The sequence below is a fragment of the Aequitasia blattaphilus genome, from assembly GCF_024721305.1.
Taxonomy (GTDB): Bacteria; Bacillota; Clostridia; order Lachnospirales; family Lachnospiraceae; genus Aequitasia; species Aequitasia blattaphila.
In genome coordinates, this window is the sequence record NZ_JAMXOD010000001.1 from 230483 (window position 1) to 287829 (window position 57347).

53 protein-coding genes, 2 pseudogenes and 1 riboswitch (1 of these 56 cut by a window edge) are annotated in these 57347 nt (G+C 38.9%); of the genes and pseudogenes, 48 read left to right on the plus strand and 7 right to left on the minus strand.

Going from position 1 to position 57347, the window contains the following annotated elements:
• From NHH15_RS01120 to tnpC, 6 genes are all read left to right on the plus strand, one after another.
• Positions 1-917 carry the 3' portion of an aminopeptidase P family N-terminal domain-containing protein gene (locus NHH15_RS01120; protein WP_262064850.1) on the plus strand. It extends 874 nt beyond the left edge of the window, so the window shows 917 of its 1791 coding nt (coding positions 875-1791); the start codon falls outside the window, past its left edge; its stop codon occupies positions 915-917.
• A gap of 12 nt (positions 918-929) precedes the next feature.
• On the plus strand, positions 930-2291 hold the full coding sequence (locus tag NHH15_RS01125) for a peptide MFS transporter (protein ID WP_262064796.1): 1362 nt from the start codon (positions 930-932) through the stop codon (positions 2289-2291).
• Positions 2292-2551: 260 nt separating this feature from the next.
• Positions 2552-2926: an IS66 family insertion sequence element accessory protein TnpB gene (locus NHH15_RS01130; RefSeq protein WP_262064797.1), complete on the plus strand. Its 375-nt coding sequence runs from the start codon at positions 2552-2554 to the stop codon at positions 2924-2926.
• A gap of 69 nt (positions 2927-2995) precedes the next feature.
• Positions 2996-3274, plus strand: coding sequence for an IS66 family insertion sequence element accessory protein TnpB (gene tnpB / locus NHH15_RS01135; RefSeq protein ID WP_262064851.1), 279 nt, complete (start codon positions 2996-2998; stop codon positions 3272-3274).
• A gap of 273 nt (positions 3275-3547) precedes the next feature.
• The gene (locus NHH15_RS01140; protein WP_262064798.1) at positions 3548-3856 is read left to right on the plus strand and encodes a hypothetical protein; all 309 of its coding nucleotides are present in this window, start codon (positions 3548-3550) and stop codon (positions 3854-3856) included.
• Between the two features lie 38 nt (positions 3857-3894).
• Entirely contained in the window at positions 3895-5172 is a 1278-nt protein-coding gene (gene tnpC / locus NHH15_RS01145) for an IS66 family transposase (RefSeq protein WP_262064799.1), read from the plus strand.
• Positions 5173-5290: 118 nt separating this feature from the next.
• Here tnpC and NHH15_RS01150 read toward each other — a convergent pair whose 3' ends face one another.
• From NHH15_RS01150 to NHH15_RS01180, 7 genes are all read right to left on the minus strand, one after another.
• Positions 5291-8434 (minus strand): type I restriction endonuclease subunit R, encoded by a 3144-nt coding sequence (locus NHH15_RS01150; RefSeq protein ID WP_262064800.1) that lies wholly within the window; start codon positions 8432-8434, stop codon positions 5291-5293.
• A gap of 15 nt (positions 8435-8449) precedes the next feature.
• Positions 8450-9148 (minus strand): hypothetical protein, encoded by a 699-nt coding sequence (locus NHH15_RS01155; RefSeq protein ID WP_262064801.1) that lies wholly within the window; start codon positions 9146-9148, stop codon positions 8450-8452.
• A gap of 4 nt (positions 9149-9152) precedes the next feature.
• Positions 9153-10340, minus strand: a complete 1188-nt coding sequence (locus NHH15_RS01160; protein ID WP_262064802.1) for a restriction endonuclease subunit S — start codon at positions 10338-10340, stop codon at positions 9153-9155.
• Positions 10337-12157 (minus strand): class I SAM-dependent DNA methyltransferase, encoded by a 1821-nt coding sequence (locus NHH15_RS01165; RefSeq protein WP_262064803.1) that lies wholly within the window; start codon positions 12155-12157, stop codon positions 10337-10339. Before NHH15_RS01165 ends, NHH15_RS01160 begins: the two co-directional genes overlap by 4 nt.
• Positions 12144-12389, minus strand: a complete 246-nt coding sequence (locus NHH15_RS01170) for a helix-turn-helix domain-containing protein (RefSeq protein ID WP_262064804.1) — start codon at positions 12387-12389, stop codon at positions 12144-12146. The genes NHH15_RS01165 and NHH15_RS01170 overlap by 14 nt, the downstream gene beginning before the upstream one ends.
• Before the next feature lie 187 nt (positions 12390-12576).
• Positions 12577-12759 carry a hypothetical protein gene (locus NHH15_RS01175; protein ID WP_262064805.1) on the minus strand — a complete coding sequence of 61 codons (183 nt, stop codon included), beginning with the start codon at positions 12757-12759 and terminating at the stop codon, positions 12577-12579.
• 67 nt (positions 12760-12826) lie between these two features.
• Complete coding sequence (locus NHH15_RS01180) at positions 12827-13966, minus strand: IS91 family transposase (RefSeq protein WP_262064806.1); 1140 nt, start codon at positions 13964-13966, stop codon at positions 12827-12829.
• A 38-nt stretch (positions 13967-14004) separates the two neighbouring features.
• On the opposite strand from NHH15_RS01180, the pseudogene NHH15_RS01185 reads away from it, so the two are divergent.
• The 42 genes and pseudogenes from NHH15_RS01185 to NHH15_RS01390 all read left to right on the plus strand — a co-directional run.
• A pseudogene (locus tag NHH15_RS01185) lies at positions 14005-14082 on the plus strand (hypothetical protein); the annotation flags it as partial.
• Between the two features lie 15 nt (positions 14083-14097).
• Positions 14098-14799, plus strand: coding sequence for an ABC transporter permease (locus NHH15_RS01190; protein ID WP_262064852.1), 702 nt, complete (start codon positions 14098-14100; stop codon positions 14797-14799).
• Between the two features lie 12 nt (positions 14800-14811).
• Positions 14812-15795 (plus strand): ABC transporter ATP-binding protein, encoded by a 984-nt coding sequence (locus NHH15_RS01195; protein WP_262064807.1) that lies wholly within the window; start codon positions 14812-14814, stop codon positions 15793-15795.
• Between the two features lies 1 nt (position 15796).
• Complete coding sequence (locus tag NHH15_RS01200) at positions 15797-16741, plus strand: ABC transporter ATP-binding protein (RefSeq protein ID WP_262064808.1); 945 nt, start codon at positions 15797-15799, stop codon at positions 16739-16741.
• A 798-nt stretch (positions 16742-17539) separates the two neighbouring features.
• Positions 17540-17911 (plus strand): helix-turn-helix domain-containing protein, encoded by a 372-nt coding sequence (locus tag NHH15_RS01205; RefSeq protein WP_262064809.1) that lies wholly within the window; start codon positions 17540-17542, stop codon positions 17909-17911.
• Positions 17912-18519: 608 nt separating this feature from the next.
• The gene (locus NHH15_RS01210; protein WP_262064810.1) at positions 18520-18744 is read left to right on the plus strand and encodes an excisionase; all 225 of its coding nucleotides are present in this window, start codon (positions 18520-18522) and stop codon (positions 18742-18744) included.
• A gap of 89 nt (positions 18745-18833) precedes the next feature.
• Positions 18834-20030 (plus strand): site-specific integrase, encoded by a 1197-nt coding sequence (locus NHH15_RS01215; RefSeq protein ID WP_262064811.1) that lies wholly within the window; start codon positions 18834-18836, stop codon positions 20028-20030.
• 185 nt (positions 20031-20215) lie between these two features.
• Positions 20216-20662 (plus strand): low molecular weight protein-tyrosine-phosphatase, encoded by a 447-nt coding sequence (locus NHH15_RS01220; RefSeq protein WP_262064812.1) that lies wholly within the window; start codon positions 20216-20218, stop codon positions 20660-20662.
• Between the two features lie 184 nt (positions 20663-20846).
• Positions 20847-21155 carry a hypothetical protein gene (locus NHH15_RS01225; RefSeq protein WP_262064813.1) on the plus strand — a complete coding sequence of 103 codons (309 nt, stop codon included), beginning with the start codon at positions 20847-20849 and terminating at the stop codon, positions 21153-21155.
• A gap of 29 nt (positions 21156-21184) precedes the next feature.
• Positions 21185-23191: a V-type ATP synthase subunit I gene (locus tag NHH15_RS01230; RefSeq protein ID WP_262064814.1), complete on the plus strand. Its 2007-nt coding sequence runs from the start codon at positions 21185-21187 to the stop codon at positions 23189-23191.
• Between the two features lie 6 nt (positions 23192-23197).
• A complete protein-coding gene (locus tag NHH15_RS01235) occupies positions 23198-23668 on the plus strand; it encodes a V-type ATP synthase subunit K (RefSeq protein ID WP_262064815.1) in 471 nt (156 codons plus the stop codon).
• Between the two features lie 14 nt (positions 23669-23682).
• A complete protein-coding gene (locus NHH15_RS01240) occupies positions 23683-24276 on the plus strand; it encodes a V-type ATP synthase subunit E (protein ID WP_262064816.1) in 594 nt (197 codons plus the stop codon).
• A 15-nt stretch (positions 24277-24291) separates the two neighbouring features.
• Entirely contained in the window at positions 24292-25260 is a 969-nt protein-coding gene (locus NHH15_RS01245) for a V0D/AC39 family V-type ATPase subunit (RefSeq protein ID WP_262064817.1), read from the plus strand.
• On the plus strand, positions 25253-25573 hold the full coding sequence (locus NHH15_RS01250; protein WP_262064818.1) for a V-type ATP synthase subunit F: 321 nt from the start codon (positions 25253-25255) through the stop codon (positions 25571-25573). Before NHH15_RS01245 ends, NHH15_RS01250 begins: the two co-directional genes overlap by 8 nt.
• 26 nt (positions 25574-25599) lie before the next feature.
• A complete protein-coding gene (locus NHH15_RS01255) occupies positions 25600-27366 on the plus strand; it encodes a V-type ATP synthase subunit A (protein ID WP_262064819.1) in 1767 nt (588 codons plus the stop codon).
• Between the two features lie 3 nt (positions 27367-27369).
• Positions 27370-28740 carry a V-type ATP synthase subunit B gene (locus NHH15_RS01260; RefSeq protein WP_262064820.1) on the plus strand — a complete coding sequence of 457 codons (1371 nt, stop codon included), beginning with the start codon at positions 27370-27372 and terminating at the stop codon, positions 28738-28740.
• Between the two features lie 9 nt (positions 28741-28749).
• Positions 28750-29409 (plus strand): V-type ATP synthase subunit D, encoded by a 660-nt coding sequence (locus tag NHH15_RS01265; protein WP_262064821.1) that lies wholly within the window; start codon positions 28750-28752, stop codon positions 29407-29409.
• A gap of 71 nt (positions 29410-29480) precedes the next feature.
• Positions 29481-29996, plus strand: a complete 516-nt coding sequence (locus NHH15_RS01270; protein WP_262064822.1) for a shikimate kinase — start codon at positions 29481-29483, stop codon at positions 29994-29996.
• 70 nt (positions 29997-30066) lie between these two features.
• Positions 30067-31359, plus strand: a complete 1293-nt coding sequence (locus NHH15_RS01275; RefSeq protein ID WP_262064823.1) for a UDP-N-acetylglucosamine 1-carboxyvinyltransferase — start codon at positions 30067-30069, stop codon at positions 31357-31359.
• Between the two features lie 20 nt (positions 31360-31379).
• Positions 31380-31477, plus strand: a riboswitch (SAM riboswitch).
• Positions 31478-31558: 81 nt separating this feature from the next.
• Positions 31559-32746 (plus strand): methionine adenosyltransferase, encoded by a 1188-nt coding sequence (gene metK / locus NHH15_RS01280; protein ID WP_262064824.1) that lies wholly within the window; start codon positions 31559-31561, stop codon positions 32744-32746.
• A gap of 10 nt (positions 32747-32756) precedes the next feature.
• Complete coding sequence (locus tag NHH15_RS01285) at positions 32757-34256, plus strand: sensor histidine kinase (protein WP_262064825.1); 1500 nt, start codon at positions 32757-32759, stop codon at positions 34254-34256.
• Positions 34249-34938: a response regulator transcription factor gene (locus NHH15_RS01290; RefSeq protein ID WP_262064826.1), complete on the plus strand. Its 690-nt coding sequence runs from the start codon at positions 34249-34251 to the stop codon at positions 34936-34938. The genes NHH15_RS01285 and NHH15_RS01290 overlap by 8 nt, the downstream gene beginning before the upstream one ends.
• A gap of 10 nt (positions 34939-34948) precedes the next feature.
• Positions 34949-36328 carry a TrkH family potassium uptake protein gene (locus NHH15_RS01295; RefSeq protein WP_262064827.1) on the plus strand — a complete coding sequence of 460 codons (1380 nt, stop codon included), beginning with the start codon at positions 34949-34951 and terminating at the stop codon, positions 36326-36328.
• 12 nt (positions 36329-36340) lie between these two features.
• Positions 36341-36997 (plus strand): potassium channel family protein, encoded by a 657-nt coding sequence (locus NHH15_RS01300; RefSeq protein WP_262064828.1) that lies wholly within the window; start codon positions 36341-36343, stop codon positions 36995-36997.
• Complete coding sequence (locus NHH15_RS01305) at positions 36994-37773, plus strand: TrmH family RNA methyltransferase (protein WP_262064829.1); 780 nt, start codon at positions 36994-36996, stop codon at positions 37771-37773. The genes NHH15_RS01300 and NHH15_RS01305 overlap by 4 nt, the downstream gene beginning before the upstream one ends.
• A gap of 3 nt (positions 37774-37776) precedes the next feature.
• A complete protein-coding gene (locus tag NHH15_RS01310) occupies positions 37777-38214 on the plus strand; it encodes an NfeD family protein (protein WP_262064830.1) in 438 nt (145 codons plus the stop codon).
• Complete coding sequence (locus NHH15_RS01315) at positions 38214-39143, plus strand: SPFH domain-containing protein (protein ID WP_262064831.1); 930 nt, start codon at positions 38214-38216, stop codon at positions 39141-39143. Before NHH15_RS01310 ends, NHH15_RS01315 begins: the two co-directional genes overlap by 1 nt.
• Positions 39143-40078 carry an ornithine carbamoyltransferase gene (argF, locus tag NHH15_RS01320; RefSeq protein WP_262064832.1) on the plus strand — a complete coding sequence of 312 codons (936 nt, stop codon included), beginning with the start codon at positions 39143-39145 and terminating at the stop codon, positions 40076-40078. Before NHH15_RS01315 ends, argF begins: the two co-directional genes overlap by 1 nt.
• A 1-nt stretch (position 40079) precedes the next feature.
• Positions 40080-41063 (plus strand): biotin--[acetyl-CoA-carboxylase] ligase, encoded by a 984-nt coding sequence (locus NHH15_RS01325; RefSeq protein WP_262064833.1) that lies wholly within the window; start codon positions 40080-40082, stop codon positions 41061-41063.
• On the plus strand, positions 41056-41391 hold the full coding sequence (locus NHH15_RS01330; protein WP_262064834.1) for a DUF6145 family protein: 336 nt from the start codon (positions 41056-41058) through the stop codon (positions 41389-41391). Before NHH15_RS01325 ends, NHH15_RS01330 begins: the two co-directional genes overlap by 8 nt.
• A complete protein-coding gene (locus NHH15_RS01335) occupies positions 41382-42152 on the plus strand; it encodes a type III pantothenate kinase (protein ID WP_262064835.1) in 771 nt (256 codons plus the stop codon). The genes NHH15_RS01330 and NHH15_RS01335 overlap by 10 nt, the downstream gene beginning before the upstream one ends.
• Positions 42153-42161: 9 nt before the next feature.
• A complete protein-coding gene (dusB, locus tag NHH15_RS01340; RefSeq protein ID WP_262064836.1) occupies positions 42162-43124 on the plus strand; it encodes a tRNA dihydrouridine synthase DusB in 963 nt (320 codons plus the stop codon).
• 84 nt (positions 43125-43208) lie between these two features.
• A complete protein-coding gene (gene greA / locus NHH15_RS01345) occupies positions 43209-43691 on the plus strand; it encodes a transcription elongation factor GreA (protein ID WP_262064837.1) in 483 nt (160 codons plus the stop codon).
• A 116-nt stretch (positions 43692-43807) separates the two neighbouring features.
• Positions 43808-45286: pseudogene (gene lysS / locus NHH15_RS01350) on the plus strand (lysine--tRNA ligase); the annotation flags it as partial.
• Between the two features lie 62 nt (positions 45287-45348).
• The gene (locus NHH15_RS01355; RefSeq protein ID WP_262064838.1) at positions 45349-46728 is read left to right on the plus strand and encodes a CotH kinase family protein; all 1380 of its coding nucleotides are present in this window, start codon (positions 45349-45351) and stop codon (positions 46726-46728) included.
• A gap of 17 nt (positions 46729-46745) precedes the next feature.
• Complete coding sequence (locus NHH15_RS01360) at positions 46746-49139, plus strand: glycosyltransferase family 2 protein (RefSeq protein ID WP_262064839.1); 2394 nt, start codon at positions 46746-46748, stop codon at positions 49137-49139.
• Between the two features lie 232 nt (positions 49140-49371).
• Positions 49372-50508 (plus strand): MBOAT family O-acyltransferase, encoded by a 1137-nt coding sequence (locus tag NHH15_RS01365; protein ID WP_262064840.1) that lies wholly within the window; start codon positions 49372-49374, stop codon positions 50506-50508.
• Between the two features lie 26 nt (positions 50509-50534).
• Entirely contained in the window at positions 50535-51731 is a 1197-nt protein-coding gene (locus NHH15_RS01370; protein WP_262064841.1) for an alginate O-acetyltransferase AlgX-related protein, read from the plus strand.
• A 29-nt stretch (positions 51732-51760) separates the two neighbouring features.
• Positions 51761-52039: a hypothetical protein gene (locus NHH15_RS01375; RefSeq protein WP_262064842.1), complete on the plus strand. Its 279-nt coding sequence runs from the start codon at positions 51761-51763 to the stop codon at positions 52037-52039.
• Positions 51993-54110: a sulfatase-like hydrolase/transferase gene (locus NHH15_RS01380; RefSeq protein ID WP_262064843.1), complete on the plus strand. Its 2118-nt coding sequence runs from the start codon at positions 51993-51995 to the stop codon at positions 54108-54110. Before NHH15_RS01375 ends, NHH15_RS01380 begins: the two co-directional genes overlap by 47 nt.
• 3 nt (positions 54111-54113) lie before the next feature.
• Positions 54114-55499 carry a class I SAM-dependent methyltransferase gene (locus NHH15_RS01385; RefSeq protein WP_262064844.1) on the plus strand — a complete coding sequence of 462 codons (1386 nt, stop codon included), beginning with the start codon at positions 54114-54116 and terminating at the stop codon, positions 55497-55499.
• Positions 55500-55506: 7 nt separating this feature from the next.
• Positions 55507-57165 (plus strand): hypothetical protein, encoded by a 1659-nt coding sequence (locus NHH15_RS01390; protein WP_262064845.1) that lies wholly within the window; start codon positions 55507-55509, stop codon positions 57163-57165.
• The last annotated feature ends 182 nt before the right edge of the window (positions 57166-57347 follow it).

Genomic DNA, 57347 nt, shown 5'->3' on the forward strand with positions numbered 1-57347 from the left:
AAAACAATCCTGAAATATTATTTAAGTCTATGAAAAATGAGGTAGAAGTTGAAAATATCAGGCAAGCACAGATCAAGGATAGCGTATGCTATGTTAAATTCATGAAATGGCTTAAGGAAAATTATGAAAAGGGTGATATTACTGAATTAAGTGCCTCTGCGAAGCTGGATGAATTAAGAAATGAGCAAAAGAACTATATTAGGCCAAGTTTTGCACCTATATGCGCGTATGGTCCCCATAGTGCAAGTCCACATTATGAATCAAGCCCAAAAACAGATGTAGTATTAGAAGCGGGTAATTTTTTCTTGGCAGATACAGGAGCGGGATTTTTAGAAGGCTCAACGGATATTACAAGAACTTATGCTTTGGGAGAGGTAAGCCAGGATAAAAAGGAAGACTTCACTTTAGTTGCCGTAAGTAACTTGCGTCTTGCTAGTGCTAAATTTTTATATGGCTCAACGGGAATGGTTTTAGATATCTTAGCTCGAAAGCCGTTTTGGGATCGTAACATTAATTTTAACCATGGTACAGGACATGGTGTGGGATACCTTCTTGGAATACACGAGGGGCCATCGGGTTTTAGATGGAATTTTAGAAGTCATGAATCTCATCAATTAGAAGCGGGAATGGTAATAACAAATGAGCCGGGAATCTATTATGAAGGTTCTCATGGAGTGCGCTTGGAAAATGAATTACTTGTATGTAATGGGGAAAAGAATGAATATGGCCAATTCATGTATCTAGAGCCAATTACATACATACCCTTTGATATAGAAGCAATAGAACCAAAAATAATGACACAAGAAGATAAAACACTACTAAATGATTATCACAAATTGGTATTTGAAAAAATATCACCATTTTTAGATGAAGAAGAGAAGGTATGGCTTGAGAAATTTACAAGAGAAGTCGAGTAGGAGGGAATTAAAATGAAGACTAAAGAAAGAAAATACCCGTTGGGATTTTGGATGTGTGCGGGCACAGAAATATTCGAGAGGCTTGCATATTATTTAGGAAGATCTCTAATATTGATTTTTGTAACAACTGCGGTAGTAAATGGTGGATTAGGGTTAAGCGATTCGGTTGGGGCTAAATTACAAGCGAACTTGACAGCGTTTGCATATTTAGGGCCGGTACTAGGAGGAGTAATTGTAGATAGATTTATCGGGGCAAGATATACTACTCCTATAGGTATGGTGCTGGTCGGAATAGGCTATTACATGGGAGCGTTAGCCAAAGGTCCTGGTATGATATATGCTATGATTGTATGCGTAAGTTTAGGCCTTGGTTTATTTAGGACTGCGCCTCTTATCGGAAGAATCATTGGAGACAACAGCAAAATGGATTCAGCTTTTTCTATACGCTACACTTTAGTTAATGTTGGGGCGTTCATTGGAACCTTCTTAGTTGGGATCCTTTATAAAGATGTATTTGCGAAAGATGGTGTTTTAGGGTTTGCTCCATGCTTTAAGTTAGCTGCACTTGCCATGTTTGTGGGAGCGGTTTGGTTTATGATTGCTACAAGGTTTATGGGAGACGTAGGTAAAAAACCGTTTAAAATGGAAAAGACGGAAGAAGAGCTAGAAGAAGAAGCAAAACAAAAGGCATTAGATAAAGAATTAAAGAAAATGCCAATGACTACAATTGAGAAAAAACGTATTGGAGCAATTGTATTGGTGTCGGCATTTTCAATCGTTTTCTGGATATTCTGGTATTTAGCATATCTTCCAGTATATTATCACTGGGCAGAAAATATGAATTGGGTAGTAGCGGGATACGAAGTTCCGGCTACATGGTTTGATGCGGCGAATTCAATATTCTGTGTAATACTTGGGCCGATTACGGCAAAACTGTGGACAGTTTTAGCTGCAAGGCCACAAGGGGATATGAGCTTATTTAGAAAAACTGGATTAGGAATAGGGATACTTGGGCTTGGGTACGTATTCTTTGCAGTGATTGAAATAACTCGAGGAAATGGAAAACCAAGCGTTTTATTACTAATAATATTCGCATTCTTATTAACACTAGGAGAAATGTTCTTCTCACCACTTGGACATTCATTCATTAGTAAGTATTCGCCTAGCCGTTATTTAGGAGTCATGATATCTGTATGGGGAATCGCCACATTTATCGCTGGAAAAAGCTATGGCAATGTTTATGAGTTTGCTTTCGGAGGCAATTTTAAATTTTCATCAGCCTGCATTGTAATTGCTATAGTGGCATTTGTTTCAGCTCTAATACTGTTTGCTTTAGATAAAAGATTATCTGGATTAGTAGAGAAGGAACAATAAGTAGAAAAACAATTATAAAAAGAGGTCCTGGGTACGTGCTTATGAAGTAGATATCCAGGATCTTTAATAAATATAGGCTCTGCCATTTTAGTTTTATGAAAGACAAAGAGTAGTCAAATGATTGCTCTTTTTTAATGCTTTTAAATGGTCGTTTGTGTGAAAATTGGTAAACGTCAAATCATCCGCCTAGTAGTTTTCTGAGTTTTGTGGCATACTTGAAAAAATTCCAAAAACTAACAGTTTTTTCGAGGAGGATTGCGATGGATAAAATTACACATGAAATGCGCCTTATGCACTGGAAAACGATTGTTGAACAGTGTCAAGGTCGCCCGAGAAATCAATCAGCAAAGCAATGGCTTGCAGACCGGGAAATACCTGAGAAGTCTTATTATTACTGGCAACGAAAAGTCCGACAAGAAGTATATGAAAAATTGAATTCACCAACAGCAATACCAGCGGTACAACCCGATGCCAACATTTCCTTTTCAGAGATTCCGTTATCGTTTAGGCAGGAGTCATCTACTTCTTTTCAACCGGCAGCGATTGTGAAGACACAAAAGATAACAGTTGCATTATCTGATTCGATATCAGAGCGACTTCTTAATCAACTTCTACAGGCGGTGCATCATGCTTGAAGATGTAGCCGGTATTCGCCGTGTCGTAATCGCATGTGGTTTTGTTGATTTACGAAAAGGAATCAACGGATTGCTCAGATTGTTGGCGCCCGATATGACCTGAATCCATTCGAAAAGGGCACCTTGTTTTTGTTCTGTGGCAGAAGGTCAGATCGCATGAAGGGGCTACTTTGGATGGGGAATGGTTTTTTGTTACTCTATAAAAGATTCGAAGACGGCTCTCTTTCATGGCCACGTACACAAGAGGAAGCGGTTGAATTAACAGAAGAACAATTCCACCATCTAATGCTTGGGCTAAATCCAGTTAATCCAAAGATTAAGGAAGTCAATCCTTCTAAAATAGCATAAAGTTTTATGCAAAACAGAGAAATTTTCAGGCTCTTTTCCGAGAGAATAGAAACGAAGATTCGCACTGTAAAACGGATTATAGCAGTGCAAATCTCTTTGTTTCATACCACTAAAAAGGGACATTCTCGTACTTTGACACCTCTACATATGGAGCGTTTATTGCAGTCTGTTGAGGTCTTATCTATAGGCACAATGACGAATATTCAGTATCGTGAAATTCGCTGTTTTCTATGTTTTAGAGTATAATAAAAAACAGGAAAGGGGTGAACATTCATGGGTCAAAAGTACACAGCTGAAGAATTGAATCAGTTCAGTAAACAAGAGCTTGTATTTTTGGTTTCTTCTTTACAAGGGCAAATGGAAACGATGAATGAAAATCTCGAAAAGCTGATTGAGCAGGTGCGGATTGCAAATCAGCAAAGGTTTGGTCGCCATACGGAAAAGTTAGATACTATGGATGGACAGCTCTCCTTTTTAACGAGGCAGAGTATCTCTCGGAGGAAAATGCCGAAGAGCCGGACATTGAGGAAGTATTACAAAAAAAGCCACGTGCGAAGAAACAAAAGGGTAAGAGAGATTTAGATCTTCAGGATTTCCCTGAAGAACTGCAGGAACATGATGTGCCCATGGAAAAGCTGGATGCACTATTCGGCGAAGGCTGTTGGAGAAAAATGACAGTCGAGGAATACAAGCGACTACGTTATGAACCGGCATCATGGACGGTGGAACGACATCGAGTACATGTTTATGTTGGAACCGGCGGAGAACATCAGGATGAATTTCTGCGTGGAACACGTCCGAAAGACCTTCTTCGAAACAGTATTTTAACACCATCACTTGGCGCAGCAATCATGAATGCAAAGTATGTGAATTCCATACCGGTTGCTCGCATTGAAGCGGAGTTTGAACGAAATGATGTCCATCTATCCCGTCAGACTATGTCGGATTGGATTATTAAATGTTCAGAGCGTTACTTTGAACCGTTGTACCAGAGACTACGTGAAAAACTTTTAGAATTCCCTGTAGCCCAGGCAGATGAAACACCGGTAGATGTCATTCGTGATGATCGCAGTGCCGGAACTCCAAGCTACATGTGGGTATTTCGGAGTGGAGAATTCTACAAAGAGACTCCGATTGCCCTGTATAAGTATCAAAAGACTCGTAACAGCGAGCATCCCAAAGAATTCTTCAAGAATTACAAAGGCGTCGTGGTTACAGATGGATTGAGCCAATACCATAAACTCGACAGGGAGCTTGAAGGATTTACAAATGCGAATTGCATGGCTCACGCAAGGCGAGATTATGCAGATGCTGTAAAAGCATTGGGAAAGAGCAATCCGGATGTAGTAAAACGCTCCATTGCTTATCAGGCACTGGCTCGAATCAGTAGCATCTATAAACTGGAGGGAACGCTATCGGACATACCGGCAGAAGAACGGCTGGTAGAAAGACAAGCCACAATCAAACCATTGGTTGAGGAGTATTTCACATGGATAAAAGAGAGATTGTCCGATACGAGCTGTTTACCGAAAGGGAAAACAGCTGCTGGACTTAACTATAGTGTCAATCAGGAAAAGTACCTAAAGGTGTTTTTAGAAAATGGAGACGTACCAATTGATAATTCAGCATCTAAACGAAGCCTTCGAACTTTTTGTGTCGGAAAAAAGAATTGGATTTTTTGTAATTCGATTAAAGGTGCACAAGCAAGTGCAATCGTGTATAGCATCACAGAAACCGCCAAGTTGAATAATCTAAATCCTTATTACTATCTTCAATATTTACTGGAAGAGATACCGAAGCTGATTGCGGAAGACAGAACTATCGATAATTTAAAACTGGATACGCTGCTTCCGTGGTCAAAAGACCTTCCGGAGCAATGCAAAAGTAAACGCCGCTGAGAGGTGGTGCAACTTAGGGATTTGCGAAAACAAGTAAATTTTGAGCGACACCTTCAAGCGGGTGCAAAGAAAAATCCTACATCTTAGGGACATTCCCTCGGATGTAGGATTTTTTGCATTATGCTACTGCGCCGTAGCGTGTGTACACATATTCGTAAATCTGTTGACGATACCCTGAGATAGCCATTTCATCATAGCACTCTGGCAAGTCTGCCCATAACGTGTCACGAATCAGGTTATCAATTTCTGCTTTTGTTTCTTGCTTATCAGTCCAATGGTCAAGTTCTGCGATCTTAGACTTAATATTTTGCAGCAACGTAGCAGCTACTTCTTTTAACTTCTTAATATCGTTTTTGCTCAAGTCATCTCGGAACAGCATATCATAAAGGGATAATTCTTCATCACTTGTAAAGCCTTCACGAGCATAGCGCTGTTCTTCTTGGTTCATCTGATTAGCCAAATCCATTAAATCCATAAAGGTCTTTTCAATATTAGCACGGTCTTGTTCACTATTATAATCTGTAATAATTTGCTGATACCTCTCATAATAATTGATACGGTCTGGATTAGAGAACAACATCATATCCAGCTTTTGCTGAATTACTTCCTCCAGGTCTTTCATCACAAGATTTTTCTTATGTACCTTAGCAAATTCTCTGCGAAGTAAATCAAAATCAATAGCACTAATATCAAATCTGCGCGGTTCTTCACGCACCATCATAGGCGTATGTTGTATTTCTACATAGTCACTTATGATTTTATTAATTTCAATCATAAGGTCAGTGGTATTCGTGTGCTTACGCTTCTTCTGCAATTCAGAGAATATCGCTACTATCGCTTCATATTCTTTTCTTGTAGCGCCGGTTACATCATCACGGTCTGTATATTTCATCAAACGAATTAGTTCTGATGCATATGTACTGAAGGTCTTTTTATCCTCTACAGTTCCGCAGACAACATTGGCAGCTTCTTGCAAATATGATAGTTTCATAAAGTCATAAGCATCAATCAATAGCTGCAGGTCGAAGTCATTATCTGCTAAGAATGATTTAGCCTTCGCTATAGTATCCATAATTCTTGCAATTAGCTCAGCCTTATCAATGGTAGGGTCTGTCTCGCCATTACCACCAACATTGGCTGTATAATCCGCTAGTGCCTTTCTCAAGGCTTTCACGATACCAATATAATCAACAATCAATCCATTGCTCTTACCTTCGCTTACACGGTTTGCACGTGCGATGGTCTGCATTAAGGTGTGTGCTTTTAAAGGCTTATCCAAATACAAACAAGACAAGCACTTTACATCGAAGCCTGTGAGCCACATCGCACAGACAAAGACAACACGAAGAGGATTCTTTGAATCTTTAAATTCTTTATCCAATTCACGCTTTTCCATCTTTGCACGATGATATTTGATATCCAAGTCCCATTTCTTAAAAGTTTGGATTTCATTTTGTTCTTGGCTGATAACCACAGCCATTTCTGTTTCTTCCATCCACTTAAGCTTACGCTCCAATTCAAGAGCTTCTTGCTGCGTAGCATTTTTTATATTTTCTTTTAGATTTTTTATTTCTTCTTTCCAGTATTCCTGTACATAGTTGTACATACGAACACAGGTAACTTTATTCAGACAGACAAACATTGCTTTACCGCTTGTCCATAAATCAGAGTAGTGCTGTACAAAATCGTGAGCTATAGATTTAAGTCTTGGTTCTGCAGTAAGCAAATGGATTTCCTTTGCAAATTCTGCTTCAAGTTTATCTTGTTGATCTACATCCAAATCTGCATTCTCGATAGCATCCAAAATCTTATCAGAGATTTCCGGATTACGCAGGTCGAGGATTTTCTCACCACGGTTTTCATAATAAAGTGGTACAGTCGCACCATCTTCAACAGCACGTTTGAAATCATAAACAGAAACATATCCACCAAAGGTACGGGCAGTAATGTTATCACTGGATAATAACGGTGTTCCAGTAAAACCAATACGAGCAGCGGTAGGCAATAACTTAACCATATTATCGGCAAAGATGCCATATTGGCTACGATGTGCTTCATCAGACATAATTATAATGTCATGATCAGGATAGATTGGTTCTTCGTTGGGTTTATTGAATTTTTGAATTAATGTAAAGATAAAGCTTGGGTTGCCGTGCAGTTTACGCACCAAGTCATCACCACTTGAGGCGATGAACTGAGACGCCTTGATATTCTTTCCAAGCAATCCACAATTTTCAAATGTATCACTAATCTGTGAGTTTAATTCTTCACGGTCCGTTAATATAACGAATGTCGGAGAACCTTCAAACTTTCTGCGTATCTTCTGTGCAAGGAATACCATTGAATAACTCTTACCAGAGCCTTGCGTATGCCAGAACACACCAAGTTTTCCGTCATTCAACTTTCTATCCGCATAGGCTTTCATTGCTTCGTTTACACCAAGGTACTGATGGTTACGAGCAAGTATCTTCGCTGTGTGACCATTAGAGTGGTCAAAGAGAATAAAGTTCTCAAACAAATCCAGGAAATTCTCTTTTTTGCAGATACCACGGAGCATAGTTTCAAGAGCTACACTTCCTTGGTCTTCCTCTACGAGACGCTTCCACTCATGAAAGAACTCATACTTACCGCCCAGCGTGCCAACCTTTGCCTCTGTCCCGTTAGAAAGCATTAGGAATGCATTGTAATAGAACAAATGTGGAATGGTATCTTGATAGTCGGTATAATTATCATCATAGGCATTCTGCACATCCACCGTATTTTTCTTTAGCTCTACAAAGAGCAAAGGAATACCATTTACAAAGCCCACAATATCAGTACGGCGTCTATAGAGATCTCCATGTATCTTTAATTCCTTAATTGCAAGAAAATGGTTGTAGTCCGGATTATGAAAGTCGATAACGGTTGCTTTCTTAGTTTCATTCTGACCGTTCGGCTTTTTTACAGTCACAGGGATACCATCACGGATAAGAAAATACTTCTCCTCATTCACCTGTAGTAAAGAGGACGTAGAAAGTCTGTTCTCAAGAACTTTCTGTGCCTCTAATATCTGAGTGTCGTTTATCCACGGATTCAATTTCTTTAGTGCCGCTTGAAAGTAACGAACAAGTAATATTTCATGATAGCTGGTTCTTCCGAATGAGCCGTTTGCACCTAACACTTCCGTGTTATAGGCAAATTCAACTTCCCAGCCTAATTCATCATGGAGTAGATTTCCTGCACTTTCCTGCACAAGTATATTTTCAGAATAATCATAACTCATTTATCAGCACCTCCTTTAATAACAATCCATCATAGCATCTTCTTGAATCTCAATATCTAATTCTGGCATATCATAAATAAACTCCAGCATTTTAAACACATAGATAATTTGTTCTTCAAGCAATTCTAAATCTATGACTTCATTATCAAATGTTTGGATGTAAAAATGTCCCTGCTTATTTTTTGCAAGAGGGTATCTCGCAAAGGTCATATCATCGGTTTTCTCGTATATGTTATCTATAAACTTTTCAACTACTTTAATTCCTAGAAACATTTGCTCAGTAGTATCACATTTATTCTTTGTTTTATATTCGATAATCAATTTTCTTGCAACACTGCACAGACCTTTTAAATCATGTCCACCTTCCGTAATTCCACGATGTATATTTAGAATAACGGATAGAACCGCATTTATAGCCTTCAGATAGGTCTCAATCCCGTGAACTGTATTAAACATAATCGGGAAAATCCATGAATCTGCTTTTTTGTCCGAATTATCTTCTAGGCATTGATGGATTAAGTTAAATGCCGTTGAGAAAAATGCTTCACCTACGACTACAAATTGTGAACGTGAGTTGTGTCCAAATCCCATGCGCCAATTTAGATATGCAGTTTTCTCAATATCTGAATTATATTGAAAAATAGAATCCAATTGTTTTCCGTATTGAAGAATCTTGGAAGTGTCATAATCTATAAAATTCGTTAACTCTATCATTAAGTCACACCTCCAATTCGCCACTCATGAGTTTAGGTAATAAGCGATCGCGGGCTTGTTGTGCAAACAGCATTCGTTTCTCCAATGTATCTATCTGATTAAAAATAGGTAACATATTGTCATTAAAATCTTTTCTGACTTCTACGCTTGGACAAAGAATAGTTTTATCCTTCAATAATGGAACTGTGATTTGTTGTTGTGCCGCTCCAGTAGCTCTAAAGTTTTGATTTGAGAGATTAAGATAAAGATATAGCACATCCATCACGTCATCTTTAGGTGTAACTGAAATCAATCTCACAATTGGAACAAATGGAGTTCTGTGTAAGAACACAAATCCAACGGTACCTCTTGCAGAAATTGTGACACTTTCTTTTTCAACAACTGCTTTATTAGTGTACCCATAAAGTCCTTTATTAGAAATTCCATTTGAAAAAATGGGGACTTGGCACTCGTCAGTTTTATTTTCAGAACATACCTTTGGCTTATCACCACCAGCTTTAAGTACTGAAACACTGCTTAAGGACGCTGTTTCCCACCCCTCCGGCACACCATCAATAATCTCTGTATCCTCATATCCAGGGAAGTGCAAATCCACAAACCATTCTTTATATAATCTCTGTGCTGCTTCTTCAAGAAGCTTGATTTGCTTTTGGTTATTTTCGATGAGATCGTCGTATGCAGAAAGGATGTTTGCAATCCTATTCTGAGTATCTAAACTAGGACAAGGAAATTGTAAATTCTTTATATGTGATGGGCTTATATTAGCTTGATTTGCCGCACCTCCAGCTTTTGCAGCCAGTTCAATCTTCACTGCATCTTGCGATAGATAATAATACACATAATCTATATCTGCTTCTGCATTTTTCTTTATTGCAACTTTACCTACTCGTTGATTTAGTAATGTTTTTTCAAGGTATTTAACTCTAGCAACTCTTCCGACAACAGAAGCCCATTGATTTATATGAGAACCAGTCATTGCGATTAGTACATCATCATATGATAAGATAAATCTGTTCTGTTTTTCAGCCACCTCTTTTGATACATATGTTAAATCGTCAAGCGAAACCGTGGGTGGTGAAATGTTTTTGATTTTAATTATTGGAACACCATTCACTGCAAAATCTTTGGTTTTAAATGCAAATCCCGAGAGTATATCGATATAATCTCCTAGTATTTTCATTTCATTACTCATAGTCCCATCTCCTTCATATTTTGTGAGATGGCATCCATCAAGTCATTGGATTCTGCTTGTAATGAAAGTAGTTCACGATGGATTTCTGTCATTCGTTCTTCAAAGTTTACGCCATCATCTTCTACAGGTGCAACACCAACATAAGCACCCGGAGTTAATGACCAGCCTTTTTCTTCGATATCTGCAAGGCTTGCAACTTTACACAAACCAAGAACATCTTTATATTCTCCATCATCAAATTTTTCATACAGCCATACCGCTTCTTTTGCAGTGGTTAATTCATCTGTCTTGGCTGCAATTATTTCATCATATTCTGCTTGAATACGTTTTTTGTCTCCACGTCCTGCAGCTTCGAGTTCAGCCTTTGCTCGTTTCTGTAATTCTTTCAGTTCAGACTTGAGCTGTGTATGTGCTTCTTCAAAGGAAGTATCGTGTCCTAAGACACTGTGATATTCATTAAGTAATGCAGTGTATTTTTCTGTTTCCCCACGATATAACCATACAATAGCATTCAGATTTTTCATCTGCCATTCAGACCATTCGTTAAGGGTACGGTCTACTACTGTATAATAATTTCTGGCATCGATAAAGAGAACCTTATCTTTGATTTCTTCGCTTTTCCCTTTATCGAAGAACCATAGCGAACAAGGAAGACTCTTTGTATAGAAAAAGTTATTCCCAACACTTATCATTGCATCCACATGACCTGTTTTAACAAGGCTTTCACGAATGTCCTTATCTTTACCTTGACTGTCTGTAGCAGATGATGCCATAACAAAGCCAGCACGACCATGTTCATTCAGATAGCTGTAAAAATAGGAAATCCATAGATAGTTTCCATTTCCAACTTCTTTCTTGGCATTGACTCCTGGCATACCAAAAGGAAGTCTACCGGCAGCCTGTGTGGACTCTGATTTTACTTTATCTACATTAAAAGGCGGGTTCGCCATAACATAATCACAGTAACCATCCAAATTATGTGCGTCATGGTAGAAAGTATTTGCTTCATCACCAGATTTAATCACTCCGGTAAGCCCGTGAACAGCCATGTTCATCAAACAAAGCTGTGCATTATATTCTACCTTTTCCTGTCCATAAAATGTCATGGCACTATTTGCATTCATGCCTGACTGGTTAACAAAATCGCCAGACTGAATAAACATACCTCCAGAACCGCAAGCTGGATCTAATAGAACTCCACTCTTTGGCTCGATAATATTTACAATCATTTTTACAAGAGATTTTGGTGTAAAGAAAACACCATCATCAGATGCGATATTCTTAGCAAATTTATTTAGGAAGTACTCGTAAATACGACCTACGATATCTCCACCAACTTCATCAATGGCACTGTTGTTAAAGATACGAAGAAGCTCAGACAATATTTCATCTGTAAAATCTGTATAACTATTAGGCAGAACACCTGTGAGCTGTTCGCTCTGGTCTTCAATCAGCTGCATAGCATTATTTACAACTTCACCAAGGCTTGTCATTTCATGTCCATCTTTATTCTTAAGACCAGCTGCTTTGATGTCTTCCGGTAAATTTAACAGATAATCATATTGTGCCTCTTTCGGAAGGAATAAAGCACTCTTTGCTGCAAAGTCACTTGCTTCCACAGGTATCACTCTACCACCACGAGAAGGTCTATTCTTAAGAATCTCTTCTTCAACCTTTTTATATCTGCTGAAGGCATATCTCAAAAAGATAAGTCCTAACACCGGCATACAATACTGGTTGGATGTAAGCTTAGATCCTGCTCTTAACAAATCAGCAGATTCCCACAGTTCTGCTTCTAGTTTTCTAATATTTATCACGATTATTTTCCTCCGTCTTATAGTTTAGCCATGCCTCATGAGCAGTAGAAAAATCAATATCATGCTGGAGGCAGAAATCTTTAATTTTTTTCATTGCATTTAGATTAGGCTTTACTTTTCCGCCTTCCCATCTATTTACAGTTGAAAAAGCCACACCGATTTCTTTTGCAAAATCCTCTTGTGTCATAAGTAAGCATTGCCTTATTTTCTTTATTTCCCCCGGAAAATTCATTGTTTATCTCCTTTGCAAATGCATTTCAGCAATATAGCATTATTATAGCGGGAATTCATGGATTTTTCTACCTAAGCAGTCGATAATGGCTGCTTATTTTTTACTTTATAGGAAAGTCCGTGGACTTTCCTATAAAGTGAAAATGGCACCTTCATATTTGAGAGCACCAAAATCAGATGATAAGTATTTAGAAGATGTAAAAGCCCTCTTCACCAACCTCATCACCAAAAACATCTTCATTTAAGAAGTAGTCCATATCAAGAAGGTCATTATCGCTCATGCTTTTAATGAGATCAGGTGTCATACCTTCGGGTGGATTTTTAGTATATTTATCACGTAGCTTCTTTACAAGTTCTTTTTCGTTGCTCATTTGAATCGCCTCCAATCATTCGCTTATGAATGAAGTTTAGCATAAATAAAGAGGCGGGAAAAGAACATCATGTATGAACAAGTTTTGTAGTCATAACCTTTTCATAATAGTCTTGTAAAGAGAAGCGCTTGTGATTATAGTACAGTTCGACAAAAATCATTGTTTTGCCGCAATTAGGACATTTTAAGGGATCGTAACCGAAAGTAGAGAGAATGGATTCGCGCCACTTATTAAAAGCAAGTAGGAAGAAATGCTTCTCGGTTGGAATGGCACGGAATAGCTTTTTATCCTTTTCTCTATGTCTCGCATAGATACCATAGTAACGTATCATCTTGTATTGTTTTTCAGGGATGTGTCTTATAAGTCGAGAAATGAAGTCGGTTGCAGGAACAGTTTCGTGAACAAGTTTTTCGTTTTCGTGTCGATTGTAATGGAAGGTTACATTATCACCGTCGTAATCGTCGATACGAGAAGTGGCTATAGCGGGCCGTCCAAGATATCGACCGATATATTTAATGACAATATCTGGATTACATTTATTAGACTCAGCATAAACATAAAAGCCGTCTTTGTGTATCAAGTAATTCTTATTGATTTCGGATTTGAATGAAGGTCCAATGTGAGAAAGCATTGCCTTAAGTAAAGCGGTGCGAAAGGATTTTCGCAAAAATTCATAGCTAAAATAATGGACTTTACGCCAGGGAATATTGTTGCCGGTGCCCCCTTCTGAAAGAAGGCAGTGAATATGTGGATTCCACTTTAAATCTCTACCAAATGTATGAAGAACACAAATAAAACCGGGTGTAAATTCTTCTGTTTTATTAAGCTTGCGAAACAACCGAAGAATAACACTTTTAACGGCAAAAAAGAGACAATCAAGAAGCGTGCGATCATCAAGAAAATAATGCCGAAGTTCTTCAGCAATGGTGAATACGAGATGCCGATGGCTGCACTTAATAAGTTTGAAAGACATAGACGTGGTGCGATCAATGGAGTACATATTCCCACAAGAAGGACAGAATCGACTTTTACAGCGAAAAGGGACAAATTTCCATTCGCCACAGTCGCAATGATACATAGCCCCGCCAAAGGAAGGGTCACCACAATTAAGCATCTTCTCGATATTTTCTAGTTCAACCGGACGAGGATGCATAGAGTATTTTATGATTTCGAAATAGTCATTGAAAATACGCTGTAATATATTCATATGACTATTATGAGATAAATTGAAGCAAAAGAAATCCCGGTGCAATGTTTGGCTTGTTTTTTGTAATTGCGTTACTTATTTTATCGTTATTATCACCTTATATATGTAGATACGGTTACCAAGAAATCGTGATGAAAGATCGCTTTTCGCTTCCAAGCTGGAATCATTTATTAGGCTGTGATGAAGTAGGTCGGGATATTCTTTCACGCATTTTATTTGGGGCAAAATACACCTTGAGTATCGGAATATTATCTGTAGCACTTAGTTGTGTTGCAGGGGTGATATTAGGCTCTATTTCGGGTTATTTTGGCGGAGTTGTAGATACACTAATCATGCGTTTTTTAGACGTATTTCAAGCTTTTCCCAACATACTATTAGCAATTGCGATATCAGCAGTATTAGGAACCGGATTTGATAAAGTTATATATGCAATTGGTATTAGCGGAATTCCTAATTTTGCACGAATGATGCGTGCGAATATATTAACGGTGCGTAATGCTGAATTTGTTGAAGCGGCTACGTCAATTAATTGTTCGACATTTAGGATTATTCGTAATCATGTTATTCCGAATGCGATTTCACCATTGATTGTTCAAGTCGCTATGGGTATTGCAAGTTCGGCCTTAGCAGCATCTGGGTTGAGTTTTTTAGGATTTGGTGTACAAGCACCAACGCCGGAGTGGGGTGCGATGTTGGCTTCAGCTCGTGGTTATATGCGCGATTATCCCCACATGGTTATCATTCCGGGGCTATTTATTATGTTGACAGTTTTAAGCTTTAATTTAGTAGGGGATTCTATACGTGACGCATTAGATCCAAAGCTCAGGGATTAGGAGGAAATGGAAATGGTAAAGAAGGAAAGTAAACATAATTTTTTCTCAGTTCGTGACTTACGTGTAGAGTATGCCTCAGGGCAAGAAGTGATTCACGCGGTTAATGGTGTGTCATTTGAACTAGAGTCTGGAACAACGATAGGGCTAGTTGGTGAAACAGGCGCAGGCAAAACGTCTATAGCTCGTGCGATTATGAGAATTTTACCTGACTACGCAACGAAAAGTGTTAGCGGAAAAGTTGACTTTAAAGCGGAAGAGTTATTAGAGTTACCAGAGAGTGAAATGCGACTTTTGCGTGGAAAAAGCATTTCGATGATATTTCAGGATCCAATGACAGCGTTAAATCCAGTGAAAAAGGTAGTAGATCAAATAGCTGAAGGAGTTAGGTTACATCAGAATACAAGTAAGCGGGAGTCGATAGAGATAGCGATTAAAATGTTGGAAATGGTGGGAATTTCTGAGGACCGTGCATATGAGTATCCTCATCAGTTCTCAGGTGGAATGAAGCAAAGAGTGGTAATTGCGATAGCTCTAGCCTGTAATCCCGAAATACTCATAGCAGACGAACCAACGACAGCTCTAGATGTAACTATTCAAGCTCAGGTTTTGGAGCTGATGAAAGAATTAAAAGAGAAACTGGGAACGGCTATGATTCTTATTACCCATGATTTAGGAGTGGTGGCCGAGGTGTGTGATACGGTTGCGGTTGTGTACGCAGGCGAACTAGTGGAATATGGGACAAAGGAAAGAGTTTTTGATAAACCTTCTCATCCGTATACGCAAGGACTTTTTAATGCATTGCCAGACTTATCAAAGAATGTAAAAAGACTTACACCGATTGAAGGCTTGCCGCCCGATCCAAGTAATTTGCCTAAAGGGTGTGCGTTTGCATCTAGATGTCCATTTGTAACTGAAGAGTGCAAAAAGGACAAAATCGATATGATAAAAATAAGTGAGAACCATCAGGTTCGCTGTATTAGGTGTGAGGAGGAATAGAATGCCACTTTTAGAAATCGAACATTTAAAAAAATATTTTTCGACGCCGCGAGGCTTGGTTCATGCAGTTGATGATGTTTCCTTTTCCATTAATAAAGGTGAAACCATGGGCTTAGTGGGAGAGTCAGGATGTGGAAAATCGACTTTAGGCCGCACGATAATACACTTGCAAGAAAGTACAGGCGGGATTATTAAGTTTGAAGATAAAGACGTAACAAATTTAGGAAAAGAAGGACTGAGAAAGCTTCGTGAAGATATGCAAATAATCTTTCAAGATCCGTACTCTTCCTTGAATCCTCGACTTACAATTCATGATACTATCGTGGAACCCTTAATGCTATCTAAGCGATTTGATTCAAAGGGACTTGAGGCAGAAGCAAATAGACTTATGGATTTAGTCGGGATTGAACAACGCTTTAGAATGTCATACCCCCATGAGTTAGATGGAGGGCGAAGACAAAGAGCAGGTATTGCTAGAGCAATTGCATTAAACCCTAAATTTATTGTTTGTGATGAGCCGGTTTCGGCCTTGGATGTGTCTATACAAGCGCAAATATTAAACCTATTAATGGATTTACAAGAGGAATATGGGTTGACATACTTGTTTGTAACTCATGATCTATCGGTTGTACGCCATATTTCAACAAATATTTGTGTAATGTATCTTGGACAGATGGTTGAGACCTGTCCAACAAAGGAATTATTTGATAATCCTTTACACCCATATACAAAGGCTTTGTTGTCGGCTATCCCGACAGTTGATATACGCCATAAGCAGGAAAGAATTATTCTAAAAGGAGAAATCAATTCTCCCATCAATCCCAAACCCGGGTGTAGGTTTGCACTTAGATGTCCGTATGCGGAAGCGCAATGTAATGAACCAGTGGTGTTGCGTGAGATTAGTGAAGGACATTTTTGTTCTTGCTGTAGAATTAATGAAATATAATTATCTTTGATAACGTTATCAAATCTAGATAAAATGTTATCTAAACTGAAAAATCATGAAAATTTGCAAAAAAGTGCGTTGCGTGAAGGGTAGTTTATTTATGCGCTGTAATCGTTAGTTAAAAGTAGTTATAATTATGGGATACTGAATGACTAAAACATGATTTTGAGACGCAGCCTTAGAAAGTATATATTTCTAATATAGGTTATGAGAGGGGTAGTGTTTTTCGGAAAACGTAGGCAAGACGTGCACGCAACTACTGCAAAAAACCTTATTTCAACTATAATTTTTGTCGATATTACATATAGGGAGTCCCATATGAATGGAACCTTGACAATTATATAAATCATTCATCAAGTACGTTCCTGTAATTATTGCTTTAAGCATAAGCCATTTAGCGCTACGCCATGACAGAGTTTGTGTTTTGACGTATTAGCATGACAGACGGTAGAACTTTTGAGCGATACATAGTTTGCTATTAATCCGAATGACTTTCGGGCGGCGATGACAGATTACGGGTATAATGATACTTCCGTTCAGGTAAGGTAGGGCAGTGCATAACTTAACTTACCCAGACGGCTTCCGGAGGTCCCGGGAGAGACGTTAGTCTATGAGGCGGGTTCGTCGTCTGTCGCTTGATGAATCCAGTTTGCTAGGGGCGAGGCAAATAAGCAAAGAGTTTGATATACACGATAAAAGTAAAACGTAATGCATGAATAGTCATATTTGATTTAGGAGAAGAAAGAGATCATTGAAAACTGATGGTCTCTTTTTTGTGAAAACATTTAGGGGGGAGAAATGAAAAAGAACATCGGAGTACGAATTAAGCATTATCGAATGACTAAAAAAGTATCACAAGAGCAATTAGCAGAATTAACGGATTTATCAGTTTCATTTATTTCCAAAGTAGAAACGAATCGTGTATCAATAGGCTTAAATGCAATCATCAAAATTGCGAATGCATTAGAAGTCCCTATAGGGGATTTGCTTGAGCAAAAAAGTGTTGAAGAGAGTGAACATAATATTTCAAAAATCGCAGCAACTCAAGAAGTCTTAAATAAAATTGTTAAAAAGCTTTCTAGGTGTGAGAAAACGATGCTACATATTATTGAAGATGTCATTGAGGCGATGATTACATCCATTAATAATCACAGAGACGAACAATGGTAAATTGAAATTTTTGTTACCAAAAGTGGATTTCTTTCAGTATATGTGAAAGAAATAGGTGAAATCTTTCAGTTCTTCTCCATGTTCATATTATCAATATCTCGATAAAATGAATATAAGAACTGAATAGACAAGCGTCAAATACATTCCTACTGCTTTTGCGATGAGCATAAGCCATAAGAGTTGGTTGCGCCATGACCACGAGAATTGTATCACAGAGAAACGTGAAAGCGATAAAACAACAACTCTTAGTACTAGGTGGCTCCTAGATACCGGCGATGACAGGTGGTAGGGATAATGATACTTCCGTTTCGTCATAGCCCGTGCGTTAAAAGCGTCCCCGGTAATGAAAGCGGCTGCCGGAGATCCCGGCAGGATGAAGAAATAGATTTCTTCTCATGGTGCAAAGCTAGCCCTTTGCCGTTTGATGGCTTCCCGACTACTGGGGTGTTGAGAACAAATAAGTATTGAAAATATAAAGTCAAGTGTGCAAAGGAATAATCCAGTACCTTTGCACATTTGACAGTTAGAAATAACCTTTTGCTATCTTTTAAATGTTTTTAGAAGATATTAAAGGGTTGTTTTTTTTCAGAGAAGGGAGGGGCTTTAAAATGATGAATATGAAGGTGAGGGATAATGAAAAAAACGTTCCCCTTTGGGAGAAGTTCAATTTAACGATAACCGAAGCAGCAGAGTATTTTAATATTGGAGAAAAGAAGCTAAGGAAGCTTACAGATGATAATTTAGATTGTGGATTTGCGATTTATAACGGAACAAAAGTATTGATTAATCGTAAAAAATTCGAAGAGTTTCTCAATCAAATATCCAGTATTTAAGTGGGTTACATGTTTGGACGGGAGCTGAGAATGTGATATAGTATTTATATCGCACTAAGGCTTTCTTGAAACAGAAGGGAGCGATAGAAATGAGTGAAAAGAGACGAGATAATAAAAATCGAATTTTACGAAATGGAGAAAGCCAAAGGAATGATGGAAGGTATGTATATGTATACGTAGATGGTAATGGAAACCAGAAGTTCTTGTATAGTTGGAAGCTTGAGCCAAATGATACACTGCCTAGTGGGAAGCGAGATTGTGTGTGCTTAAGAGATAAAATAAAACTTTTAAAAAAGGATCAAGCAGACGGTATTATTGCAAATGCAGGAAAAATGACTGTTTTGCAGTTGGTCGAGAAATACATAAGTCAAAAAACTGGCGTTAGACATAACACGGAAGCTAATTATCGATTTGTCATCAACATTATCAAGAAGGAAGAATTTGGAAGTAGACGAATTGATAGTATCAAGCTTTCAGATGCCAAAGCTTGGCTGATCAAATTGCAGGCTGACGGAAGAGGATATAGTACAATCCATACGGTAAGAGGTGTGGTCAGACCGGCTTTTCAACTTGCTACAGATGATGATCTTATTCGCAAGAATCCTTTTGAGTTTCAATTAGCCACGGTTGTGGTAAATGATAGTGTGACAAGGGAAGCGATAACAAGAGATCAAGAACGAAAGCTTCTGAAATTTATAAAAAATGATAAGCATTTTTCTAGATATTATGATGGTATATATGTCCTATTTAAGACAGGTGTACGTATTTCTGAATTTTGTGGCTTGATTGCTGAAGATATAGACTTTGAAAATCAAAAACTTCGTATTAACCGTCAGTTACAGCGAACGCGGAATATGCAATACATAATTGAATCCCCGAAGACAGCTAACGGTGAAAGATATGTTCCCATGGATAAAAAATTGATGAAATGCTTTAAGAGAATCTTGAAGAATCGGAAGTCGGTAAAGGTAGAACCGGTGATAGACGGAATTCATGGCTTCCTGTTTTTGGATAAAAATGGCATGCCGATGGTTGCCTTGCATTGGGAAAAGTATTTCGAACATATATATCATAAATATAATAAGACCTATAAGGAAGAGATGCCCAAAGTTACACCTCATGTGTGCCGGCACACGTTTTGCTCTAATAAAGCGAAAAGTGGTATGAATCCGAAGACGTTACAGTATATAATGGGACATGGAGATATCGGGGTTACCCTTAATACGTATACGCATGTAGACTTTGAAGATGCTAAGAAAGAAATGAAACGGTTGAAAGAGGCTTAAAATTGCGATTAGTAAATTGACAAAAAGAGGGTTGTTTTACTAATTATTTTACTAATTTTGCAGGCAAAGATATGCCAATTTAAGCAAAGATATGCCACCAAAACCAGAAAAACAAGGATAAAGGCAAGCGTCAACAAACCGCGTAAATACGGGGAAAGTCAGTAAAATCAAGGAGAATAGGAAAGATGAAAAAAATATTATTTATCTGCCACGGCAACATATGTCGCTCACCAATGGCAGAATTTGTTCTAAAAGACATGGTAAAAAAAGAAGGAAAAGAAGCGGAGTTTTTTATAGCATCAGCAGCAACCAGCCGAGAGGAAATAGGAAATCCACCTCATCCTGGTACCAGAAGAATCTTAAGCCAGCATGGAATTGATACAAAAGGAAAACAAGCAACGCAGCTAACCAGAGCAGACTACGATAAATATGATTTGCTGATAGGAATGGATCATTACAATATTCGAAACATGGAACGTATAACAGGTGGTGACCCTGAGGGAAAAATCCATTTACTCCTATCCTTTGCCGGAGAAGATAAAGATATTGCAGACCCTTGGTATACGAACAAATTCGATGCCACCTACCGAGATGTCGTAAAGGGATGTAAAAGCTTGTTGGAAAAAATATAGAAAAGAATCGTATGAGCAATCTGGAAATCAGGTTGCTCATAATTAGTTTTAATAAGAAGAAACTCTCAATTTACTACATGATTAAGTTGAAAAGCGTTGAATTTTCTAATAACTTAAGGTGGACTTTTAAATCGAAACATATTATAATTTTCTTAACATGACGCAAAAGAGAGGTGGTGAGGTTATGGTGGTGGATACAATTCAAAAAATCAAGGAAACTGAGGAAAAGGCTCAAAAGATTATTGAAGAGGCCGATGTAAAATGCAAAGAAATCCTTGAAAACGCCACAAATGAAATCGCAAGAATTCAGCAAGATTCAAAGGAAAAAGGAAGTAAAAAAGCGGAATCAGATTTAAAAACCGCGCAGGAAAAGGGAGAGGAAAAACGAAAACTTGCCCTTGAAGAAATTAACAAGGAGGTTCTTTCGGTAAAAGAAAGTGCAAAAGCAAAAGAAGAAGAAGCAATTGCATTGATTATGAAAGAGTTAGCCTAAGTTAAGAAAGAATTAGGAGGAAATTGCCTATGGCTAAATTGCAGATGCAACGAGTGAGTATCTGCGCTTTGAAACGAGATCGAAAAGCTGTATTAGAAAAAATGCAAAAACTTGGGGTAATGGAAGTTTCTTCCATTGAAGATGAAGAATTGGAGCGGTTAGATACGCAGACCGCGAGACAAAGCTTCGATAAGAAAACAAATGGCATTGAATCAGCTTTGACGATTTTGCAGACTTATGCACCAGCGAAAACTTCGATGTTTGATGGTCTAAAGGGGAAAGACCTGATAGAAAGTGATGAATTTAATCCTGTAATCGAAGACAGAGAAGAATACTTAAGTGCTTCTAAAAAGCTGATTTCACTTGAAAAAGAAATCAGTGAAAAGAAAGCAAACATAAGTAAGACGGAGAATCAGGTTGAGGCAATCCAGCCTTGGCTGAAATTAGATATACCAATGGATTATAAGGGAACACAGCATACAAGAACTCTTATTGGAACTATGGCTCCACTGACAACGCTGGAAATGGTTTATACCTTTATCAAAGAGTATGATGACTCACTTGATGCGGTAGAGGTAGAAATTATTAATCAAGATAAGGATGCAACCTATCTGTGTGTAGTTTGCTTAAGGGAAGAGGCAGATAAGGTGGAAGAAGCCTTGCGGCTAAATGGATTCGCCAGACCTGCAAACCCTATTTCACAGATACCCCTGGCTTATGAGGAGGAATTAAAAGCAGATATTCGTTCATATGAAAAAGAGATTGAAGACAGAATAAGTCAGGTGAAAGAATTTGAATCAAAAAGAAAAGGTTTAAAATTCGTATCGGATTATTACCGCATGAGAAAAGAGAAGTACGAAGTACTTGGAACTCTGCCACAGTCAGAGAGAACATTCTTTATCAGCGGATATATACCAAAAAGAGAAGTGCCTAAAATACAGAAGGCAATCGGAGATGTCTATACGTGTATTATAGACATTGATGAACTGGGAGAAGAAGAGGAAGCGCCAGTCCTGTTAGATAACTCTACATTCCCATCAAGCGTGGAAGGAGTAGTATCTTCTTACGGTTTACCTGGAAAAGATGACGTAGACCCATCGATGGTAACATCGATTTTTTATGTGATTTTCTTCGGATTAATGCTTTCAGATGCAGCCTATGGATTGGTTGTATTTCTGGCATGTTTTATCGTTCTAAAAAAATTCCCCAGAATGGGAATAGAAATGAGAAAGTCTATACGGCTTTTCATGTACTGCGGTGTTTCTACAACTGTGTGGGGTGTACTGTTTGGCGGATACTTTGGAGATTTAATCTCTGTAGTAAGTAAGGTGTTTTTCAATAAAGAAATCATCATAAAGCCATTATGGTTCGCACCTTTGGACAATCCTATGAAACTATTGATTTTCTCCATGCTATTTGGAGTAATTCACTTATTCGTTGGTTTAGGGGTGAAAGGATATCTCTGCATCAAGAATAAAGATATAGTAGGCTTCGTAAGCGATGTTGTCTTTTGGTACATGATGTTAATAGGACTGATCTTAATGCTATTGCCAAGTCAAATATTTGTTTCCATGTCACAGATGAATATTGTTTTTCCACCAGCGATTAATACGTTGGCGAAAGGGCTCGCAATTGCGGGGGCACTTGGGATTTTTCTCATGTCCGGAAGAAGCAGCAAAAACTTTGGGCTTCGTTTAGCACTTGGTGCTTATGATTTATACAATATAACAGGATGGGTCAGTGACGTACTTTCTTACTCAAGATTATTGGCACTTGGACTTGCTACAGGAGTTATTGCATCGGTAATTAATCAGATGGGAACCATGGCAGGAAAAAGTGTGCTAGGTGTCATTATTTTTATATTTGCCTTTGTGGTAGGACACACATTTAATCTGGGTATTAACATGTTGGGTGCATACGTGCATACCTGTCGTTTACAATACGTAGAGTTTTTTGGAAAATTTTACGAAGGAGGTGGAAGAGCATTCCGCCCCTTTACAACAAATACGAATTATGTAGATTTGAAGGAGGATTAAGTTATTATGAGTGGATTAGTTTGGGCGTTATTAGGAGCTGCGTTAGCAGTTATTTTAGCAGGATGTGGTTCTGCTTATGGTGTAGGTGTTGCAGGTCAGGCAGCAGCAGGAGTTGTAACAGAAGATCCATCGAAGTTTGCAAAGGTATTACTTCTACAATTACTTCCTGGTACACAGGGAATTTATGGGTTATTGGTAGCATTTATTACATTATCAAAAATCGGTTTATTAGGTGGTCAGGCTGCAGACATTAGCATGACAACAGGCCTTTTGATTTGTGCAGCGTGTCTTCCACTTGCAATTGTTGGTTTGGTTTCAGCGATTCATCAGGGAAGAACTTCTGTAGCATCAATCGGAATCATAGCAAAGAAACCGGATCAGTTTGGTAAAGCGATGCTTTTCCCGGCAATGGTTGAGACCTACGCAATTCTTGCACTTTTGATCTCAATCTTAGCAGTTAGTGCAATTCAAGTATAGAAGGAGTGGTGTAAGTGACTGGATTAGATAAGGTACAAAACCAAATTCTAGCAGAAGCCAAAGAAGTTGCACAGGGAAAGCTAAATGAAGCGAATCAGCAAGCCAAAGAGATGATTGAAGAGGCACAAAAAGAAGCTGACAAAACTCTTGAACAAATGAATAGAAAGTCCGATGAAACAGTGAAAAAGTATGAGGAGAAAATGGAGTCCTCCATTGATATGGAGAGAAGAACAAGACTTCTCAGTGAAAAGCAAGGAATTATCAATGAGATGACCAATCGTGCCTATGAAAAAATAAAGGCCTTGGATGATGTTTCCTATTTCGCTTTTCTGTTGGAAATCTTCAAAGGTCATGTAAGAGATGGAGAAGGAGTACTCTATTTTTCTGCAAAAGACCTGGAGCGTATTCCAAGTGACTTTTTAAGTGAGATTGAAAAAGCATCTAAGGAAAAGGGCGGAAGTGTGACCGTTTCCAAGGAAGCAAAGAATATCGAAAACGGATTTGTGCTGGCTTACGGCGACATTGAAGAGAACTGTACAATAAAGGCTCTGTTTGATGATAAGAAGGATTTATTAAGAGATAAAATACATCAGATACTATTTTCATAGTAGCAGGAGGAGTATATGAGTAAACAGTTAGCCTACGCGGTTGCTCGAATTAGAGCGTTAGAAGTTTCTCTATTCTCTGACAGCATCATCGATCAGTTGATGGGTGCAAAAGACGAACCTCAGGCACTTTCTTTTTTAGAAGAGAAAGGCTGGGGAGATTCTCAAATTTCTCGAGATCCCGAAAAAATGCTGGAAAAAGAGGAAGAAAAAATTTGGGAAACAATTAATGAGTTGTCTGTTGATAAAGAAAAATTTTCTGTATTATTTTATCCCAATCTTTTTCATAACCTAAAGGCTGCAATTAAGGCAATAGGTCAGGGAAAAGAAACATGGCAGTTCTTTTATGATGATGTTGAATTGAATAGAGACGAGATGATGGAAATCATCAGAAATAAAGATTTCGCAAGCCTTCCAGAGTATATGCAGGAAGCAGCGAAAGAAGCGTATGAGTCCTTTATGCATACCAAAGACGGACAATTATGCGATGTAATCATTGATAAAGCAACGTTGGATGCAATCTATAAAGATGGTAAAAACTCAGGAGAAGCTATTATTTCCAATTATGCAGAGACGACAGTGGCAGTGGCAGATATTAAGACCGCCCTTCGTTCCAGCCAAACGAAGAAATCCCTTGAGTTTGTAAAAAGAGCCCTTGCAAAGTGCGATACAGTAGATGTTGAAGCTCTGGCAAAAGCGGCTCAGATTGGTGTGGACAGTATCAAAGACTATTTGAGGACAACGGTTTATGCAGATGGAGTGGAAGCATTAGAACATTCCCCTTCTGCTTTTGAACGTTGGTGTGATAATAAAATGATTCAAACAATCCAACCGGAAAAGTACAATCCATTTGGAATCGGTCCAATTTTTGCATATGTGATTGCAAGACAAAATGAGATTAAAACAGTGCGGGTGATTTTATCCGGTAAAAGAAATCAGTTACCAGAAAAGGAAATCCGGGAAAGGGTAAGGCAGATGTATGTATAAAATAGCGGTAATAGGCGATTATGACAGCATATACGGTTTCGCCACCCTTGGCATTGATACATTTCCAATTCATGATGAGAACGAAGCAAAGACTAAGCTTAAGGAATTAACAGGTGGATTATATAAGATTATATATATTACAGAATCCTTAGCGTCTAAGCTGACAGAAGAAATTGAAAAATATGAAGAACAAATCACACCTGCAATTATATTGATACCCGGTATCTCAGATAATACTGGAGAAGGTATCAACAGGGTGAAGCAGTCTGTAGAAAAAGCAGTAGGTTCTGACATATTATTTGGGAATCAATAATAAATAAAGGTGGGTGATCGATAAAAATGAGTACAGGTACAATAAAAAAAGTGGCTGGTCCTCTGGTTATTGCAAAGGGGATGCGCGATGCTAATATGTTCGATATCGTCCGAGTTAGTAATCAGAGATTGATCGGAGAAATTATAGAGATTCATGGAGATGAAGCATCTATTCAGGTATACGAAGAAACTTCTGGCTTAGGCCCAGGAGAACCAGTAGAGTCCATGGGAGTACCGATGTCCGTAGAACTTGGGCCAGGATTGATTTCCAGTATTTATGATGGAATTCAAAGACCTCTGGATGAAATTATGGCAGTCTCTGGAAACTCTCTGAAAAGAGGAGTTGAAGTGGACTCTCTCAAAAGAGATAAGAAATGGGACTTTAAAGCAGTTGCAAAAGCAGGGGATGAAGTAGAAACCGGAGACATACTTGGTACGGTTAAAGAAACCATTGTAGTTGAGCAAAAAATTATGGTTCCATTTGGAGTAAAAGGAACAATAAAAGAAATTAAAGAAGGGGAATTCACGGTAGAAGAGACAATCGCTGTGATTGCCACTGAAGAAGGGGACAAAGAAGTGACCATGATGCAAAAATGGCCAGTTCGTAAGGGACGTCCTTATTTAAAGAAATTGCCGCCTCAAATGCCTTTGATTACAGGACAAAGGGTAGTTGATACCTTTTTCCCAATCGCAAAGGGTGGTGTGGCAGCAGTACCGGGACCTTTTGGAAGCGGTAAAACCGTTATTCAGCATCAGCTGGCAAAATGGGCAGAGGCAGATATTGTGGTTTACATTGGATGTGGAGAACGTGGAAACGAGATGACCGACGTTCTAAACGAATTCCCGGAACTAAAAGACCCTAAAACGGGAGAATCCTTGATGGAGCGTACCGTTTTAATTGCAAATACATCAGATATGCCGGTTGCTGCCAGAGAGGCATCAATTTATACAGGTATTACAATTGCGGAGTATTTCCGTGATATGGGTTACTCTGTGGCACTTATGGCAGATTCAACCTCCAGGTGGGCAGAGGCTCTTCGAGAAATGTCTGGTCGTTTGGAAGAGATGCCAGGTGAAGAAGGATATCCGGCGTACCTAGGCAGCCGTTTGGCACAGTTTTATGAAAGAGCGGGTCAGGTTGTTGGCCTTGGAAAAGACGGAAGAATCGGATACTTATCCGTTATTGGAGCAGTTTCTCCTCCAGGTGGAGATATTTCAGAACCAGTTTCTCAGGCAACTCTGCGAATCGTTAAGGTGTTCTGGGGATTGGATTCAGCACTGGCTTATAAGCGACATTTCCCGGCGATTAACTGGTTGACCAGCTACTCACTCTATTTAGATGATATGGCAAAATGGTTTGACACAAATGTGTCTCCAGCGTGGATGGAATGCAGACAGGATATGATGAACCTTTTACAGGAAGAATCAGAGCTGGAAGAAATTGTTAAGATGGTAGGTATGGATGCTTTGTCACCAGCAGACCGTTTGAAGATGGAAGCAGCCAGATCCATTCGTGAAGATTTTCTTCATCAAAACTCTTTCCATGAAATTGACACGTATACTTCATTGGAAAAACAGCTCTCATTAATGAAGCTGGTTGTGGCTTACTACGTAGAGGCAAAAGAGGCTTTGCAAAAGGGAGCGGCAATTGATGACTTGATTGGCATGGAAGTAAGAGAACGAATTGGTCGTTTTAAGTATGTAGAAAACGATAAAATTCAGGAAGAATCCGATAAAATCCATCAGGAACTAAAAGATGAGATTAACCATATACTGGAAAGGGAGGGCTTATAAATTATGGCGAAAGAATATAGAACCATACAAGAAGTGGCCGGTCCTCTGATGCTTGTTCGTGGGGTAGAAAATGTAACTTACGATGAACTCGGTGAAATCGAGCTGGCAAGCGGTGAAACCAGAAGATGTAAGGTTTTGGAAATCAATGGAAGTGACGCTTTGGTACAGTTGTTTGAAAGCGCTACAGGAATTAACTTAAGCAATTCTAAAGTACGTTTCTTTGGAAGAAGCATGGAGCTTGGCGTATCGGAGGATATGCTGGGACGTGTATTTGACGGATTAGGAAGACCAATAGATGGTGGTCCGGAAATCTTACCGGATGCCAGAAAAGATATCAATGGATTGCCTATGAATCCGGCAGCCAGAAACTATCCCCAGGAATTTATTCAAACGGGAGTGTCTGCAATTGATGGACTAAACACACTTGTTCGAGGACAAAAATTACCGATTTTCTCTGCATCAGGACTTCCTCATGCAAACCTTGCAGCTCAGATTGCAAAACAGGCAAAGGTAAGAGGAAAGGATGAGAAATTCGCCGTTGTATTTGCGGCAATGGGTATTACCTTTGAAGAATCCAACTTCTTCATTGAATCCTTTAAAGAAACAGGAGCGATTGACCGAACTGTTCTCTTTATTAACCTGGCAAATGACCCGGCCATTGAGCGTATATCAACACCTCGTATGGCACTGACAGCTGCGGAATATCTTGCTTTTGAAAAGGATATGCATGTGTTGGTTATTATGACAGATATTACCAATTATGCAGATGCTCTTCGAGAAGTATCAGCAGCTCGTAAAGAAGTACCAGGACGTAGAGGATATCCGGGATATCTCTACACAGACCTTGCAACCTTATATGAGAGAGCGGGACGTCAAAAAGGAAAAGATGGAAGTATCACATTGATTCCGATTTTATCTATGCCTGAAGATGATAAAACTCATCCAATTCCTGACTTAACAGGATATATTACAGAGGGACAGATTATTCTGGGCAGAGATTTATACCGAAAAGGCGTTCAGCCGCCAATCGATGTTTTGCCGTCACTTTCACGTCTTAAGGACAAAGGTATTGGTGAAGGGAAAACGAGAGCAGATCACAGTAATGTAATGAACCAGCTTTTTGCAGCCTATGCCCGTGGTAAGGACGCAAAAGAACTGATGGTTATTCTTGGTGAGGCAGCTCTTACTCAAATGGATATTAAGTATGCAAATTTTGCAGATGCGTTTGAAAAAGAATACGTTTCTCAAGGATACAATACAGATCGTTCTATTGAAGAAACTATGGATATTGGTTGGAAGCTTCTTCGCATGCTGCCAAGAACAGAGCTTAAACGTATTGATGACAAATACCTAGATGAGTATTATGGAAAGTAGGTGAATAATATGGCATCTACCCAGGTAACACCAACCAGAATGGAGCTTACTCGTCTAAAGAAAAAGCTGGTTACTGCAAGAAAAGGCCATAAGCTGTTAAAGGATAAAAGAGATGAGCTTATGCGTCAATTTTTGGAGCTGGTTCGTTCCAATATGGATTTAAGACGAGGTGTGGAAGAGGGAATTAAGAGAGCAAACCGCAATTTTGTAATGGCAAAAGCCAGTATGGATGAAGCGACTCTTAATACGGCATTAATGTCTCCAAAACAAGAGATTCAATTAGAAGTAGAGGAAAAGAATGTTATGAGTGTAAACATTCCTGTGTTTAATACAAAAACAAGAACACAGGATGAAAATGACATCTACTCCTATGGTTTTGCTTTTACATCCAGCGATCTTGATGGAGCGGTAAAATCATTGTCTCAAGTATTAAAAGATATGCTGAAATTAGCGGAAGTGGAAAAAGCATGCCAGTTAATGGCTTCGGAAATCGAAAAGACTAGAAGAAGAGTAAATGCTTTGGAACACGTTATTATTCCTCAAACTCAGGAAAGTATAAAATACATCACGATGAAATTAGATGAGAACGAAAGAAGTTCTCAGGTTCGACTGATGAAGGTAAAAGATATGATGCTCGAAGACGCGCATAAATACAGCGAAAGAGCATAAAGAAATCGAGACCAAATGGAGCTGGAAATTTCGGCTGATTTGGTCTCGGTAATTTAAAGGATACACAAATTATGAAAAAAAACAATTTGATTTTAATTGGCATGCCAGCTTCAGGGAAAAGTACAATTGGAGTAGTGGCGGCAAAAAGAATGGGGTATCAGTTTATTGATACGGATTTATTAATTCAGCAGCAAGAAAAAAGACTACTGAAAGAGATTATAGAACAAGAGGGAATCGAAGGATTTCTTAAAATAGAGAATCAGGTAAATGGAGACTTAGATGTGGAGCAGGCAGTGATTTCTCCCGGAGGCAGTGTGATTTATTGTGAGGAAGCGATGAAGCACTTCAAAGAAATAGGGGTTGTTGTTTATCTGGATGTGGATTATAAGGAAATAGAAAAAAGAATTAGTGATGCAGCAGGAAGAGGGGTTGTATTAAAGGAAGGACAAACTTTAAAAGATCTGTATGAAGAGAGACTTCCGTTTTTTGAAAAATACGCCGATGTAACGGTTTCTCAAGAAGGACTCACCATCAATCAAACGATTAGTACGGTCATGAAATATTACGAAACAATTACGAATATGTGAAAAACATTTTACAAATGGGGAATATGTGGTATAATAGCCAAGAATTCAAAAGAAATTAAGAGGTGTATTTATGGAACAATATGTGATAAAAGGCGGGCACCCTTTAGTGGGCGAGGTGGAAATTGGCGGAGCCAAAAATGCTGCCCTTGCGATACTTGCAGCTGCTATTATGACAGACGATACTGTATTAATTGACAACCTTCCAGATGTAAATGATGTTAATGTTTTGCTGGATGCCATTGAAGGAATCGGTGCAATGGTACATAGAGTAGACAGACACACAGTAAAGATTAATGGAACCAATATCAGGAACATGAGTGTTGAATATGATTATATTAAAAAGATTAGAGCATCCTATTATTTACTGGGAGCTTTGCTTGGGAAATACAAAAGAGGCGAAGTAGCTCTTCCGGGAGGATGCAACATTGGGAGCAGACCAATCGACCAGCATCTGAAAGGCTTTCGGGCTCTTGGAGCAGAAATTTCCATTGAACATGGAAAAGTTGTAGCGGAAGCACATAATTTTCAGGGTGAACACGTTTACTTTGATGTGGTTACGGTGGGTGCTACGATTAATGTAATGATGGCGGCCTGCTTAGCAGAAGGAATCACCATCATGGAAAATGTGGCAAAAGAACCTCACGTGGTAGATGTTGCCAATTTCTTGAACAGTATGGGGGCGAACATTAGAGGTGCGGGTACGGATGTCATTAAAATCCGTGGCGTAAAATCTCTTCATGGAACACAGTATTCTGTGATTCCAGATCAGATTGAAGCAGGTACTTTTATGTATGCGGCAGCGGCAACAAAGGGAGACGTCACTGTTTTAAACGTGATACCAAAGCATTTAGAGTCAACCATAGCAAAGCTAAAGGATATGGGCTGTGAAGTGGAAGAGTTTGATGATGCTGTCCGAGTTGTTTCGAAAGGAAACCTAAAGTCTACCCACGTAAAGACACTACCTTATCCCGGATTTCCTACAGATATGCAGCCTCAAATAGGAGTTATTCTTGCTCTTTGTAAAGGAACCAGTACAATCACAGAAAGCATATTTGAAAACCGCTTTAAGTATTTAGATGAATTGGCACGGATGGGTGCAAAGGTAAAAGTGGAAGGAAATTCAGCAACAGTTGAAGGAATCGAAGGCTTTACCGGAGCAAGAGTAAGTGCTCCAGACTTAAGAGCTGGTGCGGCATTGTGTATTGCCGGAATGGCAGCAGATGGTATTACCATAGTAGATGATATTGTGTATATTCAACGAGGATATGAACACTTTGAAGAAAAACTCCGTGGCATAGGGGCTCTTATTGAAAAAGTTTCCTCAGAGAAAGAGATTCAAAAGTTCAAGTTAAAAATTGGATAAAATAGAATATGGAAACATCCCTTTTATTAAGAGCAGTGGAGACGAAGGATCTGTGAAACTGCGGCAACCCCCATTAAGTGGTAGGTGCTCACCTGAGCGAGTAATCGAACAATAAAAGGATTGGTTTATGAATCACGTAAAGCAGTCCTTTTTAGGACTGTTTTTTTAAAATTATTAAACAAAGGAGAATAGAATTAAAATGGAAAGAAGACTATTTACATCAGAATCAGTAACAGAAGGACATCCAGATAAAATGAGCGATCAAATTTCCGACGCAATATTGGATGCACTTATGGAAAAGGACCCTATGAGCAGGGTGGCGTGTGAGACTTGCACAACAACAGGTTTAGTTATGGTGATGGGAGAAATCACAACCAATGCATACGTGGATATGCAGAAAATCATAAGAGATACCATTCGCGATATAGGGTATACAAGAGGAAAATATGGATTTGATGCAGACAACTGTGGAGTGATGCTTGCAATTGATGAACAATCCAAGGATATTGCATTAGGAGTAGACAAAGCTCTTGAAGCAAAGGAAATGAAAATGACGGAGGAAGAGCTGGATCAGATTGGAGCAGGGGATCAAGGAATGATGTTTGGTTATGCAACCAATGAAACAGAAGAATATATGCCATACCCAATAGCCCTGGCTCATAAACTTGCAAGAAGGCTGACAGAGGTTCGAAAGGATAAAACCATACCATACCTTCGCCCAGATGGAAAAACCCAGGTAACAGTGGAATATGATGAAGCGGGAAAACCAACACGATTAGATGCAGTGGTACTGTCTACCCAGCATGATTCGGAAGTTAGCCAGGAACAAATCCATCAGGATGTTGCGGAGCATATCTTTGCAAAGGTACTTCCGAAAGATATGGTAGATAAGGACACAAAATTCTTTATCAATCCAACAGGAAGATTTGTAGTAGGTGGACCTCATGGAGATAGTGGATTGACAGGCAGAAAAATCATTGTAGATACTTATGGCGGTATGGCAAGACATGGGGGGGGAGCTTTCTCAGGAAAGGACTGTACGAAAGTGGACCGCTCGGCAGCATATGCGGCTCGTTACGTTGCAAAGAATATCGTAGCAGCTGGATTGGCAGAACAGTGTGAAGTACAGTTGTCCTATGCTATCGGAGTGGCAAGCCCCACTTCTGTTATGGTGGACACCTTTGGAACTGGTAAAATATCAGACCATGATTTAACCGAGATTATCCGTAAGGAATTTGATTTAAGACCGGCAGGAATTATTAAAATGCTTGATTTGCGCAGACCAATCTACAAGCAGACCGCAGCCTATGGCCATTTTGGAAGAGACGATATCAAGCTCCCATGGGAAAGTCTGAACAAGACGGATGATTTAAAGAAATATCTTTAGAGGTAGGACGATGAAGCTAAAAACCAGATTAATTCTATCCTTTTTCTTTATGGTAGCCATTCCCCTTACAATAATCCTTGGTGTTATCCAGGTAATTGGCAGGGTTCAAATTAATACCATTAAGGACAATTATGACATATCAGGAACCACGATAGGCAGTCTTTCAAACTTTATTCAAATCACCTCAATGATGACAGAGGAGCACTATATGGAGCTGCTTCACATATCTATGGAGGATCCGAAGAAGTTGGAAGACGACAAATATTTGGATGAGTTTAACAAACATCTAGAGCAAGAGGATTCCTATTTAATTATTCGGAAGTCTGAGGACATTATTTATCAGGGAAGCAATGGAGAAAATGTAGACGAGGTAATTGCCCATCTGCCCCCACATGCAGAGATACATGGAGAGGAAGCGGGAAATGATGGCCTCTATGTTGGTACCGCAGAAGCACTGGTAAAGCAAATCGATTTTACCTATCCGAATCAGGAAAAAGGGACAGCTTTTATTGTCTCGGATGCAGGAAATGTGATTCCAGATATAGGACGTTTCTTTCGGAATGTTGCATTAGGTGTGATGGTGGTTTTGGTTCTCATGTCGGGGATATTGATTTACTGGATTTACAGAGGTATAATCAATCCAATTGGTAAGATGCAAAAAGCAACAAAAAACATCAAGGCAGGAAATCTGGACTTTGAACTGTCACCAGTTGCAGATGACGAAATCGGACAGCTTTGCAAAGACTTAGAGGATATGAGAAAACGTCTAAAAGATAATGCAGAAGAAAAATTGATTTATGACCGTGAGTCAAAAGAATTAATCAGTAATATTTCTCATGATTTGAAAACACCAGTGACTGCAATTAAAGGATATGCGGAAGGAATCATGGACGGAGTGGCAGATACGCCAGAAAAAATGGACAAATATATACGAACCATTTATAATAAGGCTAATGAGATGAACTTACTAATCAATGAGCTTACTCTTTATTCTAAAATTGATACCAATCGTATTCCGTATAATTTTGCCACTCTTTCTACCCATGGGTATTTTGGGGACTCTTCCGAAGATTTATCACTCGAACTTGAGTCAAAGGGAGTCGTATTTGAATACAGAAATGACGCGGATCCGAATACTATGATTATTGCAGATGCGGAGCAGATACGAAGAGTTGTTCATAACATTGTAAATAATTCCATCAAATACATGGATAAGGATGAACCTGTAATTAAGATGCGGGTGAAGGATATTGGTGACTTTGTACAGGTGGAGCTGGAAGATAATGGAAAAGGAATTGCAGCAAAGGATCTGGCTCATATCTTTGAAAGGTTCTATCGTACAGATGCTTCCCGGAATTCATCGAAGGGTGGCAGCGGTATAGGACTTTCGATTGTGAAGAAAATCATCGAAGAGCACGGAGGCAAAATTTGGGCAACAAGCAAAGAAGGAATTGGAACAACAGTGTATTTTGTTCTGAGAAAATTTCAGGAGGTACCGATAGGTGAGTAGAATACTGATTGTAGAAGACGAAGTCGCAATCGCAGAACTGGAAAAGGATTATCTGGAGCTGAGCGGCTTTGAGGTAGAGACAGAAAATGATGGGGAATCAGGATTAAAAAAGGCATTAGAAGAAGAGTATGATTTGTTTATCCTGGATCTTATGCTTCCGGGAGTGGATGGGTTTGAAATTTGTAAGCAAATCCGCGATAAGAAGAATACTCCAATCATCATGGTTTCGGCGAAAAAAGATGATATTGATAAAATTAGAGGCTTGGGACTGGGAGCAGATGATTATTTAACAAAGCCATTTAGTCCAAGCGAGTTAGTAGCAAGAGTAAAAGCTCATCTTTCCAGATATGACCGCTTAACGGGCAGTGCCATAGAAGCGAATAAAATTATTGAAATCAGAGGGCTGAAAATAGACACAACAGCGAGACGTGTTTGGATTAATGGAGAAGAAAAGACCTTTACAACCAAGGAGTTCGATTTGCTGACCTTCCTGGCAGGGCACCAAAACCATGTTTATTCAAAGGAAGAGCTGTTCCGGGAAATCTGGGATATGGAATCCATTGGTGATATTGCAACGGTAACAGTACATATTAAAAAAATAAGGGAGAAAATAGAAGTCGATACCTCAAATCCTCAATATATTGAAACCATATGGGGAGTCGGATACCGATTCAAGGTATAAGGTGGAAACGATGAATACAAAGAAAAGAAATCTGAGATGGGATACAATGAGAATTTTGGCGGGAGGTTTCCTAGGAACAATCTTCCTGGGTGCCTTCCTTCTTTGGTTACCTATCTGTAATAATGAGCCCATTACCTTTCTGGATTCATTATTCACTTCTACAACAGCAGTTTGTGTGACTGGTCTTGTTACAATTGTGCCGGCTACTCAGTTTACTTTGCTGGGAAAAGTAATCCTGCTTCTGTTGATTCAGATTGGTGGCCTTGGTATTATTGCCTGTACGACAGGGTTTTTCATTTTAATTAAAAAGAAAATCACAATTAGTGAGAGAGTTATTATTTCTGAAACGTATAGCTCAGATGGTCCAGGCGGTATGGTGAAGATGGTCAGAAGAGCGGTTCTGGGCACTTTTTTTGTAGAAGCTGTGGGTGCAGCAGTTTATGCTTGTTATTTTATTCCTCATTATGGAGTGATAAATGGAATCGGCTACTCTGTTTTTCACTCGATTTCCGCTTTTTGCAATGCAGGAATTGATATTTTAGGAAGCACCAGCTTTGCAGAGTTTGTACATAATCCTCTGATTAATATTAATACAATGCTTCTTATTATATTAGGTGGAATAGGATTTATTGTTTGGTTTGACATCGTAGACAATGGAAAAAGAATTCGTAAACATGAAGTTCCTAAGAAATGGTGGTTTACAAGGTTGAATCTTCATTCAAAGATTGCATTGACAACAACGGCTATTATGCTGGTGGCAGGGACTTTAGCAATTTTGTTCTTTGAATATAATAACCCGGAAACAATGGGGAAATTTTCTGTGGGTGATAAAATAATGAGTGCTGCATTTCAGTCTGTTACAACGAGAACGGCTGGATACTTTACCTTGCCCCAGAATGTGCTTCATAATGAGACAAAGCTTTTTGGTGCAATATGGATGTTTATTGGCGGATCACCAGGAGGTACTGCCGGTGGAATCAAGACAACGACCATTGCAATGTTAGTACTGACAGCGATTGCAGTGATTCGTGGCGGAGAGGATACAGAGTGCTTCGGCAGGAAAATATCAAAAAGCAATTTTCGAACTGGTTTTGCCGTTTCTCTCCTTGCAATGATAATCTATTTGGTTGGAACTATGGCAATTGTTATGATAGAGAGTGATAGTGTGCCTGTAATTGACATTATTTATGAAACCGCCTCTGCATCAGGAACGGTAGGGCTTACAGCAAATCTTACTCCTAATTTACAAAAGACAAGCCAGATTGTTTTGATTGGGATGATGTACCTGGGAAGAATTGGACCACTTACATTTGCCTTAGTATTTGGGGGAAGACGCCATGCTGCGAGTCAGATAAGAGAGTTACCGGAAAGAAATATTTTGGTTGGATAGGAGAATAAGAAGATGAAACAATATGCAGTTTTAGGATTGGGTAATTTTGGAGAAAGTATTGCCCTTACACTTCAAGAACTGGGCTGTGAGGTGATTGCGGTGGATCAGTCGGCAGAAAGAGTACAAAAGATAGCAGACCAAGTATCCTATGCAATGCGTGCAGATATAGGGGATCCAGAGGTGATAAAGGTCTTGGGTGCCAGGAATCTGGACGGTGTCATTGTTGCGGTGGCCAACAACATGGAAGCGAGTATTTTGGCAACAATCGCATCGAAAGATTTGGGTGTGCCCTACGTTCTTGCCAAGGCGAATAATGCTACCCATGAAAAAATATTGACGAAAATTGGTGCGGATGCTGTTGTATACCCGGAACGAGAAACGGGACAACGCGTTGCAAGGCAGCTGGTGTCAAAAAACTTTTCTGATTGGATTAGCTTGTCTCCGGATTATAGCATTATCGAAACAGCTACTCCAAAAGGATGGATTGGAAAGACATTAGAAGAGCTGAACATCAGGGAAAATCATGATGTAAGTGTTATAGGATTTATAAAAGGATCCATGGTAGAGGTAAATCCAGATCCGAAAAAGGTAATTGAGGAGAAAAGTGTTATCATCCTTATGGGGGCCAATGATGCACTGCAGGAGATTCAGGATGGAGAGGAAGAATGATTAGCAGCACCGCAAATCCGAAGGTGAAAGAACTGGTACAATTAAAAAAGAAAAAAAAGGAAAGAGACCAGCAAAAAGCCTATCTTGTGGAAGGCCTGCGAATGGCAAGAGAAGTTCCAAAGGCTGATATCCTCAAGATTTATACCACTGAGAAATTCTATCGGAGCAATCGGCAGTTTTTTGAAAAAAAGCAGGAGCCAATACTTCTCTCTGATACGGTGTTTCAATATGTGTCAGATACGAAGACACCTCAAGGGATTCTGTTGGTGGTTCGGCAGAGAGCCTATACAGAAGAAGATTTGATGGGGCAGAAAAATCCTTGTTTTTTGATTCTTGAAAATGTGCAGGATCCGGGAAATGTGGGCACAATCTTAAGAAGTGCAGAGGGAGCTGGTATAAGTGGAATCCTCTTAAGTAAGGATTGTGCTGATCTTTATAATCCCAAAACAATCAGGAGCACAATGGGATCGATTTTTCGGATACCCTTTTGCTATACAGATGATTTAAAAGCAAGTATTTTAAAGCTGAAAAACAGCAACATAACCCTTTACAGTGCCGATTTAGATGGAGAAGCAAGCTATGATGAAGCAACCTATCAAAGAGCCTGTGGATTTCTAATAGGAAATGAGGGGAATGGTCTGACCAAAGAGATTTCTGATTTGGCAGATGAAAAAATTTATATCCCGATGAAGGGAGAGGTAGAATCACTAAATGCCTCTATTGCGGCAACGATTTTAATGTTTGAAGTTGCTCGCCAAAGAAGAAGGGAGGAGTAGAGCATGGAAAATTATTATTGGTTGATTGCATTTGCAGTACTATTGATTTTCGAGATTTCAACCATGGGATTGACGACCATATGGTTTGCAATTGGTGCAATATGCGCCTTTTTTGCTGCTGTGTTAGGCGGAAATTTAATGGTGCAGGTTATTGTTTTTATTGGCATTTCTATCTTATCCTTGATATTAACCAGACCTTTGGTAAAGAAACACTTTAATAATTCCAGAGAGGCGACGAATGTATACAGTCTCATTGGTCAACAGGGTTTGGTAATCATACCCATCGATACTTTAAGGGCAGAAGGAAGAGTAGAGGTCAAGGGACAGGAATGGGCAGCTAAGACAGAGAGTCCCCATGGTAAGATTGAAACAGGCACTGAGGTAGAAGTAAAAAGAATTGAAGGAGTCCACTTGATTGTGGAACGGAAGGAGAATGTATAATGTTAAGTATAATAGGAATTATTGTATTAATTATTGTGATTATGATCTTAATATCATGTATTAAAATTGTAAGACAGGCACAGGCATTAGTAGTGGAGCGATTGGGAGCTTTTCAGGCAACCTGGGGAACGGGGCTTCACTTTAAGCTGCCTATCGTTGACAGAGTTGCAAGAAAGGTTGATTTAAAGGAACAGGTAGTTGACTTTGCACCACAGCCAGTTATTACCAAAGATAATGTTACAATGAGAATTGACACGGTTGTCTTTTTCCAGATTACAGATCCAAAGCTATTCAGCTATGGAGTTGCAAATCCAATCATGGCGATTGAGAACCTTACAGCAACGACTCTTCGTAATATTATCGGAGATTTGGAATTGGATCAGACTCTTACCTCAAGAGAAACAATCAACACGAAAATGCGTGCATCCTTAGATGTGGCAACAGACCCATGGGGAATCAAAGTAAATCGTGTGGAACTTAAAAATATTATTCCTCCTGCAGCTATTCAGGATGCTATGGAGAAACAAATGAAGGCAGAGCGTGAAAGAAGAGAAGCAATTCTTCGTGCAGAAGGTGAAAAGAAGTCTACAATTCTGGTAGCAGAAGGACAAAAAGAATCTGTTATTTTGGATGCAGAGGCTGAAAAGCAGGCGGCAATTCTTCGCGCAGAGGCTCAGAAAGAAAAGATGATCCGTGAAGCGGAAGGTGAGGCGGAAGCAATCCTTAAGGTGCAAAAAGCGAACGCAGACGGTATTGTATTCTTGAAAGAAGCTGGTGCAGATCAATCTGTTCTGACAATTAAGAGTTTGGAAGCCTTTGAAAAGGCGGCAGATGGAAAGGCAACAAAGATTATTATTCCTTCTGAAATCCAAGGAATTGCAGGTCTTGCAAAATCATTGGCAGAGGTAGCAGGAAAGGAAGAAAAATAATGAACTTGAAGGGGAAAAGTTTACTTACATTAAAGGATTTTAATCGTGAAGAAATCGAATACCTGGTGGATCTTGCCAAAGAGCTAAAAGATAAGAAGAAAGCCGGAATCAAAGGGGAAGCTTTAGCAGGGAAAAACATTGCCCTGATTTTTGAAAAACCATCCACCAGAACGCGATGTGCATTTACAGTGGCGGCAGCAGATGAAGGAGCCAACCCTACGTATCTGGCAGGAAGTGAAATTCAGCTTGGACATAAGGAAAGTGTGGAAGATACAGCAAAAGTCCTTGGAAGGATGTTTGATGCAATTGAATTCCGTGGATTTAAACAAAGTGATGTGGAAGGACTGGCAAAACATAGTGGAGTACCGGTTTATAACGGTTTGACAGATGATTTTCACCCGACACAAGTTTTGGCTGATTTGCTTACAATGAAAGAACAGTTCGGAAAGCTGGAAGGATTGAATTTTGTTTACCTGGGAGATGGCCGTAATAATATGGCGAACTCTTTGATGATAGGACTTCTAAAGACGGGAGTAAATGTGGCAATTGTTGCACCAAAATCTTTGTGGCCTGAAGAAGATTTGGTTGAAATTTGTAAAGGCTATGCAAGGGAGACAGGAGCGGCGCTTACGATTACAGATGATGTAGAGGCTGTAAAAAATGCGGATGTTCTTTACACAGACGTATGGGTATCTATGGGAGAAGAAGAGAAGGCAAAGGAAAGAGTGGATTTGCTTCGCCCTTATCAGATTAATAAAGAGATGATGGAACGCACAGGAAATTCCGGGACTATTTTTATGCACTGTTTACCAGCGGTAAAAGGAAACGAGGTAACAGAAGAAGTTTTTGACAGCAAAGCCTCTGTCGTATTTGATGAAGCGGAAAACCGGCTTCACACAATCAAAGCAGTTATGGTTGCAACGCTAGGAGAATAACATGAAATCTGAAATTCTAAGGATGCTGAAAGAGTGCTCTGGTCATTTGTCAGGGCAGGAATTAAGTGAGCATTTTAATGTTTCCAGAACTGCAGTTTGGAAAGCGATTGAGCAGCTGAAAAAAGAAGGGCATGAAATAGAAGGAGTCAAAAACAAGGGATATCACCTGATTCAAAAGGGAGATATCCTAAGTAAGGCTGAGCTGGAAAGCCAGTTGGCAATGGGAGAAAAGGCTATTTCCGTTCATTTTTTTAATGAAGTTGATTCCACAAATACCATAGGAAAAAAGTTAGCGGAAGAGGATAAAGAGAAGGAAATGACTCTTATTGTTGCTGACAGTCAGATTCAGGGAAAAGGTAGACGTGGCCGTTCTTGGGATTCTCCTAAGAAAAGCAATATTTATATGAGTCTTCTTTTATACCCCTCATTTTCGCCGGATCTTGCGCCGATGCTGACTCACGTAATGGCAATTAGCGTAGCAGAGGGAATTGAAGCAGTCACCAGCTTATCCACAAAAATAAAATGGCCAAATGATATTATTGTCGAGAAAAAAAAGGTCTGTGGCATTCTTACAGAGATGAGTGCCCAGGTGGATTACATCAACTATGTGGTGGTTGGAGTGGGAATTAATGTAAATCAAAAAGACTTTCCTGAGGAGATTAAGGAAAAAGCAACCTCTCTTGCACTGTCTGGAGGAGAAGAGGTAAAGCGTTCCCTTTTAATTGCAAGAATCCTGGAAGGATTTGAAAAGAACTATCGTATTTTTTTGGAAACGAAGGATTTGTCAAAGCTTCGTAATGTATATGAAAAGCATCTGATTAATATTGGGGAAAAGGTTCGAATTGTTGAGGGTGACCATGGTTATGTGGCAACAGGATTGGGAATTTCGGATCAAGGGGAGCTAAAGATTAGAAAAGAAGATGGAACTTTTGCCAACATTTATGCCGGAGAAGTTTCCGTTCGAGGAGTGTATGGATATGTATGATGAAAAGGTTGTCTTGTGTGGTGCCAATTCTTACGAAGTGAAATATTATTTCAATCCTGAATTTGATGCTTTGCCGGATCAGATTAAAGAGGAATTAAGGGTTCTTTGTGTGCTTTACGTAAATGATGTGGGTGGTATATTAACCATTGTCTTTGATGAGAATGGGGAACTACAGTTGGAAGTTTCTTCCACAGAGGGAGATCCCATGTTTGATGAAATTGGTAGCAGGCTTAAGATTAAGGAAATACAAGAAAAACATCAGGATCTTTTACAGTCCTTGCAAATGTTTTACAAAGTATTTATGGGAGGAGATAAGGAATGTTACTAGTTGTAGACGTAGGAAACACAAACATCACCATTGGAATATTTAATAAAGACAAGTTAATAGGAACTGTGCGTATGACGACAAAAGCGCAGAGAACATCGGATGAGTTTGGTGTTGATTTAATAAGCATGGTAGAAGGTCAAGGGTTAAAAATCGAGGATATCAGTCACGTGATTCTTGCTTCTGTAGTGCCGGATGTTATGCACTCTTTAGGAAGTGCTTTTATTAAGTATTTCAACAAAAAACCCTTTGTCGTTTCAGCAGGAACAAAAACAGGTATCCGTATTGCGACGGAAAATCCAAAGCAGGTTGGGCCGGATCGGATTGTAGATGCTGTGGCAGCCTATGTTCTTCATGGTGGACCTGTAATTGTGGTAGACTTTGGGACTGCCACTACCTATGATTTGGTGGGGCCAAAGGGGACATTTGAAGCAGCAATAACTGCTCCGGGAATTCGAACATCTGCTAAGGCAATGTGGGCTGAGGCAGCTATGCTTCCAGCAATTGAGCTGAAAAAACCGGAATCAATCCTGGCAAGGGAAACCATTACCAGTATGCAGGCAGGGATTGTGTACGGGCAAATTGGTCAAACGGAGTATATTATTAATCAGATGAAAATTGAATCAGGATATGAGAATGTGAAGGTTGTGGCGACAGGAGGTCTGGGCTCGATTATTTATAAGGAAACAGAGTGTATTGATGTGTACGATTCACAACTCACATTGAAAGGTTTGAAAATCATTTTTGATAAGAATCATAAGTAAGGAAGAATAATGAAAATTGGAAATGTAGAACTAAAAAATCCATATATTCTCGCACCAATGGCAGGGGTTAGTGACCTGCCATTTCGTTGCATTTGTAATGACATGGGAGCAGGACTTTTGTCCATGGAGATGGTAAGTGCCCAGGCTCTTCTTTATCGCAATAAAAACACAGAGGGTCTTTTGGAAATTCACCCAAAGGAACATCCGGTCTCTTTGCAGCTTTTTGGTTCAAAGCCAGAGGTCATCAGTGAAGCAGCCAAGAGGATAGAGGACAGGGATTTCCAAATATTGGATATTAATATGGGATGCCCAGTCCCTAAAATTGTAAAAAATGGTGAAGGTTCCGCTCTTATGAAAAACCCAAAGCTTGTTTATGAAATTGTGAGACAGACAGTAAATGCTATTCAGAAGCCTGTAACAGTTAAAATTCGTAAGGGCTTTAATGAGAATCAAATTAATGCAGTTGAGATAGCGAAAATTGTTGAAGAAGCAGGTGCAAAAGCAATTAGTGTTCATGGGAGGACGAGAGAGGAGTACTATAGCGGAAAGGCAGACTGGGATATTATTAGACAGGTGAAAGAGGGAGTATCGATACCGGTAATAGGGAATGGAGATGTGACCTCTCCCCAGAAGGCAAAAGAGATGATGGAGCTGACTGGTTGTGATGGTGTAATGATCGGGAGATACGCACGAGGAAACCCGTGGATTTTTCGAGATTGCCTGAGCTATGAAAAGAATGGAACGGTACCTGAGCGGCCGAGTCTTCAGGAGATAAAGGAGGTTATGCTTTATCATGGGAAGCTGCAGCTGGAGTATAAGGGAGAATATATTGGAATCAGAGAAATGAGGAAGCACGTTGCATGGTATACTAAGGGATTGAAAGGCTCTGCCAAAATCCGTGATCAAATCAATCATGTAACAACTTATGAGGACCTGAAAAGAACAATCGATCAGATAGGATATTGCAATTGACATGAGTTGCAATATCATGTATAATGATGAAATTGTGAAAGTATCTTTGTTATAAAAAATTTTAAATGTGAGGAGCGTTAAGATATGGAAGCAAAAAAAGTCATATTAACATACGCAGGATTAACATCTTTAGAAGAGGAATTAGAGCATCTAAAGGTAGTAAAACGTAAAGAAGTAGCAGGAAAAATTCGAGAAGCAAGAGAGCAAGGCGATCTTTCGGAAAATGCAGAATACGATGCGGCAAAGGATGAGCAAAGAGACATTGAAGCTCGTATTGAGCATATAGAGAAAATTCTGAAAAACGCTGAAGTTGTTGTGGAAGATGAAGTGGACTACGACCAGATTAATGTTGGGTGTAAGGTATTAGTTCATGATATCACTTTCGATGAAAATATCGAATATAAAATTGTGGGGTCTACAGAGGCAAACAGCCTGGAAGGAAAGATTTCCAATGAATCTCCTGTTGGACAGGCACTGCTTGGTAAAAAGACAGGTGATGTAGTAGATGTTGAGACACAGGCAGGAATTATGCAATACAAAGTATTAGAAATAGGTCCGTCAATCTAAGGACAAGGATAAGAATTGGAATAGGAATACAAAGGGAGCTGTTGCAGAATCAAAGAACCCTGATTTCAGGGGGATTTTGCCACAGCCTTATTTAACGATATATAGGAGGTAAGGAAATGGGAAATAATCAACAAAATCAGGAACCAGATTTAAATCAATTGAGAAAGGTCAGAAGAGAGAAATTAAAAGAGCTTCAGGACCAGAATAAAAACCCATTTGAAATCACGAAATATGATGTAACTGCTCATGCAGCAGAAATCAAAGCTAATTACGATGAAATGGAAGGCAAACAGGTATCAATTGCCGGTCGTATCATGCAAAAAAGAGTGATGGGAAAAGCTTCCTTTTGTAATGTGTTAGACCAAAGTGGAAATATTCAGTCTTATGTAGCCAGAGACTCTCTGGGAGAAGATGCATATAAGGCTTTTAAGAGAATGGATATTGGAGATATTGTGGGAATTACTGGAGAAGTATTTACCACGAAAATGGGTGAGATTTCCATTCATGCAGAAAAGGTAGAGCTTCTTTCGAAGAGTCTGCAGATTCTTCCGGAAAAGTTCCATGGATTAACGGATCGGGATTTACGTTATCGCCAGAGATATGTGGATCTTATTATGAATACGGATGTAAGGGAAACCTTTATTAACCGCTCAAAGATTATCAGTTCTATTCGCAGATACTTAGATGCACAGGGATTTTTAGAGGTTGAGACGCCTATGCTTGTAGAGAATGCAGGTGGAGCAGCAGCAAGGCCTTTTGAGACCCATTTTAATGCTTTAAGTGAGGACTTCAAACTTCGTATTTCTTTAGAGCTGTATCTAAAGAGATTGATTGTAGGAGGTCTTGAAAAGGTCTATGAAATCGGACGTGTATTCCGTAATGAAGGGTTGGATACGAGACACAATCCTGAGTTCACTCTCATGGAGCTGTATCAGGCTTATACGGATTACCACGGTATGATGGACTTGACAGAAAATATGTACCGCCATGTGGCGCAAGAGGTTCTTGGAACTACGAAAATTGTTTACAATGGCGTAGAGATGGATTTAGGAAAACCTTTTGAGCGAATTACCATGATAGATGCTGTGAAGAAATATGCCAATATTGATTGGAACACAGTTGAAACAACTGAAGATGCAGTTGCTTTGGCAAAGAAGCATCATATTGAGGTAGAAAAAAGACATAAAAAGGGTGATATTCTGTCTTTGTTTTTTGAGGAATTTGCAGAAGAACATTTGATTCAGCCTACCTTTGTTATGGATCATCCAATTGAGATTTCGCCTCTTACAAAGAAGATTCCAGAAAATGAGGATTACGTTGAGCGTTTTGAGTTCTTTATGAATGGTTGGGAGATGGCGAATGCATACTCTGAGCTGAATGACCCAATTGATCAAAGAGAGAGGTTCAAAGCACAAGAAGAGTTGCTTGCACAAGGAGATGATGAGGCGAATACTACCGATGAAGATTTCTTAAATGCATTGGAAATTGGAATGCCGCCAACAGGTGGAATCGGTTTTGGAATTGACAGAATGTGTATGCTTTTAACAGATTCACAGGCGATTCGAGATGTGTTGTTATTCCCTACGATGAAGAGCATTGATAAGTAAAAGTATTTTGATGTAGATAGAAGATAGTTAAAGGATAATTGGGGAATTATATGGCAATTGTGAAAAAAATCAGCGTGAGTTTTTTGGTTATACTGATTGTACAATTACTTTCCATACAAGTGATGGCAGAAGAGAGTACAGCGGAGGGTAGTATTCCTGTTCTGGAACTGGAAATTGATAGTCGGGGAGAGACAGATCAATTTGCGGCTACAGTAGAAGGAACTACGAAAACCTTGGCAAAAGGTGAATTAATTAATCTAAACGGCAATCATGATTATACAACAAAAAAAGATGATATTTGCCTGAAATTAGAACAGAAGAGCGAATTACTGGGAGTGGGAGAAAGTGATACTTATCTCCTTCTTGGTGGTGCCAAAGATAAATCCTTAATTCGTAATTATTTGGGTTATCGTATTGCACAGAAAACAAATGAAGATGCCCCACAGATAAGACTCGTGGAATTAGTGATTCAACAAGGAAAAAAGGAATCCTATCAAGGGGTTTATTTGTTGGTAGAAAAGAAAAATGAAATAGATAAGCTGGAGTTTGAACAAGGCGAAAGCCCAATAGGCTTGGAAATAGAAACTTATCGTACTCAAAACTATGAGGAAGATGGGGAATTAGCACTATCCCCCATCTTAGGAAAAGAATGGAAACAAGAGTACGAAGAGTATATTTCGAGGCTTTCTTATGGTGAGCAGGTTTTATATTCAGATAACTATAAAGTGTTTTATGAATATAAGGAAATGTTTGACGTGACTTCTTTTATTGATTCTTTTATAATTGAAGAATTAATGTCAAATTATGGAGAAATAAAAAGCGGAAATTATGGATACAGCCTGGAAACAGAAAAAATTACCTCTGAACCGTTGTGGCGATTTGATGAAGCAATAGACAATGAACGAGTACCCTTTGAGTTAGAGGTAGATGAGGAAGATGCTGACGCAGAAGAAGAGGAACTCCTTCCTTTTACGCGGTCTGGATATTATGAGCAATTCTTTAAGAGTCCGGAGTTTATCCGAAGTATGCAGGAGCGCTATCACGAGCTTCGGGATAAGGGGCTTACGGAGAAGTGGTTAGAGCAACAGGTGGAGTCTGCTGCGGAACAGGTTTCGGAAGCAAAAGACCGGGATTGGGAAAGATGGAATGATTACAAAGGTCATGTGCTACAGCCTTTAGAAGTAGAAAATGGTGCTGGGGAGAGTGTTTTACTTTCTAGACAGACAGAGGACTATGACGCAGAGATTTTAAAGATAAAGACAAACTTACGAAATAAAAATCTGGATATGGGAATTGGATTTGCTAATTTTGATTTTAGTGATCAAGCTGTTAGTCACGAGGTGGTTTTAAACTCGAATCCTATCTGGCTTCTTGTTTTTTTGGTGGCTTTTTTTCTACTAATCCGATTTGTTCGAAAATATGGAGTGTAGAAAGGATGTGATTAAGCATGAGTGCAGGTAGTGAATTAAGAAAAAGAATACCGTACAAAAGAACACCGTATAAACGATGGCCGTTAAAGGGTGTTACGAAACATATTTCAATCAGACACAAGATTTTACTTTACCTTACAATGGCAGTAGTATTTATTTATTTGGGATGGCGGATTTTCTTTACGATGCCCTTTCGATTTGGCCTTTTATCCAGTATACTGGGAATTATTTTGCTTTTAGCCGAAATGGCTTCTTTTACGGTAACACTCTCGAACTTTCGTGAGGCAACCCATTACGTAGTGCCTTACCTTCCACCGATACCGGAAGATTGGTATCCGGAGGTTGACGTGTTTGTGACAACCCATAACGAAGAGGTAGAGCTTCTTTACAGAACATTAAATGGCTGTACTTTTATGGAGTATCCTGATAAGAGCAAAGTCCATATTTGGCTGTGCGACGATAATAACCGGCAGGAAATGAAGGATTTGGCAGATAGTTTAGGTGTAGGCTATATCGGCATGGAAGAAAAAAACAAACATGCTAAGGCAGGAAATCTAAACAATGCACTGAACAAGACATCAGCACCCTTGGTGGTTACCTTTGATGCAGACATGATTCCAAAAGAAGAATTCTTGACCAAGATAGTACCTTACTTCTTTCTTCCGAAAATGGAAGTGGATGAGGAGGGAACGTGGCGAATATTAGAAGAAGATGAAATAGATGAAGAATACAAGATTGGGTTTATTCAATCACCACAAAGCTTCTATAATCCTGATTTATTTCAATATAACTTATATTCGGAACGAAACATTCCGAATGAGCAAGACTATTTCTTTACCCAAGTAAACGTCGCAAAGAACAATGACAACATATCATCTTATGCAGGTTCAAATACAATGCTTTCAAGAGAAGCATTGGAAACAGTCGGAGGATTTGCATGGGAAAGTATCACAGAGGACTTCTTAACCGGATTAATGATTTTACAGGCAGGATACCGAAATCTTGCAATACCAGATCAATTGGCTCATGGACTTTGCCCGGAAACAATAAGTTCTTTCGTATCTCAAAGAGATCGCTGGACGAGAGGTAATATTCAATGTTTCCGTCTGGTTCGGGTTTGGACATCAAGAACGTTGAATTTTTGGCAGAAATTTGAACTAACAGGTTCTTTGTGTTATTGGTTTGGTTTCTTAGGAAGACTGGTTTTTATTTTAAGCCCGATTATTGCCGTTTTATTTAAGGTGCAGTTGGTAAATACTACGATTTTTCACGCATTTATATTTAGCTTACCAGTTTATGTACTGTACTATTTTTCGACGAGAATTCTATCGGATAATACACGATCGAATCACTGGTCTCATGTGGTGGACACGATAATGGCACCATATTTGTCCATGCCGGCAATCCTTGAAACAATAGGGTTTAAGCAAAAGAAATTTGTTGTTACTGATAAAAGTAAATCAAAAGATATTCAGCAATGGAGGAAATTTCTTTATACGATTCCTCATGCATTATTATTAATTCTCAATCTGATAACGGTAGCTTTTATTCTGTATCAAAGTATTACAACTACCGGATTATACAATCCAATTGTTTTATTCTGGCTTTTATCAGGAACAAAGGATTTGATTTTTGCAATCTTTTTTATGATGGGAAGAACGAATTATCGTAATGCAGAGCGTTATTATGTGAAAATGCCAGTTACGGTTCGAAGCAATGATTTAACCCATGAAGGGGAAACAGCAGATATTTCCCATACCGGTATGTCAGTTGTATTTTCTCAACCAATTAATTCCCGTCCCGACTCGATTGTAGAGATAACGGTGGGAAATGAAGAGTACAGTGCGACGATGAAATGCCGTGTAGCAAACGTTAACCGGCGGCCGGATGATGCCGGCGGCGGATATAAATATGGATTTATTATTGAAGATATAGATGAAGAAAATAAACGCCAGTTTTACCAGATTGTTTACAACCGAGCGCACCCTCTACCAAAGACTTTCAAAAAAAGCAGCAGCGTTTTTGATGATGTCCGGACAAATATTCAAAGACGTACAAAGAAAACGGTGCGTAATTATCGAAAAATGCCTCGCTTTATCGTAGATATGCCATTTCGGATAGATGGTGGAAGCCAAGGAGTGTTAATGGATTTTAACTATGAGTTTGCGAAACTAAAAATGGCGGATAAAGTAGAACCGACGGATATCATAACGTTAGAATGGGAGGGCAAATTAAAGCTTATATTGACCCCAGCTTCGAACAGTGAAATCCAAGATCTGTATCAAGTAATTAATTATAAAGAGCTTTTAGGAGATGCTGCCTTTATCCCCCTGGTAGAAAAATGGCAGGGGATGAATCAGCGTGGAGAAGCGAATAAACCGATAGGAACCGGTGTGATTACTCAGATTTAGAAGGGATGACCGGATAAAGGACTAAAATATGACATTAACAGATTTAACGTTTCTTTTATATTTATTACCTCTTACAATTGTTGTGAATTTTTTATTATCATTTTCACGAAATACTATAAAGTTTAGGAATATTTGGCTGATTATTATAAGCCTGATTTTCTATGCTTTTAATAAACTGCTTTTTGTGCCGATACTATTGGCCTTAAGCCTGATCAATTTTGGAGGCAGTATTTTGCTTTCGAAGGGAAAAAGGGAAAAGGGTATTCTGGCTGCGCTTATTATGATTAATATTGTGCCGTTTTTCCTGGGGCTTCCATTCTTGACTTTACAGGGGATTTCATATGTAGCAGATCAATATAAAGGGAAAACAACAAAAAAGGTTACTTTAGTGGAAACAACGCTATTCTTATGTTTTTTCCCTACAATGCATGCAGGACCGATTCTGAAATATCAAGATGTGGAAACACAGCTTTATGAGCGAAGTGTTACACTCAGTAAGTTTTTACAGGGAGTGTCGTGTTTTGTTCCGGGACTTGCAAGAGTAGCTATTATTGCTGCACCCTTATCAAAGGCAGCAGATATGGTCTTTACATGGTCTGGAATGAGCGGAATCTATCAAAGTGTGCCAATTATGATGGGGATTTTTGGTCTTTTGGCTGCTGGGATATCCATTTGGCAATATCTTTTAGGGTATTCAGAGATGGTAAAAGGAATAGGATTGATGGTGGGATTCCACTATCCGGAGAACTTTAACAGTCCTTGGAGTGCCAGCTCAATAGAAGATTTCTTTAAACGATTTTATATATCTTTGGGATCTTGGTTTGATGAATATTTTTATCATCCGCTGAATGAAGAGCGAATGAATAACGATATGATGGTACTTTACACGCTGCTTACATGGCTTTTGATAGGTGTATTTTTGGGACCGGATACGTCTAAGTTCATTTTTGCAGGCTGGTGTTTTATTTTTATAATTTATGAACGAATCGTAGATTTTGATAGTTTTATGCGAAAGAAAAATAAAATCCTTCGATTTATATATGTTAGTGTAGTGATGTTTATTGCCGTTTTGGCACTTCGCAGTGAATCAGCTTACCATTTATCTTTGTATATTGGTAATCTGATTGGTCTTAGAGAAAACGCATTCAGTAGTGCTGGAACTACTTTTCTGTTCAAAGAAAGCTGGCCTCTTTTAGTTATTGGCTATCTTACAACATTTACATTTGGCAAGAAAAAAGACGGAGTCGGACGATATCTATACGTATTTTATTTTTTAGTATTGGTTGTGCTGGTTGTTTTATCTTTTATGGCACTTACACAGAATGTATTTAATCCGAATAAGATATTGGACGTTCTAATGTGGAGCTGAGAAGATTATGGTATAAGGAGGTAAAGGTGAAATTTACAGATAAAATCCGACAGGTTTCAGCAGGAGTATTATCATTATTCTGGTTGATTTATGCAATTGCTAATATGGTTATGCAAGTGCCGGCAATTCAAATGGGATATGAAAGAAGTTGGAATCTGGAATCCATATTTACAAATTTTGCAGATACAACAGGTAGTAATCTGCTGGGGGAGGAATTTCTTCAGGATTTGAATGGGATTGTTGTGCGGGAAACGGGAAAACAAGCGCTTAGAAACTATACGATTATTAAGCAAGATAATAATCAGCTGCGATATGTGAATCCATATCCATATGAGAGAAGCGATTACAGGGAAACGGCACTTCGATTAAGGGAAGTAAAGGAGGCAGCCGAAGGAGCTGATACAGAAATATTATTTTTAAGTTGTGATGACATTTATGAGCCAACAGGTGAGAGCAAGTCTCCCTTGCCTCTTAATGACTTAGGTTTTAGAAGCGATGAGCTCCTTTATGAACTGGAACAGAACAATATACCATACTTAGACTCAAGAGAAATCTTAAAAAATTCATTGCTTACAGATGAGGAATGCCACTATAAGACGGATTCCCATTGGACTATTCAAGCAGCTCATGAAGTATCTTTGGCTGTAATGGAAGAGATGTATAGAGAAGAGGAGTCACAAAAGCCGGAAGGGTTATGTCGTAGTAACTATCAGAAGGTGGTTTATCAAAATGATTTTGTGGGAAATATGGGAAAACAGATAGGAATACCGGGAATACAACCTGAAGATTTCACCCTTATCACACCAAAGTTTGAAACAGATTACACCATTAGCTATAGCCAGACGGCATTTAAAATGGAGGAAAAGGGAGACTTTCAAACGAGCATTATGTATCTTGAGGAGACAATGAATGTGAATAATACCTATGAAGAGAGTCCGTATTTTTCATATTTACTCCAGTTGTATCCTTATCGCAAGATAACGAACAATCTAATTACTTCAGGAAAAAGAGTTTTGGTAATTGGGGATGATTATATGCTGCCGGTAACTGCTTTTCTAACGACGGCAGCCTCAGAAGTGGTCTTTGTCTGGCCCTATGCGCCGCCGGAGGGAAGTTCAAGTCTGGAAGAATATATAAATCGAGAGCACTTTGATCAAATTATTATTGGTTTAAATCCGGGTTCATATAATGATTCGAACTTTGGATTTTTGAATCAGTATTAACAGTATCTATCAAAAAGGAGGGTTTAGATATGAGAATAGTAAAAGAAATTGCTGCAGTATTAATGATGGTTTTGATTATTGTAATTAGTTTTCCAACGGAGGTTCATGCATATATTGATCCCAGCTCCGGAAGTCTTATCATACAGATTCTCGGGATGGCATTCATTACACTAAGTGGGTTTTTCTTTATATTTAAGAACAAAATCCGGATGATGTTTGGAAAAGAGCCGCTGGAAAATGAAGATGAGGAAGATGAAGAAGATGAAGAAGAAGTTGAAGAAGACAACAACGAAGAAGACAAAAAATAAGGGAGTATTTCCATCTGTTGCGATTGCACTTTTGTATGCTTTGATATTTTGCGGATATATCCCAAGTACTTCATACTTAAGCAATGTAAGCTCTTATTCATTTTCATTGTCTCAGCTACTTAGGGGTATGGTAATTCCCTTTGTAATTGTGTTTATTGTTAGCTTGACCATACTATTACTGGCATCTTTTGTGACAAAGAGAGGAGCCTCTGTCGTTCACATCTTATTGCTGACGATACTTTTTCTTGTTTGGATTGAGAGTGTATTCCTTAACCGGGGATTACCTCAGCTAACGGGAGAGGCTGACTTGTTTCGGTCCCCAGGACGATTGTTATTGGACATGGTCATTTGGCTTGTCATTTTGATTTGTGCTTTGGTCTATTGGAAGATTTTAAGTAAAAACTTCAAATTTCTTTTATTTGTTACGACGTTTCTTTATATTTTTGGAATGGCAGAAGGCTTATTGTTACAGAACCCACAAGAAAATGTAGAGCGAATCAGCGCTACAACAGTGCTGGATGAAAGCAGTTTTTCAAAAAAGGATAATGTTGTTTTTCTTCTTTTGGATGCCATGTCAACGGGACTCGTGATGGACTATCTAGATGAGAATCCAGAAATGAGTGAAGAGTTGGAAGGTTTTGTGTTGTTTAAAAATAATATGGAGACGGCTTCCAGTACACAGTACTCCCTGCCGTCTATTCTGCGGGGCGAAAACTATGAAAATGGAGAAATTTCCGAAGATGCGTCTCTTGCTTTTGAAGACAAAAACTCTCTTCTGCAAATTTTTGATAAAGCAGGATATGATAGTTATGTATCCTCGACGTTAGCAATGTATAATTATGTTGGAGGAGATCAGAAGGTAGAGGAACAAGAATCCAGTGCTGTTAAGGTGACACCAGAGTTATATGGCCAGTTTTCAATCAGATTTGTCCCTTACGTTGCAAAGAATGAAATTGCAAATAAGGTTGGATTTGCTACAACGGTTATGTTAAATGGTCAGCAAGAGGATGGAAACGTTCTCAATGCCCAAAAGAAAAATCCAATCAACTTTGATGAACTGACATACTTTTCTCTGGAATATGCTGCAAATAAGAAAAGCAGTATAAAACCAACGTTTCATCTGCACCATGTCAATGGAACCCATAAACCTTATACCGTAGGAGCAGACGGTCAGCCATTAACAGAGGAAGATAATTATACGGTGCAAGGATTGAATGGACAAAATACCTGGACATGGAACCATGTGATGGACTTTTTGAAAACGCTGAAAGATAATGATTTGTATGAATCTTCAACGATTGTTATTTTGGGGGATCACGGAGATCGATTATTCGAGAGTAGTCGTACCCATGCGGAATATACAGGGCATGCAGCATTATTGATTAAACCACCTTATAATGAGGGGGATTTGGTTGTATCCAAAGAACCTACCAGTAATGGATACTTAGCGGAATTTATTCCGAAACTCCATATAGAGGGGGAAAATTGGAAAAATCTGATACAGGATTTGCCCGAGGAACGTTCTCTTTTGATTGGTGGTACAGAGGTACGAACCTATAAAGGAACAGATGTTACGAAGCTAGAAGAAGTAAGTAAATTGGAAGTCACTCACGATTATTCGCCGACGTCGTTGAAGGTAGGTACGACATATTCATTGTCTACATTAAATACAGACATACCGGAGATTGCATATCCTCTGAATTGTGAGAATGGGAACCTTGTAAATGGCTGGGGCTTACGAATGACAGACTCTCATATGACAGGAGAGTTTTTAACGGAAGAAAGCCCAGGAACCAAGTTGACTGCAAATCTAGGAATTACATATACAAAGGAACGAGAAGCGGCGGATGAACAGACGTATCGTATCACGATAACGGATCCTGTTAGCAAAGTGTCGGAATCAAAGGAAATAGATGTTAATAAAAACTATTTTGAATTGGAACAGATACAGGTCTCAGAGGACCAGACAATCCGATTAGAAGTTGAAATCGATAACTTCCCTAGCTCGGGAGAGGCGACGTTCTACTTGACAAGAATAGAGCTGTCCAAGGGAGTGAAAGGAGCAAAATAAATTATGACGATAAAGAAAGCACCCGGTTCTTTCCGGGATCCCAGTGGTTTTGTTTGGGAAGAGGAAGGAAAGATTTACCGTACAATTACAGAATTTTATCGGCCTCACTGGGAAAAGGTGGAACCTTTTTTGAAGCAGATGATAAAGGAAAATCTCATACAGCCATTTGAAGAAACAACCCCTTTTACAGGGGCATGGAAAACGATTGAAGTGAAGCGTCTGCCATTTATTTCTTATCCTTATGAGTGGAGCTATGATCAATTAAAAGATGCTGCATTGCTTACCTTGAAGCTACAAAGAAAAGCATTGAAAAAAGGACTGATTCTAAAAGATGCCTCTGTTTACAATATTCAGTTTGATGGAGCAAAGCCGGTTTTTATAGATCATCTCTCTTTTGAAGTGTGGCAGGAAGGAAATCCATGGGGAGCGTATCGGCAGTTTTGTTCTCATTTCTTAGCACCTTTGGCGCTTATGAGCGGAGTGGATTTACGCTGTGGACTTATGATGCGGCTATTTATCGATGGAATTCCTTTGGATATGGCTTCCACCATGCTGCCAATGAAGAAAAAGATGAATCCCGGGATTCATTTTCACATTGTGACCCATGCAAAAATGCAGGATAAATACAGTGATACGAAAAAGGCAGAAGGAAAAACAAAAAGTGTAAAAATCACAAAGGATTATTTGATTAATTTAACCGCCCAATTAGAGAGAATGATCAAAGACAAAGCATTCCAATTACCAGAAGTAGAGACGGTATGGGGAAATTACTACGAGAATACTAATTACACAGAAGCTGCTGAAGAAGAAAAGTTTAAAATGGTTAAAGAGCTTGCCCAGAAATTCCGGGGAACAGGGATAGCAGTAGATTTGGGCGCAAATAACGGACGTTATACAAGAGCAATTGCTCCTTTTTTCCAATATGCTTTGGCAGTAGATATGGATCCTCTTGCAGTAAATCAAAATTATAAAATGCTAAAGAGGGACAAGGAAACGAACATTCTACCTTTGCTCATTGATTTATCAAACCCGTCACCGGGAATCGGTTTTAATAATCTGGAACGACCGGAATTTAAAGAACGGTGCAAGGGAGATTTTGTGATTGCCCTGGCTTTAATTCACCATTTGAGGGTTACAGCAGGAATACCATTATCTTTAATTGCTGAATTTTTTGCATCTATGATAAATGAAGGTGGCGTATTGGTATTGGAATTTGTTCCAAAAGAAGATTCACAGATGGAAAAATTACTTGCAATGCGGGAAGATGTTTTTTATGATTACAGTTTAGAAGGGTGTAAGGAAGCGTTTCAACCTTGGTTTGACTGTGAAGAAATAAGAGCAATAAAAGAATCCAAACGACATATTTTAGTTTTAAAAAAAATGAAATGAGGCCGTAATGTTTACAGCAATTATACTTATCATCATCCCTTTTTTGGCTCTTTTGGCATTAAAGGATAGCAAGGTAAAATCGTTAATCGCAATTTTGCTTATTAGTATTATGGTAGCGGGAAGTGGTTTTTTTACACCAAAAGAGACAATTACAATAGAAGCCACAAATGAAAAGAATGAAGAGGCCGGCAGTGCAGATATAGAGCTTGATAGCATCATTGTCGATGGAAAACGTCTGACTTTTACCGAAATATTCGGAGGAGATGTGTGGAGAAGGACGGTAGACGGCGGTTATGCATGGCGGGAGTTTGAAGATAGTCCTCAGGTTATAACCGGTTCTATCGAAGCCGGAAACCGATATATTATTCGTTTTGTAAAGCAAGAGTGGCGTGGAATTGTCAAAGTTACAATTGGTGACAAAACACAGACGGTGGATTGCTATAATACAGAATACGTGTATGAAGATATGGTTATAGAGCCTGGAAATGCTTTGCAAGGGACGAGCAGTCTCTACCACAGAGCGTTCGTTTTTGGAATAACCTTTGTTGCTCTGTGTCTTTTAAACCTGGCATTGATTCTGATTACCCGTTGTATAAAAATGAACACAAATAAGAGTAAAAATAAAAGCAGTGAGAGTCTTCTCTTTATCATTACAATGTTCTTACTAGTATTGTTAGACCTTGCAGGAGAAAATACTTCGGGCTGGTATGGCAACAATATGTTAAATCTTGACTTCGGACAGATAATCATTGCAGCCATTTGTTCGCCGGCGATTATGCTTCTCTTATTGCATATCGGTGCTAAAGCTGATGAAAAAATCAGAGGCCGATTTATAGGAGCAGGTCTCCTGTTAATCGTCGCCTATTTGATAATTAATATCACCATGCATCTTTCTTTATTAATAAATCAAGAGAACAATAAAGAAAGTTTAATGGAAAATATTCTTAATCCGCCTAATAATGTAAGTATTCATGGAATTGTATGGATTGCAGCTGCATTGATTATTTTTTCTCTTTTAAAAAGAGTTCTTGCTGTTAAGAGTGTATCCGGGAAGAAAATGGTCTGGCTGATTAACCTGGGAGCATACATTACCTATATATTAGTCTGGAATATGGATCGTCATTTTATAGAACCGTATTTTCCCATTTTTGTTGTGATTATGTATTTAGGGGGTCTTTCTCTTGGAGGGTATTATGGTTCAACTATAAATGCAAAAGAAGAGAAAACTCTTTGGGCTGTGGGACAGATAATATTTGGTGTGATAGTCACATTTTCCACAGTGATGCTGATTACATGGTGGACTGGTCCCTTATTTTGGAATGGGTTTTACCTTAACATAGGAATACTAATCAGTGGCAGAGGCCTTTTTATTATCTATCTAAAAAACAAGGAAAAGATAAACAACTGGCTAGCGTCCCAAGAAGTACGATTACGTAAACTGGCCGCTTTTTCCGGTTTGGGTTATCTCGTATATTTACCTCTAAATAATTGTTATGGATTTATGGTGGGTGATATTTTTATTAACAATAATATGAGTGGGATAGGAGCATTGTTTATGGGTGCAGCTATATACTATGTTTTGAGTGTAATGATTGCTTATATGATATTAAAGTTACCATTTTTCTATTATATATTGAGAGTTAAACAGACCAAGAATCTCCAATAAGGCACGCCGTGGTGGATGTTTATGTATTAAATTGAATAATTTGCTGGTAGAATTAGAATGCACTTATACCAAAGTGCATTCTGTTTTTTCTGTCAATAACTTATGAAAATGTCACTTTTTGAGAGCAACATTAACTTGAGAAAATGTCACTTCTTAATTAACTACTTGAATTTTAATTATTA

Excerpts from the sequence above, each read along its gene's own strand:
- NHH15_RS01155 (WP_262064801.1), bottom strand. The coding sequence starts at position 9,148 with ATGATAGAGTTAACGAATTTTATAGATTATGACACTTCCAAGATTCTT.
- NHH15_RS01295 (WP_262064827.1), top strand. The coding sequence starts at position 34,949 with ATGAATACAAAGAAAAGAAATCTGAGATGGGATACAATGAGAATTTTG.
- argF (WP_262064832.1), top strand. The coding sequence starts at position 39,143 with ATGAACTTGAAGGGGAAAAGTTTACTTACATTAAAGGATTTTAATCGT.
- NHH15_RS01170 (WP_262064804.1), bottom strand. The coding sequence starts at position 12,389 with ATGAATTTTCCGGGGGAAATAAAGAAAATAAGGCAATGCTTACTTATG.
- NHH15_RS01375 (WP_262064842.1), top strand. The coding sequence starts at position 51,761 with ATGAGAATAGTAAAAGAAATTGCTGCAGTATTAATGATGGTTTTGATT.
- NHH15_RS01190 (WP_262064852.1), top strand. The coding sequence starts at position 14,098 with ATGAAAGATCGCTTTTCGCTTCCAAGCTGGAATCATTTATTAGGCTGT.
- greA (WP_262064837.1), top strand. The coding sequence starts at position 43,209 with ATGGAAGCAAAAAAAGTCATATTAACATACGCAGGATTAACATCTTTA.
- NHH15_RS01205 (WP_262064809.1), top strand. The coding sequence starts at position 17,540 with ATGAAAAAGAACATCGGAGTACGAATTAAGCATTATCGAATGACTAAA.
- NHH15_RS01200 (WP_262064808.1), top strand. The coding sequence starts at position 15,797 with ATGCCACTTTTAGAAATCGAACATTTAAAAAAATATTTTTCGACGCCG.
- NHH15_RS01315 (WP_262064831.1), top strand. The coding sequence starts at position 38,214 with ATGTTAAGTATAATAGGAATTATTGTATTAATTATTGTGATTATGATC.
- NHH15_RS01160 (WP_262064802.1), bottom strand. The coding sequence starts at position 10,340 with ATGAGTAATGAAATGAAAATACTAGGAGATTATATCGATATACTCTCG.
- NHH15_RS01305 (WP_262064829.1), top strand. The coding sequence starts at position 36,994 with ATGATTAGCAGCACCGCAAATCCGAAGGTGAAAGAACTGGTACAATTA.
- NHH15_RS01380 (WP_262064843.1), top strand. The coding sequence starts at position 51,993 with ATGAAGAAGAAGTTGAAGAAGACAACAACGAAGAAGACAAAAAATAAG.
- NHH15_RS01125 (WP_262064796.1), top strand. The coding sequence starts at position 930 with ATGAAGACTAAAGAAAGAAAATACCCGTTGGGATTTTGGATGTGTGCG.
- NHH15_RS01175 (WP_262064805.1), bottom strand. The coding sequence starts at position 12,759 with ATGAGCAACGAAAAAGAACTTGTAAAGAAGCTACGTGATAAATATACT.
- NHH15_RS01285 (WP_262064825.1), top strand. The coding sequence starts at position 32,757 with ATGAAGCTAAAAACCAGATTAATTCTATCCTTTTTCTTTATGGTAGCC.
- NHH15_RS01275 (WP_262064823.1), top strand. The coding sequence starts at position 30,067 with ATGGAACAATATGTGATAAAAGGCGGGCACCCTTTAGTGGGCGAGGTG.
- NHH15_RS01220 (WP_262064812.1), top strand. The coding sequence starts at position 20,216 with ATGAAAAAAATATTATTTATCTGCCACGGCAACATATGTCGCTCACCA.
- NHH15_RS01225 (WP_262064813.1), top strand. The coding sequence starts at position 20,847 with ATGGTGGTGGATACAATTCAAAAAATCAAGGAAACTGAGGAAAAGGCT.
- NHH15_RS01270 (WP_262064822.1), top strand. The coding sequence starts at position 29,481 with ATGAAAAAAAACAATTTGATTTTAATTGGCATGCCAGCTTCAGGGAAA.
- NHH15_RS01325 (WP_262064833.1), top strand. The coding sequence starts at position 40,080 with ATGAAATCTGAAATTCTAAGGATGCTGAAAGAGTGCTCTGGTCATTTG.
- NHH15_RS01180 (WP_262064806.1), bottom strand. The coding sequence starts at position 13,966 with ATGAATATATTACAGCGTATTTTCAATGACTATTTCGAAATCATAAAA.
- NHH15_RS01390 (WP_262064845.1), top strand. The coding sequence starts at position 55,507 with ATGTTTACAGCAATTATACTTATCATCATCCCTTTTTTGGCTCTTTTG.
- NHH15_RS01355 (WP_262064838.1), top strand. The coding sequence starts at position 45,349 with ATGGCAATTGTGAAAAAAATCAGCGTGAGTTTTTTGGTTATACTGATT.
- NHH15_RS01255 (WP_262064819.1), top strand. The coding sequence starts at position 25,600 with ATGAGTACAGGTACAATAAAAAAAGTGGCTGGTCCTCTGGTTATTGCA.
- NHH15_RS01250 (WP_262064818.1), top strand. The coding sequence starts at position 25,253 with ATGTATAAAATAGCGGTAATAGGCGATTATGACAGCATATACGGTTTC.
- NHH15_RS01235 (WP_262064815.1), top strand. The coding sequence starts at position 23,198 with ATGAGTGGATTAGTTTGGGCGTTATTAGGAGCTGCGTTAGCAGTTATT.
- NHH15_RS01195 (WP_262064807.1), top strand. The coding sequence starts at position 14,812 with ATGGTAAAGAAGGAAAGTAAACATAATTTTTTCTCAGTTCGTGACTTA.
- NHH15_RS01300 (WP_262064828.1), top strand. The coding sequence starts at position 36,341 with ATGAAACAATATGCAGTTTTAGGATTGGGTAATTTTGGAGAAAGTATT.
- NHH15_RS01130 (WP_262064797.1), top strand. The coding sequence starts at position 2,552 with ATGGATAAAATTACACATGAAATGCGCCTTATGCACTGGAAAACGATT.
- NHH15_RS01330 (WP_262064834.1), top strand. The coding sequence starts at position 41,056 with ATGTATGATGAAAAGGTTGTCTTGTGTGGTGCCAATTCTTACGAAGTG.
- NHH15_RS01385 (WP_262064844.1), top strand. The coding sequence starts at position 54,114 with ATGACGATAAAGAAAGCACCCGGTTCTTTCCGGGATCCCAGTGGTTTT.
- NHH15_RS01150 (WP_262064800.1), bottom strand. The coding sequence starts at position 8,434 with ATGAGTTATGATTATTCTGAAAATATACTTGTGCAGGAAAGTGCAGGA.
- NHH15_RS01245 (WP_262064817.1), top strand. The coding sequence starts at position 24,292 with ATGAGTAAACAGTTAGCCTACGCGGTTGCTCGAATTAGAGCGTTAGAA.
- metK (WP_262064824.1), top strand. The coding sequence starts at position 31,559 with ATGGAAAGAAGACTATTTACATCAGAATCAGTAACAGAAGGACATCCA.
- NHH15_RS01260 (WP_262064820.1), top strand. The coding sequence starts at position 27,370 with ATGGCGAAAGAATATAGAACCATACAAGAAGTGGCCGGTCCTCTGATG.
- NHH15_RS01215 (WP_262064811.1), top strand. The coding sequence starts at position 18,834 with ATGAGTGAAAAGAGACGAGATAATAAAAATCGAATTTTACGAAATGGA.
- NHH15_RS01335 (WP_262064835.1), top strand. The coding sequence starts at position 41,382 with ATGTTACTAGTTGTAGACGTAGGAAACACAAACATCACCATTGGAATA.
- NHH15_RS01360 (WP_262064839.1), top strand. The coding sequence starts at position 46,746 with ATGAGTGCAGGTAGTGAATTAAGAAAAAGAATACCGTACAAAAGAACA.
- NHH15_RS01265 (WP_262064821.1), top strand. The coding sequence starts at position 28,750 with ATGGCATCTACCCAGGTAACACCAACCAGAATGGAGCTTACTCGTCTA.
- NHH15_RS01140 (WP_262064798.1), top strand. The coding sequence starts at position 3,548 with ATGGGTCAAAAGTACACAGCTGAAGAATTGAATCAGTTCAGTAAACAA.
- NHH15_RS01210 (WP_262064810.1), top strand. The coding sequence starts at position 18,520 with ATGATGAATATGAAGGTGAGGGATAATGAAAAAAACGTTCCCCTTTGG.
- NHH15_RS01230 (WP_262064814.1), top strand. The coding sequence starts at position 21,185 with ATGGCTAAATTGCAGATGCAACGAGTGAGTATCTGCGCTTTGAAACGA.
- dusB (WP_262064836.1), top strand. The coding sequence starts at position 42,162 with ATGAAAATTGGAAATGTAGAACTAAAAAATCCATATATTCTCGCACCA.
- NHH15_RS01310 (WP_262064830.1), top strand. The coding sequence starts at position 37,777 with ATGGAAAATTATTATTGGTTGATTGCATTTGCAGTACTATTGATTTTC.